At 60.7% G+C, this 53,994-nt stretch carries 65 protein-coding genes (2 of these 65 only partly in view); 12 read left to right on the forward strand and 53 right to left on the reverse strand.

Features of this window, described 5'->3' with window-relative positions; genetic code table 11:
• The 3 genes in view from mutM to mutY are tightly spaced (at most 10 nt apart) and all read left to right on the forward strand, a layout consistent with a single transcriptional unit that may run on beyond the window.
• Positions 1-64 carry the 3' end of a bifunctional DNA-formamidopyrimidine glycosylase/DNA-(apurinic or apyrimidinic site) lyase gene (gene mutM / locus GM658_RS03285; RefSeq protein WP_155452593.1) on the forward strand. 770 nt of this gene lie to the left of the window's left edge, so 64 of the gene's 834 nt are visible here — the last part of the coding sequence; the start codon falls outside the window, past its left edge; it ends in the stop codon at positions 62-64.
• A gap of 10 nt (positions 65-74) precedes the next feature.
• A complete protein-coding gene (locus GM658_RS03290) occupies positions 75-2,003 on the forward strand; it encodes a dynamin family protein (RefSeq protein WP_155452594.1) in 1,929 nt (642 codons plus the stop codon).
• Positions 2,004-3,098 carry an A/G-specific adenine glycosylase gene (gene mutY, locus GM658_RS03295; RefSeq protein ID WP_155452595.1) on the forward strand — a complete coding sequence of 365 codons (1,095 nt, stop codon included), beginning with the start codon at positions 2,004-2,006 and terminating at the stop codon, positions 3,096-3,098.
• Positions 3,099-3,104: 6 nt separating this feature from the next.
• On the opposite strand, the gene GM658_RS03300 is transcribed toward mutY, so the two are convergent.
• The 9 genes from GM658_RS03300 to GM658_RS03340 form a co-directional block, all read right to left on the reverse strand.
• Entirely contained in the window at positions 3,105-3,362 is a 258-nt protein-coding gene (locus GM658_RS03300; protein WP_155452596.1) for a hypothetical protein, read from the reverse strand.
• A gap of 84 nt (positions 3,363-3,446) precedes the next feature.
• Entirely contained in the window at positions 3,447-4,091 is a 645-nt protein-coding gene (locus tag GM658_RS03305; protein WP_155452597.1) for a TMEM175 family protein, read from the reverse strand.
• Between the two features lie 60 nt (positions 4,092-4,151).
• On the reverse strand, positions 4,152-5,282 hold the full coding sequence (locus GM658_RS03310) for a deoxyguanosinetriphosphate triphosphohydrolase (RefSeq protein WP_155452598.1): 1,131 nt from the start codon (positions 5,280-5,282) through the stop codon (positions 4,152-4,154).
• Position 5,283: 1 nt separating this feature from the next.
• Complete coding sequence (gene aroKB, locus GM658_RS03315; protein WP_371865030.1) at positions 5,284-6,903, reverse strand: bifunctional shikimate kinase/3-dehydroquinate synthase AroKB; 1,620 nt, start codon at positions 6,901-6,903, stop codon at positions 5,284-5,286.
• A gap of 52 nt (positions 6,904-6,955) precedes the next feature.
• A complete protein-coding gene (locus tag GM658_RS03320; protein WP_155452600.1) occupies positions 6,956-9,115 on the reverse strand; it encodes a type IV pilus secretin PilQ in 2,160 nt (719 codons plus the stop codon).
• On the reverse strand, positions 9,112-9,639 hold the full coding sequence (locus GM658_RS03325; RefSeq protein WP_155452601.1) for a pilus assembly protein PilP: 528 nt from the start codon (positions 9,637-9,639) through the stop codon (positions 9,112-9,114). The genes GM658_RS03320 and GM658_RS03325 overlap by 4 nt, the downstream gene beginning before the upstream one ends.
• Positions 9,639-10,325, reverse strand: coding sequence for a type IV pilus inner membrane component PilO (locus GM658_RS03330; protein WP_155452602.1), 687 nt, complete (start codon positions 10,323-10,325; stop codon positions 9,639-9,641). Before GM658_RS03330 ends, GM658_RS03325 begins: the two co-directional genes overlap by 1 nt.
• A gap of 10 nt (positions 10,326-10,335) precedes the next feature.
• The gene (locus GM658_RS03335) at positions 10,336-10,980 is read right to left on the reverse strand and encodes a PilN domain-containing protein (protein WP_155452603.1); all 645 of its coding nucleotides are present in this window, start codon (positions 10,978-10,980) and stop codon (positions 10,336-10,338) included.
• Entirely contained in the window at positions 10,977-12,059 is a 1,083-nt protein-coding gene (locus tag GM658_RS03340; protein WP_155452604.1) for a pilus assembly protein PilM, read from the reverse strand. Before GM658_RS03340 ends, GM658_RS03335 begins: the two co-directional genes overlap by 4 nt.
• Positions 12,060-12,363: 304 nt before the next feature.
• Here GM658_RS03340 and GM658_RS03345 point away from each other — a divergent pair, with 304 nt between their 5' ends.
• Positions 12,364-14,685 (forward strand): penicillin-binding protein 1A, encoded by a 2,322-nt coding sequence (locus GM658_RS03345; RefSeq protein WP_155452605.1) that lies wholly within the window; start codon positions 12,364-12,366, stop codon positions 14,683-14,685.
• 121 nt (positions 14,686-14,806) lie between these two features.
• Here GM658_RS03345 and cyaY read toward each other — a convergent pair whose 3' ends face one another.
• Positions 14,807-15,139 (reverse strand): iron donor protein CyaY, encoded by a 333-nt coding sequence (cyaY, locus tag GM658_RS03350; protein WP_155452606.1) that lies wholly within the window; start codon positions 15,137-15,139, stop codon positions 14,807-14,809.
• 39 nt (positions 15,140-15,178) lie between these two features.
• Here cyaY and lptM point away from each other — a divergent pair, with 39 nt between their 5' ends.
• Positions 15,179-15,355: an LPS translocon maturation chaperone LptM gene (gene lptM, locus GM658_RS29740; RefSeq protein ID WP_371865022.1), complete on the forward strand. Its 177-nt coding sequence runs from the start codon at positions 15,179-15,181 to the stop codon at positions 15,353-15,355.
• 3 nt (positions 15,356-15,358) lie between these two features.
• Positions 15,359-16,627, forward strand: a complete 1,269-nt coding sequence (gene lysA / locus GM658_RS03360) for a diaminopimelate decarboxylase (RefSeq protein ID WP_155452607.1) — start codon at positions 15,359-15,361, stop codon at positions 16,625-16,627.
• Positions 16,628-16,782: 155 nt separating this feature from the next.
• Here lysA and msrQ read toward each other — a convergent pair whose 3' ends face one another.
• The 5 genes from msrQ to GM658_RS03385 form a co-directional block, all read right to left on the reverse strand.
• Entirely contained in the window at positions 16,783-17,421 is a 639-nt protein-coding gene (gene msrQ, locus GM658_RS03365; protein WP_155452608.1) for a protein-methionine-sulfoxide reductase heme-binding subunit MsrQ, read from the reverse strand.
• Positions 17,421-18,350 carry a protein-methionine-sulfoxide reductase catalytic subunit MsrP gene (gene msrP, locus GM658_RS03370; RefSeq protein WP_155452609.1) on the reverse strand — a complete coding sequence of 310 codons (930 nt, stop codon included), beginning with the start codon at positions 18,348-18,350 and terminating at the stop codon, positions 17,421-17,423. Before msrP ends, msrQ begins: the two co-directional genes overlap by 1 nt.
• Positions 18,351-18,413: 63 nt before the next feature.
• Positions 18,414-19,733, reverse strand: a complete 1,320-nt coding sequence (gene ccsB, locus GM658_RS03375; RefSeq protein WP_155452610.1) for a c-type cytochrome biogenesis protein CcsB — start codon at positions 19,731-19,733, stop codon at positions 18,414-18,416.
• A 27-nt stretch (positions 19,734-19,760) separates the two neighbouring features.
• A complete protein-coding gene (locus tag GM658_RS03380; RefSeq protein ID WP_155452611.1) occupies positions 19,761-21,860 on the reverse strand; it encodes a cytochrome c biogenesis protein ResB in 2,100 nt (699 codons plus the stop codon).
• Positions 21,861-21,966: 106 nt separating this feature from the next.
• Positions 21,967-22,632, reverse strand: coding sequence for a c-type cytochrome (locus GM658_RS03385; RefSeq protein WP_155452612.1), 666 nt, complete (start codon positions 22,630-22,632; stop codon positions 21,967-21,969).
• A 131-nt stretch (positions 22,633-22,763) separates the two neighbouring features.
• Here GM658_RS03385 and yihA point away from each other — a divergent pair, with 131 nt between their 5' ends.
• Positions 22,764-23,465 (forward strand): ribosome biogenesis GTP-binding protein YihA/YsxC, encoded by a 702-nt coding sequence (yihA, locus tag GM658_RS03390; RefSeq protein WP_155452613.1) that lies wholly within the window; start codon positions 22,764-22,766, stop codon positions 23,463-23,465.
• Complete coding sequence (hemB, locus tag GM658_RS03395) at positions 23,462-24,466, forward strand: porphobilinogen synthase (RefSeq protein WP_155452614.1); 1,005 nt, start codon at positions 23,462-23,464, stop codon at positions 24,464-24,466. The genes yihA and hemB overlap by 4 nt, the downstream gene beginning before the upstream one ends.
• Positions 24,467-24,534: 68 nt before the next feature.
• Here hemB and GM658_RS03400 read toward each other — a convergent pair whose 3' ends face one another.
• The 4 genes from GM658_RS03400 to GM658_RS03415 form a co-directional block, all read right to left on the reverse strand.
• Positions 24,535-26,028 (reverse strand): efflux RND transporter periplasmic adaptor subunit, encoded by a 1,494-nt coding sequence (locus tag GM658_RS03400; protein ID WP_155452615.1) that lies wholly within the window; start codon positions 26,026-26,028, stop codon positions 24,535-24,537.
• Positions 26,029-26,037: 9 nt separating this feature from the next.
• The gene (locus GM658_RS03405) at positions 26,038-27,408 is read right to left on the reverse strand and encodes an ATP-binding protein (protein ID WP_155452616.1); all 1,371 of its coding nucleotides are present in this window, start codon (positions 27,406-27,408) and stop codon (positions 26,038-26,040) included.
• Positions 27,408-28,130, reverse strand: coding sequence for a response regulator (locus GM658_RS03410; RefSeq protein WP_155452617.1), 723 nt, complete (start codon positions 28,128-28,130; stop codon positions 27,408-27,410). Before GM658_RS03410 ends, GM658_RS03405 begins: the two co-directional genes overlap by 1 nt.
• A gap of 104 nt (positions 28,131-28,234) precedes the next feature.
• Positions 28,235-29,314 carry a hypothetical protein gene (locus tag GM658_RS03415; protein ID WP_155452618.1) on the reverse strand — a complete coding sequence of 360 codons (1,080 nt, stop codon included), beginning with the start codon at positions 29,312-29,314 and terminating at the stop codon, positions 28,235-28,237.
• Between the two features lie 177 nt (positions 29,315-29,491).
• On the opposite strand from GM658_RS03415, the gene GM658_RS03420 reads away from it, so the two are divergent.
• Positions 29,492-29,965 (forward strand): Spy/CpxP family protein refolding chaperone, encoded by a 474-nt coding sequence (locus GM658_RS03420; RefSeq protein WP_170298649.1) that lies wholly within the window; start codon positions 29,492-29,494, stop codon positions 29,963-29,965.
• Positions 29,966-29,994: 29 nt separating this feature from the next.
• On the opposite strand, the gene dsbD is transcribed toward GM658_RS03420, so the two are convergent.
• The 29 genes from dsbD to rplC all read right to left on the reverse strand — a co-directional run bounded on the left by dsbD (position 29,995) and on the right by rplC (position 46,021).
• A complete protein-coding gene (gene dsbD / locus GM658_RS03425; RefSeq protein ID WP_155452620.1) occupies positions 29,995-31,875 on the reverse strand; it encodes a protein-disulfide reductase DsbD in 1,881 nt (626 codons plus the stop codon).
• A 128-nt stretch (positions 31,876-32,003) separates the two neighbouring features.
• Entirely contained in the window at positions 32,004-32,399 is a 396-nt protein-coding gene (rplQ, locus tag GM658_RS03430) for a 50S ribosomal protein L17 (protein WP_090436005.1), read from the reverse strand.
• A 118-nt stretch (positions 32,400-32,517) separates the two neighbouring features.
• Positions 32,518-33,495 (reverse strand): DNA-directed RNA polymerase subunit alpha, encoded by a 978-nt coding sequence (locus tag GM658_RS03435; RefSeq protein ID WP_155452621.1) that lies wholly within the window; start codon positions 33,493-33,495, stop codon positions 32,518-32,520.
• A 102-nt stretch (positions 33,496-33,597) separates the two neighbouring features.
• The gene (gene rpsD, locus GM658_RS03440) at positions 33,598-34,221 is read right to left on the reverse strand and encodes a 30S ribosomal protein S4 (RefSeq protein WP_170298650.1); all 624 of its coding nucleotides are present in this window, start codon (positions 34,219-34,221) and stop codon (positions 33,598-33,600) included.
• A gap of 227 nt (positions 34,222-34,448) precedes the next feature.
• Complete coding sequence (gene rpsK, locus GM658_RS03445) at positions 34,449-34,853, reverse strand: 30S ribosomal protein S11 (RefSeq protein WP_028101645.1); 405 nt, start codon at positions 34,851-34,853, stop codon at positions 34,449-34,451.
• A gap of 13 nt (positions 34,854-34,866) precedes the next feature.
• Positions 34,867-35,232: a 30S ribosomal protein S13 gene (rpsM, locus tag GM658_RS03450; protein ID WP_028101646.1), complete on the reverse strand. Its 366-nt coding sequence runs from the start codon at positions 35,230-35,232 to the stop codon at positions 34,867-34,869.
• Between the two features lie 16 nt (positions 35,233-35,248).
• Entirely contained in the window at positions 35,249-35,362 is a 114-nt protein-coding gene (gene rpmJ / locus GM658_RS03455) for a 50S ribosomal protein L36 (protein ID WP_082507582.1), read from the reverse strand.
• Between the two features lie 36 nt (positions 35,363-35,398).
• Positions 35,399-35,617 carry a translation initiation factor IF-1 gene (gene infA / locus GM658_RS03460; protein ID WP_005663428.1) on the reverse strand — a complete coding sequence of 73 codons (219 nt, stop codon included), beginning with the start codon at positions 35,615-35,617 and terminating at the stop codon, positions 35,399-35,401.
• Positions 35,618-36,952: a preprotein translocase subunit SecY gene (gene secY, locus GM658_RS03465; protein WP_155452622.1), complete on the reverse strand. Its 1,335-nt coding sequence runs from the start codon at positions 36,950-36,952 to the stop codon at positions 35,618-35,620.
• Between the two features lie 26 nt (positions 36,953-36,978).
• The gene (gene rplO, locus GM658_RS03470; RefSeq protein WP_155452623.1) at positions 36,979-37,410 is read right to left on the reverse strand and encodes a 50S ribosomal protein L15; all 432 of its coding nucleotides are present in this window, start codon (positions 37,408-37,410) and stop codon (positions 36,979-36,981) included.
• A gap of 26 nt (positions 37,411-37,436) precedes the next feature.
• Entirely contained in the window at positions 37,437-37,613 is a 177-nt protein-coding gene (gene rpmD, locus GM658_RS03475; RefSeq protein WP_035373423.1) for a 50S ribosomal protein L30, read from the reverse strand.
• A 14-nt stretch (positions 37,614-37,627) separates the two neighbouring features.
• Positions 37,628-38,146: a 30S ribosomal protein S5 gene (gene rpsE / locus GM658_RS03480; protein ID WP_057264732.1), complete on the reverse strand. Its 519-nt coding sequence runs from the start codon at positions 38,144-38,146 to the stop codon at positions 37,628-37,630.
• 10 nt (positions 38,147-38,156) lie between these two features.
• The gene (gene rplR, locus GM658_RS03485; RefSeq protein WP_028101651.1) at positions 38,157-38,519 is read right to left on the reverse strand and encodes a 50S ribosomal protein L18; all 363 of its coding nucleotides are present in this window, start codon (positions 38,517-38,519) and stop codon (positions 38,157-38,159) included.
• A 13-nt stretch (positions 38,520-38,532) separates the two neighbouring features.
• Positions 38,533-39,066, reverse strand: coding sequence for a 50S ribosomal protein L6 (rplF, locus tag GM658_RS03490; protein ID WP_055937648.1), 534 nt, complete (start codon positions 39,064-39,066; stop codon positions 38,533-38,535).
• Positions 39,067-39,077: 11 nt separating this feature from the next.
• Positions 39,078-39,473 (reverse strand): 30S ribosomal protein S8, encoded by a 396-nt coding sequence (rpsH, locus tag GM658_RS03495; RefSeq protein ID WP_155452624.1) that lies wholly within the window; start codon positions 39,471-39,473, stop codon positions 39,078-39,080.
• Positions 39,474-39,487: 14 nt separating this feature from the next.
• Complete coding sequence (rpsN, locus tag GM658_RS03500; protein ID WP_055937643.1) at positions 39,488-39,793, reverse strand: 30S ribosomal protein S14; 306 nt, start codon at positions 39,791-39,793, stop codon at positions 39,488-39,490.
• 6 nt (positions 39,794-39,799) lie between these two features.
• A complete protein-coding gene (gene rplE, locus GM658_RS03505) occupies positions 39,800-40,339 on the reverse strand; it encodes a 50S ribosomal protein L5 (RefSeq protein ID WP_155452625.1) in 540 nt (179 codons plus the stop codon).
• 6 nt (positions 40,340-40,345) lie between these two features.
• Positions 40,346-40,660, reverse strand: coding sequence for a 50S ribosomal protein L24 (gene rplX / locus GM658_RS03510; RefSeq protein WP_155452626.1), 315 nt, complete (start codon positions 40,658-40,660; stop codon positions 40,346-40,348).
• Positions 40,661-40,671: 11 nt separating this feature from the next.
• On the reverse strand, positions 40,672-41,040 hold the full coding sequence (rplN, locus tag GM658_RS03515; RefSeq protein WP_028101657.1) for a 50S ribosomal protein L14: 369 nt from the start codon (positions 41,038-41,040) through the stop codon (positions 40,672-40,674).
• Positions 41,041-41,295: 255 nt separating this feature from the next.
• A complete protein-coding gene (gene rpsQ, locus GM658_RS03520; protein ID WP_055937633.1) occupies positions 41,296-41,562 on the reverse strand; it encodes a 30S ribosomal protein S17 in 267 nt (88 codons plus the stop codon).
• On the reverse strand, positions 41,559-41,750 hold the full coding sequence (gene rpmC / locus GM658_RS03525; protein WP_028101659.1) for a 50S ribosomal protein L29: 192 nt from the start codon (positions 41,748-41,750) through the stop codon (positions 41,559-41,561). The genes rpsQ and rpmC overlap by 4 nt, the downstream gene beginning before the upstream one ends.
• Before the next feature lie 12 nt (positions 41,751-41,762).
• Positions 41,763-42,182 (reverse strand): 50S ribosomal protein L16, encoded by a 420-nt coding sequence (gene rplP / locus GM658_RS03530; RefSeq protein ID WP_028101660.1) that lies wholly within the window; start codon positions 42,180-42,182, stop codon positions 41,763-41,765.
• A gap of 2 nt (positions 42,183-42,184) precedes the next feature.
• Positions 42,185-42,976 carry a 30S ribosomal protein S3 gene (gene rpsC / locus GM658_RS03535; protein WP_155452627.1) on the reverse strand — a complete coding sequence of 264 codons (792 nt, stop codon included), beginning with the start codon at positions 42,974-42,976 and terminating at the stop codon, positions 42,185-42,187.
• Between the two features lie 9 nt (positions 42,977-42,985).
• Positions 42,986-43,318, reverse strand: a complete 333-nt coding sequence (gene rplV / locus GM658_RS03540; RefSeq protein ID WP_207232949.1) for a 50S ribosomal protein L22 — start codon at positions 43,316-43,318, stop codon at positions 42,986-42,988.
• Positions 43,315-43,590 carry a 30S ribosomal protein S19 gene (gene rpsS / locus GM658_RS03545; RefSeq protein WP_093556914.1) on the reverse strand — a complete coding sequence of 92 codons (276 nt, stop codon included), beginning with the start codon at positions 43,588-43,590 and terminating at the stop codon, positions 43,315-43,317. Before rpsS ends, rplV begins: the two co-directional genes overlap by 4 nt.
• Before the next feature lie 9 nt (positions 43,591-43,599).
• On the reverse strand, positions 43,600-44,427 hold the full coding sequence (gene rplB / locus GM658_RS03550; protein ID WP_155452628.1) for a 50S ribosomal protein L2: 828 nt from the start codon (positions 44,425-44,427) through the stop codon (positions 43,600-43,602).
• Positions 44,427-44,744: a 50S ribosomal protein L23 gene (rplW, locus tag GM658_RS03555; protein ID WP_057264745.1), complete on the reverse strand. Its 318-nt coding sequence runs from the start codon at positions 44,742-44,744 to the stop codon at positions 44,427-44,429. The genes rplB and rplW overlap by 1 nt, the downstream gene beginning before the upstream one ends.
• Complete coding sequence (rplD, locus tag GM658_RS03560; protein ID WP_155452629.1) at positions 44,741-45,361, reverse strand: 50S ribosomal protein L4; 621 nt, start codon at positions 45,359-45,361, stop codon at positions 44,741-44,743. Before rplD ends, rplW begins: the two co-directional genes overlap by 4 nt.
• A 3-nt stretch (positions 45,362-45,364) precedes the next feature.
• The gene (gene rplC / locus GM658_RS03565) at positions 45,365-46,021 is read right to left on the reverse strand and encodes a 50S ribosomal protein L3 (protein ID WP_090436010.1); all 657 of its coding nucleotides are present in this window, start codon (positions 46,019-46,021) and stop codon (positions 45,365-45,367) included.
• A 248-nt stretch (positions 46,022-46,269) separates the two neighbouring features.
• Here rplC and GM658_RS03570 point away from each other — a divergent pair, with 248 nt between their 5' ends.
• The 3 genes from GM658_RS03570 to GM658_RS03580 all read left to right on the forward strand — a co-directional run bounded on the left by GM658_RS03570 (position 46,270) and on the right by GM658_RS03580 (position 48,777).
• Positions 46,270-46,452: a hypothetical protein gene (locus GM658_RS03570; RefSeq protein ID WP_155452630.1), complete on the forward strand. Its 183-nt coding sequence runs from the start codon at positions 46,270-46,272 to the stop codon at positions 46,450-46,452.
• A gap of 104 nt (positions 46,453-46,556) precedes the next feature.
• The gene (locus GM658_RS03575; RefSeq protein ID WP_155452631.1) at positions 46,557-47,921 is read left to right on the forward strand and encodes a family 43 glycosylhydrolase; all 1,365 of its coding nucleotides are present in this window, start codon (positions 46,557-46,559) and stop codon (positions 47,919-47,921) included.
• Between the two features lie 55 nt (positions 47,922-47,976).
• Positions 47,977-48,777 (forward strand): PEP-CTERM sorting domain-containing protein, encoded by an 801-nt coding sequence (locus GM658_RS03580; RefSeq protein WP_155452632.1) that lies wholly within the window; start codon positions 47,977-47,979, stop codon positions 48,775-48,777.
• Between the two features lie 410 nt (positions 48,778-49,187).
• On the opposite strand, the gene creD is transcribed toward GM658_RS03580, so the two are convergent.
• The 5 genes from creD to GM658_RS03605 all read right to left on the reverse strand — a co-directional run.
• Positions 49,188-50,552, reverse strand: a complete 1,365-nt coding sequence (gene creD, locus GM658_RS03585) for a cell envelope integrity protein CreD (RefSeq protein WP_155452633.1) — start codon at positions 50,550-50,552, stop codon at positions 49,188-49,190.
• 49 nt (positions 50,553-50,601) lie between these two features.
• Positions 50,602-52,005: a two-component system sensor histidine kinase CreC gene (gene creC / locus GM658_RS03590; protein WP_155452634.1), complete on the reverse strand. Its 1,404-nt coding sequence runs from the start codon at positions 52,003-52,005 to the stop codon at positions 50,602-50,604.
• On the reverse strand, positions 52,002-52,700 hold the full coding sequence (creB, locus tag GM658_RS03595) for a two-component system response regulator CreB (RefSeq protein ID WP_155452635.1): 699 nt from the start codon (positions 52,698-52,700) through the stop codon (positions 52,002-52,004). The genes creC and creB overlap by 4 nt, the downstream gene beginning before the upstream one ends.
• Positions 52,697-52,903 carry a hypothetical protein gene (locus GM658_RS03600; RefSeq protein WP_155452636.1) on the reverse strand — a complete coding sequence of 69 codons (207 nt, stop codon included), beginning with the start codon at positions 52,901-52,903 and terminating at the stop codon, positions 52,697-52,699. The genes creB and GM658_RS03600 overlap by 4 nt, the downstream gene beginning before the upstream one ends.
• Positions 52,904-52,974: 71 nt before the next feature.
• Positions 52,975-53,994, reverse strand: the 3' portion of a protein-coding gene (locus GM658_RS03605) for a TonB-dependent receptor plug domain-containing protein (protein WP_155452637.1). Its footprint extends 1,788 nt past the window's final position; 1,020 of the gene's 2,808 nt are visible here — the last part of the coding sequence; the start codon falls outside the window, past its right edge — the gene reads right to left on this strand; the stop codon is at positions 52,975-52,977.

Raw genomic sequence — 53,994 nt, forward strand, 5'->3', positions numbered from 1 at the left:
GCCTGTGCGCCAGATCAAACAGGGACAACGATCCACTTTTTATTGTGTAAATTGCCAGAAATAACGAGAGCAGAATGGTAAGGGACCTCGAACAATACGCCCAATGGCGCCAAGGCGTCATGAGCGCCGTCGCAAACTATCGGGACTGGGTCGTGCAGGCCGACCTGGCCGACGCGTCGACCGAACAGCGCCTGGCGCGCACACTGTCCAAGCTGGCCGACGACAAGCTGTCGGTGGCCTTCGTGGCGGAATTCTCGCGCGGCAAATCGGAGCTGATCAACTCGATCTTCTTCGCCGACTTCGGCCAGCGCATCCTGCCGTCCGCAGCCGGCCGCACCACCATGTGCCCGACCGAGCTGATGTACGATCCGGCCTACCCGGCTTGCATCCGCCTGCTGCCGATCGAAACGCGCGCCGAAAACCTGTCGACCAGCGATTACCGCGACGACCCGCACGCCTGGCACGTGCTGCCGCTGAACCTCGATTCCGCGGAGCAGATGCAGGAAACCTTCAAGCAGGTCAGCCTGACCCGCCACGTGCCGGTGGAGGAAGCCAAGCGCTACGGCCTGTATGACGAGAACGATCCCGATATGCCGGTTACGCTGGACAACGACGGCCTGGTCGAGATTTCGCAATGGCGCCACGCCATCATCAACTTCCCGCACCCGCTGCTCAAGCAAGGCCTGGTGATCCTCGATACGCCTGGCCTGAACGCCATCGGCACCGAGCCGGAACTGACGCTGAACCTGATCCCGCACGCGCACGCCGTGCTGTTCATCCTGGCCGCCGATACCGGCGTGACCAAGAGCGATATCGAAGTGTGGCGCACCCATATCGGCAACGGCGCCGGCCGCATGGTCGTCCTGAACAAGATCGACTCGATGTGGGATCCGCTGAAAACCGAAGAAGAAATCGAAGCCGAGATCGCGCGCCAGCGCGAACACGCGGCGCACATGCTGGGCCTCGATTCGCGCCAGGTGTTCCCGGTGTCGGCGCAAAAAGCGCTGGTAGGCAAGATCACCGGCGACCACGAACTGGTGCACAAGAGCCGCATGAAGCAGCTGGAAAGCGCCTTGTTCAATGAAATGATCCCGGCCCGCAAGGACATCATCCGCCGCCGCCTGGGCGACGAGCTGCAGACGCTGAGCGGTTCGCAATACGCTTCGCTGTCGGCCAAGACGCGCGGCATCGTCGAACAGCTGCTCGAGCTCAAAGGCCTGCGCGGCAAGAACCAGACCGTGATCGCGCACATGGCGCGCCGTGTCGAAGCGGAGAAGAAGGAATTCGACGAGAGCCTGTTCAAGCTGCAGGCCACGCGCGCCGTGTTCACACGCCTGTCCACCGAGCTGTATTCCAGCCTGGGCATGGACGTGCTGCGCGACAGCCTGGTCAAGGCGCGCGCCGGCATGCAGTCGAGCCGTTTCACCACCGGCCTGCGCGATGCGATCGGCACCTACTTCGATACCATCCATGCCAACCTGGATGAATCGCAGCGCAAGGTCGACGAAATCCGCAACATGATGGAAACCATGTACAAGAAGTTCTCGGCGGAGCACGGCCTGTCGCTGGCGATGCCGATGGCCTTCTCGCTGGCCAAGTACCGCGACGAGATCAACGAGGCGCATAGCATCTACGAGAAGCAGTTCGGCACCGCGACTATGCTGACCACGTCGCGCGTGGTGCTGATGGAGCGCTTCTTCGATTCCGTGGCCTCGTCCGTGAAGCGCTGCTTCAAGGCGGCCAATGCCGACGCGGACGCCTGGCTGAAGGTGATCATGGCGCCGCTGGAAGCACAGATCCGCCAGCATAAGGAACAGCTGAAGCATCGCCAGGCGTCCATCGCGCGCATCCACGATGCGACCGATACGCTGGAGCAGAAGATCGAAGCCTTCGAAGCCACGCAGGCCGAGCTGGAAGCGCAGAAAGCCAAGCTGGCTGCGCTGGCTGCGGCCATCAACGAGGCGATTGCCGCCGAACCTGTCGTGCTGGAGGCAGCGGCGTAATTGCAGTACGAAGATCCAAGCTTTGCCGCCACGCTGGTCGCGTGGCAGAAGGAACATGGCCGCCACGGCCTGCCGTGGCAGAATACTCGCGACGCCTACCTGGTGTGGCTGTCCGAAATCATGCTGCAGCAGACCCAGGTTTCGGCAGTCCTCGGCTATTACGCGCGTTTCCTTGAGCGTTTCCCCACCCTCGCCTCGCTCGCTGCCGCTCCCGTCGAAGACGTGATGGCGCAGTGGGCCGGCCTGGGCTACTACACCCGCGCGCGCAACCTGCATCAATGTGCGCAGCGCGTGATGGCCGAATACGGCGGCGAGTTCCCTTCCGATCCGGCCTTGCTGGCCGAACTGCCAGGCATCGGACGCTCCACGGCGGCTGCCATTGCCGCCTTTTCCGCCGGCCGCCGCGCCGCCATCATGGACGGCAATGTGAAGCGCGTATTCGCGCGCGTGTTCGGCATCGACACCTATCCCGGCGAGCGCAAGACCGAAGAAGCGATGTGGGCACGCGCCGAAGCGCTGGCGCCTGCCGAAGGCATCGAAGCCTACACGCAAGGCTTGATGGACATGGGCGCCACGCTATGCACGCGCAGCAGCCCTTCCTGCGAGCGCTGCCCGATGGCACCGCGCTGCGTGGCCTTCGCCACCGGCCGCACCGCTGAACTACCGGTCCGCAAGCCGAAGAAAGCCACACCGGAAAAAGTAGCGCACATGCTGCTGATCTTTGATCGCGGCCAGGTGCTGCTGGAACAGCGCCCCGCAACGGGTATCTGGGGCGGCCTGCTGTCGCTACCCGAACTGGCCGGCCACAAGGCGCAAGCCGACGCCCCCGAGGATGCGGCCGTGGCCACCGCTGTGCAATCCTTCGGCGCAATGGAGTCCCTGGAACGCCTGCTGCCGGTGGTGCACATCTTCACGCACTACAAGTTGTATATCCACCCGCTGCTGGTCACGCTCTCCACCCGCGCCGCGTTGGCAGGCGACGGCCGCTATACCTGGCTCGACGCCGCCGCGATCCCCGGCGCCGCCCTGCCAGCCCCAATCAAGAAACTCCTGCTCGACCTGCTCGGCGAGCGCAGCCAAGCAAGGATGTTCTGAGCGCGCTCAGTTAATAAACAATTTCGCGATACTCAGCGCAGTCCCGATGACGCTCACGACGCTGGCTGCCATCGCGCCAATGACCCATTTGATCAGGCGCGTCTCCATACGCGCCATCTGAGTTTCCATGCGCACGATCTGAGTTCCGAGGTGCGCGATGTCTTCCTTGGTCGCGTAATTGGACATGATGACTGCGACATTTTGCTCAAGCACAGCAAAGCGCCGTTCGTACATCAGCTTGGTATCGTCCTCGTCATCCACCATGGCGGCTCCCAAGTCCCATCATGGACCCTGCGCGCTACGCTTTCAAGCAAGCCCAAGCGCGAAAGCGCTTGAGGTAACGCAAACTTAGCGTAGGCGGCGGGTCAGCAGGTTACTGATGGGACGGGCAAAGAACAGCAGCATGAAGGCGGAGTTGGCGATGCCGACCACATGGCCGGCCACCACCACGGTCGCGATGGCGATCACGATCATGATGCAGGTGCGGGTGCAGGCTGCAATATAGGTCGCCTTGTCCATCGGATGGGCGCACAACTCCGGGTGGCGGTAGATGCGGGTGGCAACCAGCAGCGAGCCGATGGACATCAGGCACATCACGCTCGCATACACGACTTGCGCCAATTGGGACAGGTAGCGGCTGTTGACGGCGGAAGCAAACGGCAGCAGGCTGGCGCCCGCCAGCAGCAGGATCGTGTACCACAGCAAAGGGGTGTCCACATGGCGCACATAGCTGTACAGGCGGTGGTTGGCGGTCCAGTAAAGTGCCAGCACGCCGAAGCTCAGCACCCATGAAATAAAGGTCGGCGCCAGCTCCTGCAAGACACCCAGTAATTCGGCGTTGCTGTGCGCATTGGCGTGCTCGGGCAAGCGCAATTCGATCACCAGCAGCGTCATCGCGACGGCAAAGATGCCATCGACCAGGGCTTCGATGCGGTGCTTGCTGAGTTGCGGGGCGGCGGCTGCGGCGGCAGGGGCGGTGGCGGTGTCGGTCATGGCTAATCTGGCAAGTTGAGCTTGCCGGAAGATTAACCCGCTACGCGCCGCGACGCAAGGCTAGAGGTTTTCCAGCGAATAGATGCGGCGGTGCTCTGCGATCGCATAGCGGTCCGTCATGCCGGCGATGTAGTCGGCCACGCGGCGCGCCTGCGCCGTCGCGTCGCCGCGTTCCGTGCGATAGTCCGGCGGCAGCAGGGAGGGATCGGAGGCGAACGCTTCATACAGTTCGCGCACCATGCGGCTGGCTTTCACACGCATGCGGTTCACCTTGTAGTGGCGGTACAGGTTCTCGTGCAGGAAGCGCTTCAGCTCCGTGGCGTCCTTGCGCATCGGGTCGGAGAAGCGGATCAGCGGCGGCGCGGCCCGCACGTCATCCATGCTTTGCGGCTTGTGCCCTGCGATACGCTCCTGCGAAGTGACGATCAGGTCGTCCGCCAGCGCGGTGATCAAGCGGCGCAGGGTTTCGTAGATGGCGCGGCGGCCCGCCAGTCCCGGGTGCGCGGCTTGCACCTCGCGCCACAGGCGGCCAAAGAATTCCACCTCCTCCAGCTGGGCGATGGAGATCAGCCCGGAACGCAAGCCATCGTCGATATCGTGGCTGTTGTAGGCGATTTCGTCGGCCAGGTTGGTCAGCTGCGCTTCCAGCGAAGGCTGCGTCTTGTCGAGGAAGCGCTGGGCCACGTCGCCCAGCAGGCGCGCATTGTTGACCGAGCAGTGCTTCAGGATGCCTTCGCGCGTTTCGAACATCAGGTTCAGGCCATCGAACGCGCCGTACTGCTCCTCCAGCACATCCACCACGCGCAGGCTTTGCAGGTTGTGCTCAAAGCCGCCGTGCTCTTTCATGCATTCGTGCAGTACGTCCTGCCCGACATGGCCGAACGGCGTGTGGCCCAGGTCATGCGCGAGTGCGATGGCCTCCACCAGGTCCTCATTCAGCCGCAGGTTGCGCGCCAGTGAGCGGCCAATCTGGGCCACTTCCAGGCTGTGGGTCAGGCGGGTGCGGAACAGGTCCCCCTCGTGATTGAGGAAGACCTGGGTCTTGTATTCGAGCCGGCGGAATGCGGTCGAATGAATGATGCGGTCGCGGTCGCGCTGGAACTGCGAACGCGAGGCGTGCGGCGTTTCGGGGAAGCGGCGTCCGCGCCCCTTGTCAGAATGTGCTGCGTAGGGGGCGAGCGTCTCTTCCATATTACTTGGTGCAGGCAGCCAGGGTTTGCAGCAACAGGTCTTGCGGCGCCGTCGTGATGCGGGCGCTGCCCAGCGGCTCGAGCAGGATGAACTTGATCGCGCCGCCTTCGTTTTTCTTGTCCACTTCCATCAGCTCCAGCCAGCGTTCTGCGCCCAGGTCCGGCGCCACGACCGGCAGGCCGGCAGCGGCCACCAGGTCGCGGATCCGTTGCACCGTAGCCTGGTCGATGAAGCCGAGGCGTTGCGACAAATCAGCCGCCATCACCATGCCGCAGCCGACCGCCTCGCCATGCAGCCAGGCGCCATAACCCATGCCCGCTTCGATGGCGTGGCCGAAGGTATGGCCGAAATTGAGGATGGCCCGCAGGCCGCCTTCGCGTTCATCCTGGCGCACCACGTCGGCCTTGATCTCGCAGGAACGGGCGATGGCATAAGCCAGTGCGCCCTTGTCGCGCGCCATCAGCAGGCCGATGTTCGCTTCGATCCATTCGAAGAACGGTACGTCGATGATGCAGCCGTATTTGATCACTTCCGCCAGGCCGGCCGACAATTCGCGCACCGGCAGCGTTTCCAGGGTGCTGGTATCGGCGATCACCGCCTTCGGCTGGTAGAAAGCGCCGATCATGTTCTTGCCCAGCGGGTGATTGATGCCGGTCTTGCCGCCCACCGAGGAATCCACCTGGGACAGCAAGGTGGTCGGCACCTGCACGAAGTCCACGCCGCGCATGTAGGACGCGGCGGCATAGCCGGTCATGTCGCCGATCACGCCGCCGCCCAGCGCCACCAGGGTGGTCTTGCGGTCGGCCTTGTTCGCCAGCAGCGCGTCGAACACCTTCATCAGCGATTCCCAGTGCTTGTGCTCTTCGCCGTCCGGCAGCACCACTTCGATCACTTCCTTGCCGGCGGCAAGCAGCGGGGCGCGCACGCGCTCCATGTACAGCGGCGCCACGGTATCGTTGGAGACGATGGCGACTTTCTTGCCGCCCACGTATTTGGCCAGCAGGCCGGCGTCGTCCAGCAGCGCCGGGCCGATGGCGATCGGGTAGCTGCGCTCGGCCAGGTCGACGTTGAGCAGGATATTGGTTTGTTCGTTCATAGCGGGCAAAGCCTTGGTCACGCAGTTGGGCGCAGCCTGGCAGGCCAGCGCATCGAGCTGGTTGATGATGTTCTGGACCATCGATTGTACGTTGGGACGGCCGGTATCGATGACCAGGTGGGCCATCGCCATGTACAGCGGCTCGCGCTGCTCCAGCAGTTCTTCCAGTTTCTTGCGGGGATCGGCCGTCTGCAACAGGGGCCGGTTCTTGTCGTGCGCGGTACGGGCCAGGATCGAGCTGATCGAAGCGCGCAGGTAGATGACGGTGCCGCGTTCCTTGAGCAGGGCGCGGCTGCCTTCGTTGAGGATGGCGCCGCCGCCGGTGGCCAGCACAATGCCCTGCTGGCCGGTCAGGTCGCGGATCACTTCCGCTTCCCGGCGGCGGAATGCTGGTTCGCCTTCGATTTCGAAAATCCACGGGATCGAGGCGCCCGTGCGGCTTTCGATTTCATGATCGGAATCGACAAACCGCAAGCCCAGCTTGCGGGCGAGCTGGCGACCAATGGTCGTTTTGCCCGCCCCCATCAATCCAACTAAGTAAACATTTTGCATTCACGCATGATAGCGCAATTCATGCTTACCGCGCCGAAAGCTGGTCGGCCACAATCTTCGGCGTGATGAAGACCAGCAGCTCGGTCTTGTCGTTGGTGCGCGAGTTGGTTTTGAACAGGTAGCCCAGCACAGGGAGGTCGCCCAGGAGCGGCACCTTGGACGTGGAGTTGCGCTCGACTTGCTGGTAGATACCGCCCAGCACCACGGTGCCGCCGTTTTCCACCATCACCTGGGTCTTGACGTGCTTGTTGTCGATCGCGAAACCGGCCCGCGTCTCCTGGCCCACGGAATCCTTGGTGACGTCCACGTCCAGCACCACATTGCCATCCGGCGTAATCTGCGGCACCACATCCAGCTTAAGGTTAGCCTTGCGGAACACGATCGAGGTTGCGCCGGAAGAAGTGGCCACCTGGTATGGCAGTTCCACACCCTGTTCGATGATGGCGGGCGCCTTGTCGGCGGTCACCACGCGTGGGCTGGAAATGATCTTGCCGGTACCATCGGCTTCCAGCGCCGACAGTTCCAGGCTCAGGAAGCGGTTGGCATTCGAACCGAACAGGCTGATCGCCAGGCTGCCAGCGTCGGAGCCATTGATGGCGCCAGCCGGCAGGTTGATGAACTGGGTGCCAAGCTGCGTGACGTTGGTGGCGACGGTGCCGGTGCCGCTGCCGCCGAGAGGGGAAGCAGGATAAGCGCTGCGGCCGCCGGTTTGGGTCGCGCTGATCGCGGCGTTGTGGTTGTTGCCGATACCGCCGACAAAGGAACCACCCAGCTTGGCGCCCAGGTTCTTGGTGAAGGTGTCGGACGCCTCCACGATGCGCGCCTCGATCAGCACCTGCTTGGTAGCGACGTCGGTCTTCTGGATCAGCTTGCGCACTTCCTCAATCTTGGAAGCGATATCGGTCACGAACACCTGGTTGGTGCGCGGCTCGATGATGGCGCTGCCGCGCTTGGACAGTACGCGGTTTTTGCTGTCGCCCGCGCCGTCAATGCCGAACACGGTCTTGAACGCATCAGCCTTCTGGTAGTTCAGCTGGAAAATCTCGGACTTGAGCGGCTCCAGGTCGGCGATCTGGGCTTTCTGTTCCATCACCAGCTTTTCCTTGGTCAGCAGCTCTTCCTGCGGCGCGATCCACAGCACGTTGCCGTTCTTGCGCATGTCCAGGCCTTTTGCCTGCAAGACCACGTCCAGCGCCTGATCCCATGGCACTTCCTTCAGGCGCAGGGTCAGGTTGCCCTGCACGCTGTCGCTGGTGATGATGTTCAGGCCCGAGATGTCGGCAATCGCTTGCAGGGCGGCGCGCACTTCCACGTTCTGGAAGTTGAACGACAGCTTCTCGCCGCGATAGCCCTGGGTGCCTTGCACCAGCTTGTTCGGATTTTCCTTGATCGGCTTGACGTCCACCACCAGCTGGGTATCGCTCTGGTACACGCTCTGCTCCCACAGGCCATGCGCTTCCACGGTCATGCGCACGTTGTCGCCTTGCGGCACGGTGGTGATGCGCGTAACGGGGGTGCCAAAGTCGGTCACGTCCAGGCGGCGGCGCAGGGTTTCCGGCAGGCCGGTCTTCATGAAGTCCACTACCACGCCGGTGGCGGTCTGGCGCATGTCCACGGCCACCTGGTTGTTCGGCAGGTCGATCACCACGCGGCCTTCGCCGTTGGTGCCGCGGCGGAAGTCGATGTCGCGCAGCAATTGCTTGCCGGCCGCCTTGGCCGGTGCCGGGGCGGCGGCGGCCACGGGCAAGCCACGCGCATCAACCGCCTGCGCCACTCCGCCGGAACCGTCAATGGTCAAAATGATCGCCTTGCCGTCGATCGCGGTAGCGTAGTTCAGCGGGCGCTTGAGGTTGAATACCAGGCGCGAACGGTCGCCGGCCTGCACCACATTCACGCTGGCCAGGTCGCCCAGGTTGATGTCCTGGCTGGTCTTGCCAGTGCCGTTGACGGTCTGGCCGAAGTCGAGCGCGATGCGCGACGGGTTGGTGATGGCAAAGCCGATCGGCAACTTTTGCGGCGCGTCCTTCATCCCGATCTTCACGATCACATTGTTGCCTTGCTGGTTGGCCGTGATCGATTCGATCGCGTTGCCTTGCTGTGCCTGCGCAACCACCGCGCTGCCGGCCAGCGCCAGCGCGACGCTGGCTTGGCGGCAAAGGCGCTTCAGGGTGTTGATGGCGATCATTTGGAGCTCTCCTTACTTTCCTGCAGTTCCAGCTTCGACATGCGCTCGACCCAGTCGCCGGCCGCATCCTGAACAATTTCACGCACCGTGATCGCGTCTTCGCTGACCCCGGTGATCAAACCATAATTCTGTCCCACGTACTGTCCCTTCTTGACCTGGTAGACGGTGCGGTCAATCTGCAACAAGCCAAGCACCACATTGTTCTTCTCCATGGTGCCGACCATCTTCATGGCATCCAGCGGGAAGCTTTCGAGGAATTCCTTGCGCCGGTTCTGGTCGGGCGCCTGCGTACCGCCCGGGCGGCCTTTGCCCAGTTCGGTCAGCAGCTTGCTGGAGTTGAACGGATCGAGCACGTCGCCAGCGTTATAGGCGAAGGGCACGAAAGTCTTTGGCTCCGGCAGCGGCTTGACGGTCGGCTTGGTCTGCGCCTCGACTTCCTTCATCCAGCTGCGCACCTGTTGCACGTCGCTCTCGCCGCAAGCGGTCAGCAGCAAGGCGCAGGCGAGGGGGGCGAACTTCTTCATCACTGGTTCCCTCCCTTTTTCTTCTTGTCGTTGGCAACCCTGCGCTGCTCGGCCACTTCTTCCGGATCAAGGTAGCGGAAGGTCTTCGCGGTGGCATTCAGCTGCAGGGTGCCGGGCGGCAGGTCCCTGCCGTCGCGGCCCTTGGTTTCCAGCGAAATATTGTTCAGCGTGACGATACGCGCCATGCCCGCCAGATCGCCGGCAAAGGAGCCCAGGTCGTGGTAGCTGCCGTTGACGCGCAGTTCGATCGGCTGCTCGGCGTAGTATTCCTTGACGTCGACGCGGCTCGGCTTGAACAGCTCGAACGACAGGCCACGGCCAGTGCCGGCATTATTGATGTCCGACAGCAGCGCCGCCATTTCGGCCTTGCCTGGCAGCTGCTTCTCCATCTGCACCACATACTGGTCGACCTTTTCCTTCTGTCGTTTGAGCTCGTCCAGGTTGACTGCCTGGCCCACCTTCAGGGTGTACTCGTCGCGCAGCTTCTGTTCCGCTGCCGCGCCCTGTTCCAGGTCCTCGTACTGTTTCTGCCAGGAGAGGAAATAACCGGCCAGCACTGCCAGCCCCGCCACGCCCACCGCCATCAGGATGCGCGGCACAATCGGCCACAGGCCGGGGTGCAGGCCGTTCAGGTTCCTGAACTGGGCGCTGAGCGATTCGCCTAAATCTTTCAAATCAGTTGCCATGTTTTTGCTCTCAGGACTTGACAGCGGCAGGGCCCTTGGCGCCAGGTTTGGCGCCCGGCTTGCCGTCCGGGTTTTCGTCCTTTTCGCGTGGACGCTTGATCATGACCGACAGCTGGAATTCGACGATACGCCGGGCAGATGCTGCCTTGCCCGTGGGGCCGGCCATGCTGCCGGCTTTGACTTCCACCAGGTCGGGACGTTCCAGCCATGGCGAGTTGCCTGACAGGTTGCGCAGCAGTTCGGAGACGCGCTCCTGCGACTGCGCCGCGCCGGTCAGCGTGACCTTCAGCCCTTCCTGCTTGACGGATTTCAGGAACACGCCGGCAGGCGTCTGGCGCACCAGTTCATCCAACAGGTAGACCGGCTGGTTGCGGTCCGCCTGCAAATCTTCGACCGCTTGCTGGCGCGCTTTCAGCGCATCGATTTCCTGGCGCAGCGTGGAAATTTCCGCGATCTTCTTGTCCAGCTCCACGATCGCGCCTTTCAGCACTTCCTGGCGTTTCTCCTGGATCGACAGCTCGCGCGCGTTGTAGCCGCTGACCATGGCCACAATCGTCACGCCGGCCGCCAGGCCGAGGCCGAGCAGGGCGTAAAAGGCGTTCTTGCGCAGCTTGCGCTTTTCCTCCCGGTGCGGGAGCAGGTTAATGCGTATCATCGGTCGAACCTCCGCATGGCCAGGCCACAGGCCACCAGGTATGCCGGCGCATCGCTGCGCAGCGCATTTTCACGCAAGCCCGAAGCCAGCTGCATGCCCTTGAACGGCGAAATCACCGCGCTCGAAATGCGGGTACGGCTGGCGATCATTTCCAGCAGGCCCGGCAGCAAGGCGCAGCCGCCGGCCAGGAAAATCTGGTCGATCTTGGTAAATGGCGTCGAGGTGAAGAAGAACTGGATGGCGCGCGTCACTTCCAGCGCCGCGCCTTCCAGCCATGGCCCCAGCACGTCGGACTGGTAATTCTCCGGCAGGTCGCCGGCCTTCTTGCGCGCCTCGGCTTCTTCGAAAGCCAGGCCGTAGGTACGCACGATATCCTGGGTCAGCGAGTTGCCGCCGAAGGGCTGCTCGCGTTCGTAGATGGTGGCGCCGTCAAGCATGACGGAAATCTGCGTCGACACGGCGCCGATCTGGAACAGCGCGATCACCTGCCCTGCGCCGGCGTTCGGCAGCTGCGAGGTGACGCGGTCCAGTGCGGCGCGTGCGGCGTAGGATTCGATATCCATGACCGAAGCCTTGAGGCCGGCCGATTCGGCAATCGCCACGCGGTCGTCGACTTTTTCGCGACGCGCTGCTGCCAGCATCACCTCGATGTCTTCGGTGGAATTGGCGACCGGGCCGATCACGTCGAAGTCCAGGCTCACCTCGTCGAGTGCAAACGGGATGTACTGGGCCGCTTCGGATTCGACCTGCACCTCGAGCTGTCCTTCGGTCATCCCGGCCGGCAGCACGATCTTCTTGGTAATCACGGAAGCAGGCGGCATGCCCAGCGCGACGTGTTTGGCGCGCGTGCCGCTTTTCTTGACCAGGCGGCGTACCGCCTCGACCACTTGCTCCATATTTTCAATATTGCCGTCGGCAACCGCGCCGCGCGGTAGTGGCTCCGAAGCATAGCGCTCGAGGCGCAAGCCGTCCTTGCCCACTTCGGACAATTCCACCAGGCGCACGCTCGAGGTGCTGATATCTAAGCCAACCAGCGGGCCCTGGGCGCCGCCAAACAGGGCTTTCAGGTCCAATGACATGGATGCACTCCTGACAACTCCATAGACATTTACATATCCAAATTCGTTTAAAAACCCGTGTTTAGACCGCAAACATGAGACAGTACATTAGATGCTAGCAACATTGTCAGCGCAATGTAAAGGTATTTCTCCAGTGCACCATTGATGTTTTGTGAGCGTTTTGCCACACCCAATGTTGCATTTAATGGCTATCAATTAACTAAGTTGTTTAGTTGCCCACAGTAAATATTTCCTGTTATCACGTGCGCTCAGGGGCCAGGGGCCTCATTTATAATGCCTTTGCATAAACCTACTGAAGCTGGATATGACTGCTAATTCCCCCGAGACCTCGGCCAAGAAGCCGAAGGGTTTCCTGCTGGTGGCCCTGATTTCCCTGCTGGGCCTGATTCTCGCCGGCGTGCTGCTGGTGGTGTTCGGCCTGGCCCTGGCCTACCCCAACCTGCCGTCGCTGGACACCATCACCGACTACCGGCCCAAAATGCCACTGCGCATTTACTCCGCCGACAATGTGCTGATCGGCGAGTTCGGCGAAGAGCGCCGCAACCTGGTGCACAGCAAGGACATCCCCGATGTCATGAAGAAGGCCGTGCTGGCGATCGAAGACAGCAACTTCTATGAACACGGCGGCGTCGACTACTGGGGCATCCTGCGCGCCGCGGTGCATAACGCGACCGGCGGCGCCCGCCAAGGGGCGTCCACTATCACGCAGCAGGTAGCGCGCAACTTCTTTTTATCGAGCGAGCAGACGTTCAAGCGCAAGGCATATGAAGCGCTGCTGGCCTGGAAGATCGAGCAGAACCTGAGCAAGGACCAGATCCTTGAGGTCTACATGAACCAGATCTACCTGGGACAGCGGGCCTACGGCTTTGCTTCGGCCGCCCAAATCTACTTCGGCAAGAACCTGAAAGACATTAGCGTGGCGGAAGCGGCCATGCTGGCGGGCCTGCCTAAAGCGCCTTCGGCCTACAACCCGGTGGTCAACCCGAAGCGCGCCAAGGTGCGCCAGCAGTACATCCTGCAACGCATGGCCCAGCTTGGCTATATTACGCCCGCACAGTACGAAGCGGCCAAGAATGAACAGCTAAAAGTGAAAACGGACAGCAGTGCGTTTGGCGTTCATGCCGAATATGTTGCGGAAATGGCGCGCCAGCTGGTGTACGAGCAGTTCAAGGAAGAGACTTACACGCGCGGCCTGAATGTCTTCACCACCATTACCAAGGCCGACCAGGACGCTGCCTACCTGGCGCTGCGCGCCGGCGTGATGGAGTACGAGAAGCGTCACCCTTACCGCGGCCCGGAATCCTATGTCGACCTGCCGGCCAGCAAGTCCGAAGCCGACGACATCATGGAGACCGAACTGGCCGAGCACCCGGACAGCGACAATATCGTGGCGGCCATGGTCCTGAGCGCCGCTCCCGACAAGGTGGTCGCCAGCACCGCCTCCGGCGAAGAAATCACCATCACCGGCGCCGGCCTGGCCATGGGCAAGAGCTGGCTGTCGGACAAGAACCCGCCGAACAAGCGCATCCGCCGCGGCGCCGTGATCCGCGTCATGCAGGAAGGGAAGGACTGGCAGATCACCCAGATGCCGGAAGTGGAATCGGCTTTCGTCTCGGCCAGCACCGAAGACGGCGCGATCAAGGCCATGGTGGGCGGCTTCGACTACAACCGCAACAAGTTCAACCACGTGACCCAGGCCTGGCGCCAGCCGGGTTCCTCGTTCAAGCCTTTCATCTATTCAGCCTCGCTGGAACGCGGCCTGTCGCCGGCCACCATGATCAACGACGCCCCGATCTCCTTCGACGCCGGACAGACCGGCGGCCAGGCTTGGGAGCCGAAGAACTACGACGGCAAGTATGAAGGCCCGATGACCATGCGGCGCGGCCTGACCAAGTCGAAGAACATGATTTCGATCCGCATCCTGCACCGCATCGGCGCCAAGTACGGCCAGGAATACACCACCCGCTTCGGCTTCGATCCAGAGCGCAACCCGCCTTACCTGACACTGGCGCTGGGCGCGGGCGGCGTGACGCCGATGCAGATGGCGGGCGCTTATTCCGTGTTCGCCAACGGCGGCTACAAGATTTCGCCCTACCTGATCGCCAAGGTCACCGATGCCAACGGCAAAGTGCTGTCGCAGGCCAATCCGGACAAGGCTGGCGACGAAAAGAACCGCGTGATCGACGAGCGCAATGCCTTCCTGATGGATTCCATGCTGAAGGACGTGGTGCGCTTTGGTACCGCAACGCGCGCGCTGTCGCTCAAGCGCCCGGATATTGCGGGCAAGACCGGCACCACCAATGATTCGATCGACGCCTGGTTCGCAGGCTACCAGGCCAAGCTGGTGGGCATCGCGTGGATCGGTTTCGACCAGCCCAAGAACCTGGGCAACAAGGAAACCGGCGGCGGCCTGGCCTTGCCGATCTGGATCGGCTACATGGCCAAGGCGCTGAAGAATATTCCGATTGAAGAGCGGCCGATTCCACCTGGCATCATCTCGCAGGATGGCGAGTACTACTATGCCGAGAATCCGCCGGGCGTAGGGATCGACAGCCTGGAAGGGGCGACGCGCGGCACGCCGGCGGAGGAGAAGCAGAAGGACGCGGTCAAGAACGAGCTGTTCTAAACCCGGCAACCTGGGTCAGACCCAAGGGTCTGACCCAGTCTGTTCAACAGCCTGCGGCTTAGGCCGGTCGGGTCTGACGGGACGGCCATCCGGCTTGGGGCAGACCCTGGTTTGCCGGGTTTTAAGGCGCCACCACCACCGGCGCCCCACCCTGCTCCGTCACAATCTCCGACAACGCCGCATAAAGCTCGGTACCACGCCGCGTATCCGTCCACTTGCCATTGACCTGGCGATAATGGAAACCACCGGAGCGCGCCGCCACCCACAGCTCCTGCATCGGCGCCTGCGAGTTGATGATCACCTTCGAGCCATTCCCCACAAACTCGATCTCCAGCACGTTGCCGCTGCGGCTGCACTCCACATCCACCATATCCTGCTCGCACAAGCGGTCCAGCGACGCCTCGATTGCATCCAGGGTCGCTTCAGCCAGGTCCAAAAATTCCGATTCGGTCATGCTACACTCCAAGATTCCTATCAAGCCCCTATTTTAATCGTGAAGTCCCGAATCGCACTTGCTGTCCTTGCAACGACAGTCCTGTTGGCCGGATGTGGCCAAACCGGCCCACTGTACCTGCCAAAGCCACCCGCCAAACCCGCTACCGCGGGCAAACCGGGCGTGGCACCGCCAGAGGCTCCGGTTCCGTCCACCCCACCAGCATCCCAACAGTAAGCTATGTCCCACTTTGAATACCAGAATGGCGTGCTGCACGCCGAAGGCGTCGCGCTCAGTACCATCGCAGAAAACTACGGCACCCCGGCCTACGTTTATTCCAAATCCCAGCTGACCGGCAATTTCGACGCCTACGCCAACGCCTGCGTCGGCCGCGACGCGCTGGTGTGCTATGCGATGAAGGCCAATTCCAACCTCGCCATCCTGGACCTGCTGGCGCGCCGCGGCGCCGGTTTCGACATCGTCTCGGGCGGAGAACTGCTGCGCGTGATCGCTGCCGGCGGCGACCCGAAGAAAGTGATCTTCTCCGGCGTCGGCAAGAGCGTGGAAGAAATGCGCCTGGCGCTGACCCACGACATCCTGTGCTTCAACGTCGAATCGATCCCCGAACTGCACCGCCTGAACGAAGTAGCAGGCAGCATGGGCAAAAAAGCGCGCATCTCGCTGCGCGTGAACCCGAACGTGGACGCCAAGACCCACCCTTACATCGCCACCGGCCTGAAGGCCAGCAAGTTCGGCGTCGCCTTCGACGACGCACTGGAAACCTACCGCACCGCAGCCGCCCTGCCGCACCTGGACGTTTCCGGCATCGATTGCCATATCGGCTCGCAGCTGCTGGACGACGCACCGCTGCTGGAAGCGCTGGACAAGCTGATTGAACTGATCGACGCACTGGGCGCCGAAGGCATCCACCTGCACCACCTCGACATCGGCGGCGGCCTTGGCATCGATTACGGCGACGGCGCACCAGTACCTGTGGGCGACTACCTGGGCCGCCTGTTCAAGCGCATCGACGCCTGGCGCGCCCAGAAGCACGGCGGCAAGCCGATCAAGGTCATCTTCGAGCCGGGCCGCTCGATCGTCGGCAATGCCGGCGTGCTGCTGACCCGCGTGGAATTCATCAAGCACGGCGAAGAGAAGAACTTCTGCATCGTCGACGCGGCCATGAACGATATGGCGCGCCCCGCCATGTACCAGGCCTGGATGGATATGCAGCCGGTGGTGAAGACCGAGTCCGACGCCGCCATGTTCGACGTGGTGGGCCCGATTTGCGAATCGGGCGACTGGCTGGCGCGCGACCGCGAACTGAACGTCGCGCCGGGCGACCTGCTGGTGATGAAAACAGCCGGTGCTTACGGCATGACCATGGCCTCCAACTACAACACCCGCGGCCGCGCCGTGGAGCTGATTGTCGACGGCGACAAGGTCCACATCGTGCGCCAGCGCGAAAACCCAGCCGACTTGTTCGCGCTGGAATCGGTGATCAAGTAATCCTGCCGGGGCGGCAGCCAACGCCGCCCCTACTCATCCTCCGCCGGATCCGGCTCGAACACTTCCATGCTAGTTTTCGCATCCAGGCAGGATGCCCATGCCACCAGCTTAGCGGTGCCACGGGAGCGCGATTTGCGTTGGCGCAGAAGAAGCTGTCAGCGGCGGGGTGCAGCAACGGCGGGCGAAGCAGCTGCTTTGCTGCGCGCCCACCAGACGCGAATGCCGAGCAGGGCAAGCACGATCAGGCCAAACAGAATTGGCTTGTTGAAGTCATGCTTACCGGCGCGCATCCACCAGAAGTGCAGAATCCCAAGCGGGGCAATCACATACACCAGCTTATGCAAGGCCTGCCAGCGCTTACCGCCCAGGCGCCGCACCATGGCGTTGGTGCTGGTCACGGCCAATGGCACCAGCAGCACAAAGGCTGTGAAGCCGACGGTGATGAAAGGCCGCTTGGCGACGTCCTTCAGCATCTCCTGCACGTCGAAGAAATGATCGAACCACAGGAAGGTGGTGAAGTGAAGCAGCGCGTAGAAGAAGGCGTACAGCCCCATCATGCGGCGCAGTTTGAGCAGCCAGTTCCAGCTGGATATACGCCGCAGCGGTGTGACCGCCAGCGTGATGCACAGGAAGTACAAGGTCCACGAGCCGGTATTGCGCGTGATGTATTGCAGCGGCTCGACCAGCCTGTCGGCCGCTACCAGGTAGGCCAGTGCGAAGAACGGCAGCAGCGCCAGCACGAAGGCGATGGATTTGATGACCGTCAGCTGGCGCGGTGTGGGAGTGAAGGCCATCAGTAGAACTTCTTCAGGTCCATGCCGGTGTACAGCGATGCCACTTCCGGATAGCCGTTGAACATCAGCGTCTTGCGCTTGCGCGTGAAGAAGCCGTCTTCTCCGATGCGGCGCTCGCTGGCCTGCGACCAGCGCGGGTGGTCGACGTCCGGGTTCACGTTCGAATAGAAGCCGTATTCATTGGGCGCCGACTTGTTCCAGGAAGTGCGCGGCATCTCGCGCACGAAGCGGATTTTCACAATCGACTTGGCGGATTTGAAGCCGTACTTCCACGGCAGCACCATGCGCACCGGCGCCCCGTTCTGGTTCGGCAGCACTTCGCCGTACATGCCCACCGTGAGCAGCGCCAACGGGTGATTCGCTTCGTCGATGCGCAAGCCTTCGACGTACGGCCAATCCAGCACGCGGCTGCGTACGCCCGGCATTTGCTGGTGGTCTGCCAGCGTGACAAATTCAACGAACTTGGCATTGCCGGTCGGCTCGACCTTCTTGATCAGCTCAGAGAAGGAATAACCGATCCACGGCACCACCATCGACCAGCCCTCCACGCAGCGATGGCGGTAGATGCGCTCTTCCAGCGGCGCCAGCTTGAGCAGGCTGTCGATGTCGAGCGTCATCGGCTTTTTCACTTCCCCCTCGATCTGCACCGTCCACGGGCGCGTGCGCAGCGTGTGCGCATTCTCGGCCGGGTCCGACTTGTCGGTGCCGAACTCGTAGAAGTTGTTGTAGGTCGTGGCGTCTTTGTAGGCCGTCTGCTTTTCCATGACGGCGAAGGCGGGATTGCGCTTGGCGGGCAGTTTGGCAAGGCCGCCGCCTTGCGCCAGCGCCAGTTCCGGGCCGAGGATGGCGCCCGCAGCGGCCAGCTTGATGAACTTGCGGCGCGATTCGAAAACTTCGCGCGGCGTGATTTCGGAAGGTAAGATCAGCATGGTCAGCTCCAGGACTGGTGCAAGGTAATAGCTAAACCTTACACCAGTTTGCTGAAGCCGATATTAAAGCTTGCCGTAGGAATGCAAGCCTGAGAGGAACATGTTTACGCCCAGGAAGGCGAAGGTGGTCACCACCAGGCCGACCACCGCCCACCAGGCCGAGGCCTTGCCGCGCAGGCCGGACATCAGGCGCATGTGCAGCCATGCTGCGTAGTTCAGCCAGACAATCAGGGCCCAGGTTTCTTTCGGATCCCAGGACCAGTAGCCGCCCCAGGCTTCCGCCGCCCACAGCGCGCCGAGGATGGTGGCGATGGTGAAGAAGGCGAAGCCGATTGAGATCGCCTTGTACATTACGTCTTCCAGCACTTCGCCGCTGGGCAGCCGGTCCGCGAAGGAGCCGCGCACCAGGTTGGTCACGGCGAACAGCGCCACCAGCACGCCAACCTTCATGCTGATCTGGCCAATCGCTGCGGTGGTGGATGCTTCCGCACCGGCGATAAAGGCAATCAGGAAGGCTGCCGCCACGATGCCGATTGGTGCGATGACCAGCGCCAGCCACAGCGTGCGCGAGTCTTCATACTTGAGCAGGTAGGCCCAGGCCACCATCGAGGCCAGGGCAAAGGTGCCGTAGCCGATGAAGTTGGCCGGCACGTGGATCTTCATCCACCAGCTCTTCAGTGCCGGAACCAGGGGCTGGATTTCGGATGCGCCGCGCGCCACCGTGTACCACAGCAGGAAGCCGACCGCCGCCGAGATCACCAGCAGCACGAAGGGGCCCAGCGCACGGGTGGCGTAATGCTCTTCGTAGTAGAGGTAGAACATGGCGGTGATCAGCGAGAACAGCACGAACACCTCGTACAGGTTCGAAATCGGGATGTGGCCGATATCGGTGCCGATCAGGTAAGACTCATACCAGCGCACCAGCATGCCGGTCACGCCCAGCACCACGGCTGCCCAGCACAGGATCGAACCTGCCGCAGCGCCCAGCGCCGAACGGGTAAACATGCCGCCCCAGTAGAACAGGGTCGACAGGAAGAACAGGGTGCTCATCCACAGGATTGCCGATTGGCTGGACAACATGTACTTGAGCCAGAAGCGCGAATCGGCCGCTGCCAGCTGGCCGCCGTACATGGCCACGCCCGCCAGCGCCAGCGCGAAGGTCAGCGGCATCAGCCAGCGCACCGGCTTCCAGTACCAGCCCAAGGCGGCAAAGGCTGGCGCAGAAGCCAGCAGGATGCCCTTCTCGTAATAATCCATGTAGGCGCCGAAGCGGTTGAAGGCGTACAGCGCACCCGCGCACAGCACCAGGGCGAACAGCCAGTCAAAGGCCCCCAGGCGCTTGAAATAGCCCGGCTGCTGGGCATAGATTTGTGTTGCTTCCATTTGCTTTCTCCAAAACCTGGCACCAGCTTACGCCGATTGCGGCAGTTTTTCCTTGAGTTCCTTGAATTCTTTCTCGAAGTCCAGCGTCTTGCGCTGGGTGCTCATCGCCATCAGGGCCTCGGCGCCGCCGCTGCCATCGGCGCCATCCTTGATCCAGACCCAGACGCGGCGCTCACGGATGTAGAACATCGCAAACACGCCCAGCACCAGGAACAGGCATCCAATATACACAACGGTCTTGCCCGGCGAACGGGTGACCTGGAATACCGATGCCTTCACTTCGATATATTCATCCAGCTGCAGGTAGACCGGGGCGCCGTAGAAGAAGCTGTCCGACAGTGCATTGGTGGCCAGTTGCAGGAAGCGGCCGTGGCTCTCGTCCATCGCGGCAGGCGGCATGCCATCCTTTTCGCGCGCGGCCTGCCACAGCTCCCACATCGTGCCATTCAGGATCTTCAGGAAGATCTCGGCGGCCTTGGTCTGCTCGGCCTGCGGCACTTTTTCCAGGAAACGGCTGATGGCGAAGAAGCCGGCGCCCTTGTCGTCGCCGGCGAAGATTTCCAGGCCTTTCAGCGCAGAGGCTTCCAGTTGCGCGCGCAGGGCGTCGCCGGCCTTCGATTGCGGCATGGCTTGCGCGGCGTAGCGCGCGGCGGCCTTCTGGCGCAGCGCGGGGTCCTGCACGGCGGCGCGCAGGCGCATCCACTCGCGTACGCTATGCTCGTCGTCGGCCGGGATGCGCAGGTAGCTGAACGGGTCGGACGGGTTGGCGCGCACGCCGGCCAGGTAAACGGTGTCGCCTTCGATGGTCACCGGCTGCATGTAGTTCTGGAATTCGCGCGCCTGGCCGTTCTTGTCGCGCAGCTTGTACTGCACGGACGGACCGACGTTCTTCAAATCCTTGTTGTGGGCGGTCTTGGCGGCCGAACCGAGCTGCTTGTCCAGGCTGCGGGCGAAAGAGTCGTTCAGGCTCTCGCCCTTGGTGACGGCGCGCGCATCCTGATTGCCAATGTTTTCAACGTTAAAGGGACGGAAGTCGGTCCACTCCACCGTGTAGTCTTCGCTCAGCTTGGTCGTGCCATTCACTTCGCCGGTGAGGTTGAAGGTGCCATTGCCGGTACCCTTCATCGGGTAGCCGAGCAGCTTCAATTTGGTGCCGCCGTCTTCAAAGGACGACTGGTAGATCGCCACGCCTTCGAAGATCAGCGGCTTGTTCACTTCCACCACGGCATCCATGGTCTTGCCGGTCTCGTTCGAGCGCACGGTCACGTGGCTGGCGAACAGCTTCGGCATGCCGGTGCTATAGAAGTCGATATCGAATTTATTCAGCTTGATGGAGAAAGGCAGGTCTTGCAGCAGCACGCCGTCCGGACGTTGCAGGATCGCGGTGTTGCCGGTGGTGCCTTCCGGCAGCGCGATGTTGCCGCGATAAGTCGGATTGTGTACGCCCAGGCGGTGCTTGGCCGGGATGTCGGCAATCAGGCCGGTGCCTTCAAAGGCTGTCTTGCCCAGGATCCATTGCTGGAAGCGGATCGGCAGGTCGGAATCGAGCATACCGCCGATCAGGATGATCACGATCGCGCTGTGGGCAAAGATGTAGCCGAACTTGTTGCCCGCGCCGCGCTTGGCGGTTACCAGGATGGCGCCGTCCTTCTCCACGATCTTGGCGGCATAGCCGGCGTGGCCCAGGCGCTGCGCCGTCTGAAGCGCCAGCTGCTCGCGCGCCACCGGCGACTGCCAGTGGGCCTTGTGATGGAAATTATTGAGCGAAGCCTCGCGCACCTTCTCGCGCCAGCTGCGCATATCCTTCAGCATCTTCGGCGTGTTGTGCACCACACACAGCGAGGTCGACACGACCAGCAAGGCGCACATGGAGACGAACCACCAGGAAGAGTAAATCGCGTACAGCCCCAGCTTGTTGAACACTTCGAACCAGAACGGCCCGAACTGGTTGATGTAGTTCGGCATCGGCTGGCTTTGCTGCACGATGGTGCCGATGATCGCGGCGAAGATGATCACCACGAACAACGCGATTGCGAAACGCATCGAAGACAGCAGCTCGACGGTTTCTGCCACTGGGCCGCGCCGGTTGCGCAGCTGGATTCCGGAAGTGGTTGGGGCGTCGCTCATTGCTAAGGGAAAAAATCAGGAGAATAACAACAAAAAGGGCAGCCTGCTTGCGCGGCCGCCCCTTTTCATGTCCAGTACCGCCCTTGCTGCGGGCGGTGCATCACAATTACTTCAAGCCAGCCATGTAGTCGGCGACCGCTTCGATTTCCTTGTCGGACATACGGTAAGCGATGGCTTGCATTTCAGCGCTGGACTTGCGGGTGCCGGCCTTGAAGGCTTTCAGGGTGGCGGCGGTGTAGTCCTGGTGCTGGCCACCCACGCGTGGGTACATGGCTGGCATGCCGGCGCCGGCCGGGCCGTGGCAGGATGCGCAGGCTGGCACGCGGTTTTCAGCGATGCCGCCACGGTAGATCTTCTTGCCCAGTTCGATGGTGTCCTTGTTCTTGGCAGCGCCGGACTTGCTTGGCTCGGTGTTCAGGTAGGCGGCGATGTTCTTCTTTTCTTCGTCGGTCAGCGCCTTGGCGAAGGCGGTCATCACGGTGCCTGGACGGGCGTCGGTGGTGAAGGCCACCAGCTGTTTGTAAACGTAGGCTTCGCCCTGGCCACCCAGTTTAGGGTTGACGGTGATGGTCGATGCACCCTTGGCGCCGTGGCAGGAGACGCATGCCGGAATACCGCGTGCGTTATCGCCTTCTGCAAACAGGGTGGCGCCTTTGGCTGGATCAGCCTTGGCGGCGGCAGGAGCGTGTGCTTCATTGGCGGAAGCCACACCGGTAACAGCCAGCATTGCAACGAACAAGGATTTTACAAATGGCGAAAACGCACGATTCATTCAGACACCCTGGGACAGAAGTAAGTTATTAGTGATAGAGGAATCATTGCAATATAGCATGGCAACAATTCGTAACCCCTTATTGTACAATAGCTTTCCTGCTTTTTTGCCCCCTTTTTGTTGCTTTCCCCATGTCTAAACTCTGGCAAGCCCGCTTTTTCACCACCGTCAACCACCTGCGCGACCTGCCGCGCACGTCGGTGCCAGAGATCGCCTTTGCGGGCCGCTCCAACGCTGGCAAATCCACCGCAATTAACATCCTGTGCAACCAGAAGGGCCTGGCATTTGCCTCCAAGACCCCTGGCCGCACCCAGCATATCAACTTCTTCTCGATCGGCGGCGCGCACGTGGCCATGCACCGCCACGACCCGATCAATATGGACGAACTGCAGTGCCTGATCGCCGACTTGCCGGGCTACGGCTATGCGGAAGTATCGGGCGACGCCAAGAACCACTGGCAGCGCCTGCTGGGCGACTACGTGCAGCGCCGCGACCAGCTGGCCGCCCTGGTGCTGATGATGGACGCGCGCCGTCCGTTCACTGACCTGGACCAGCAGATGATCGAATGGTTCGCCCCGACCGGCAAGCCGATCCACTGCATCCTGACCAAGGCGGACAAGCTGAACCGCAATGAATCCATCAACGTGCTGCGCCAGGCCAAGGCCAAGCTTGACAGCTACGTCGATGAAGACGGCGAAGGCTTCCCCTTCACCGTGCAACTGTTTTCCGCGCTCAAGCGCATCGGCATTGAGGAAGCGACGGCCAAAATCGAAGAGCTGGCCGGCCTCGCCGATGACGGCGCAGCGCCAACTCCTGATGAAAGCGAAGAATGATCACTCCTGATTTCCCAGCCATCCGCATGCGCCGCATGCGCCGCGATCCGTTCTCGCGCGCACTGATGCGCGAGAACACCGTCACCGTCGATGACCTGATTTATCCGGTCTTCGTGGTGGAAGGCGCAAACCGCCGCGAAGCGGTCACCACCATGCCGGGCGTGGACCGTATCTCGATCGACAACCTGCTGAAGGTGGCCGAGGAATGCGTGAAGCTGGGCATCCCGGTGCTGTCGCTGTTCCCGAACATCGACCCATCGCTGAAAACCAATGACGGCGTGGAAGCGACCAATCCGGAAGGCCTGATCCCGCGCGCCGTGCGCGAGCTGAAAAAGAATTTCCCTGAGCTGGGCATCATGACCGACGTGGCGCTGGACCCGTACACCAGCCATGGCCAGGACGGCACGGTCGACGAAAAAGGCTCGATCCTGAACGACGAGACCACCGAGATGCTGGTGCGCCAGGCGCTGTGCCAGGCCGAAGCCGGCGTGGACGTGGTGGGCCCGTCCGACATGATGGACGGCCGCATCGGCGTGATGCGCAAGGCGCTTGAAGACAAAGGCCTGATCCACACCCGCATCATGGCTTACTCGGCCAAGTATGCGTCGGCCTTCTACGGCCCGTTCCGCGATGCGGTCGGTTCGGCGGCAGCCCTGGGCAAGGCGGACAAGTTCACTTACCAGATGGATCCTGCCAATACCAACGAGGCCTTGCGCGAAGTTGCGCTGGACCTGGCTGAAGGCGCCGATATGGTGATGGTCAAGCCAGGCATGCCTTACCTGGACATCGTGCGCCGCGTGAAGGATGAATTCAAGGTGCCGACCTATGCCTACCAGGTATCGGGCGAATACGCCATGCTGAAGGCCGCCGCGCTGAACGGCTGGCTCGATCATGACAAGGTGATGATGGAATCGATGATGGCCTTCAAGCGCGCCGGCGCCGACGGCGTCCTCACCTACTTCGCGCTCGACATCGCGCGCAAGCTCAAAGGCCTGGCTTAAGAAAACAAAAAAAGGGGACGTAACGATTTACCGCCAGGCGGTAATTCGTTACGTCCCCTTTTTGTTGTTTATGCGTTCAAGCCTTTGACGTGGTGCACGCCATCATGGCGGTTCTGCAGCACCTGGGGCATCAGCGAGCCCACGATCATGCCGATAAAGCCCGCCAGCAAGCCAGCCAGCTGCCCCGGGAACGTCGCGCCGAGCGAAGAAATCTGCGGGAAGAACACAATCCAGGTGAAAATGCCGGCGCCCAGCGAGAAGATCGCGCCCTGGGTCGTGGCTCGCTTCCAGTACAGGCCCATGACCAGCGGCACAAAGGCCCCCACCAGGGTAATCTGGTAAGCCGAAGAAACCAGCTCGTAGATCGAAGTGCCGTTCATCTTGATCGCATACAGCAGCACCGATGCCGCAAACACCACAATGGTGGCGCGCATCGCAAACAGCTGCTGCCTGTCGCCCATACCTGGACGCAGGTTCTGCTTGCCTTCCACCACGATCTTTTCATCGCCGTTCAGTCCGCTCACTGCAACCAGCGCCCCAAAACCATGGAGGCGCTTGATGTTCATTACCTTGGCGGTCTGGTCAGGCGCCACGGCATACACGAAAGTCCCCTTGGTGTTGGTGATGATGGCGTTCTGCGGAACGACCAAGGCATCTTTCAGTGTAGCCACAGTCAGCTGCGTATTCACGTACTGGCCCGGCCACAAGCGGGTGTCGGCATTATCGAATACCGCCTTGACGCGGATGACGCCGGCCACCGGGTCGACAGTATTGTCGACAAAGCTCAGCTGGCCGTTGATCGGCTTGCCCGAATTGTTCTGGAAAGCTTGCACTGCCACCTTGCCGGCGCGCTGCGCATCGAGCAGGGCCGCCAGGCTGGATTCAGGCACGGTGAAGGCAACGTTGATCGGGTTCAGCTGGGTCACCGTGGTGAGCGAGGTGCTCAGCTGCACAAGGCTGCCCGGGTAGACGTTGATGGCGCCAACACGGCCATTCAACGGTGACCGGATCTGCGTATAGCTCTGGTCCACCTTGCTGGCGCGCGAAGCGGCTGTGTCGGCCTCCAGCAGCGCGCGGGCGGAATCGACCTGGCTCTTCAGCGTATCGACGGCGCTCTGGGCGATGAAATTCTGGCCGCGCAATTCCTGCGCGCGCTTGTACTGGCGCTCCAGATCGGCCAAGGCCGCGCGGTCCTTCGCCACTTGCGCGTCGGCTTTTTCCACATTGGCCGCTTCGGTGCGGGCGTCGAGCGAGAACATCAGTTCGCCCTGTTTCACGAACTGGCCTTCCTTCACATGCACTTTGACGATGGTGCTGGTGGTTTGCGGGTGCAGGTCGACAGTCGAGATCGGGCTCACCGTGCCATTGGCGGCCAGCGCTACCGGCACATCCTGGCGCAGCGGCGCCACCACGTTGACCGTGGTCGGTCCTTGGTCGCCTTTGCCCTTGCCGCCTTGCGCCTGCCCGGCGCCCTGCCCTGCCGGGCCCTTGCCCGCATACCAGGCGCCGCCGCCAATCGCCACGGCCAGGCCTACCACTACTGCCAAAGTTTTCTTCTTCATGAGATCGAACTACTTTCCTGCATAAAATTCGGGGAATACGAGGGTGGCTTCCAGGCCGCCTTCCGGGTGGTTAGCCAGGCTCAGGCTGGCGCCGTGCTGCTCAGCGATATTGCGCGCAATCGTCAAGCCCAGGCCGGTGCCGCCAGAGGAACGGTTGCGTGAAGTCTCCAGGCGGTAAAACGGTTCGAACACTTGCGCCAGCTGGCCGGGCGGAATGCCCGGGCCTTCGTCGCGGATGCGCACGGTCGACGAACCGGCCTGGCGCTCGACCGACACATGGGCGCGCTGGCCGTATTTCACCGCGTTGTCGATCAGGTTGACCAGGCAGCGGCGAATATCGAGCGGGCGGCCCATCATATCCATAGCGGCGCGGCCTTTCAGGTCGACTTGCTGGCCGGCGTCGGCGGCGTCGCTGCACACGCTGTCCAGCAAGGCGTCGAGATCGACGCGCTGCATGGCTTCGGTAGTGTCCATGCTGCGTGCCAGGTCCAGGCCTTCCTTGACCATCTGCTGCATGGCCGACAGGTCTTCCAGCAGCTTGCCTTGCAGCTCGGCGTCCTGCACCTTTTCCAGGCGCAGGCGCATGCGCGTCAGCGGAGTCTGCAAATCGTGGGTAATGGCGGCCAGCATTTCCGTGCGTTGCGCGATGTGCTGGCGGATGCGCGCCTGCATCGCATTGAAAGCGGCCGAGGCGGTGCGAATTTCCGTCGCCCCGCCCAGCTTGATCGGCGGGTGATTGATATCCTGGCCCAGGTTCTTGGCGGCGTCGGCCAGCTTGTTCAGCGGTCCCATGGTCATGCGCGCCACCAGGTAGGCCAGCACGGCAATACTGAGCAGGAAAGGAACGAACGTGACGTATTCATTGGTGCCGGTCGGCGCCGGCTGGCGCGGCGGCAGGATCGACAGCTTCAGGTGCTGGCCGTCGGGCATGGTCACGGCCAGCGATTCACACGTGCCGCGCCAGATGCCGGTGCCGGCGCCGAATACCGGGAAGGCGGTATAGGTGGGTGTCGGACGCTCGCACGCGTCAGGGCGCTCCAGCAGCGAGCGCAGCGTGTATTCCTTGCCCAGGCGATTGCTCAGTGTTGCGGCAAACTCGCTCAGCTGCGGGCTGACGCCGCTCAGCTGGCCCAGCACTTCCAGCTTGATGGCGCCCATGCTCGCCACGCGCAGGTATTGGTTGCGCGAGTCCGGCAGCACGACGCCGGCGGTGGAAATGATCTGCTCCGCGCGTTCGAGGGCGAAGTAATCGCGGTAGCGCTGCAGGGTGCGCTGGCGTTCATTGACGGCCAGGTACTGCGTCAGGGCGGCGGAGGCAAGAATGCCCAGCATCAGGACCAGGAAGACCCGGCCCGTCATGCCCCGGAAAAAGGATTTCATCAGTCCGGCTCCACGGCCACCGTACCGGCCAGCACATAGCCCCCGTTCCGGACCGTCTTGATGATTTGCGGCAGGCGCGCGTCCTCGCCAAGTTTCTGGCGCAGGCGGCTGATCTGAATGTCGATCGAGCGGTCGAACGGGTCGGCATCGCGGCCCTGGGTCAGGTTCAGCAGCTGGTCGCGGTTGAGCACGCGGTTCGGGTGCTCGAGGAAGACCTTGAGCAGGCGGAACTCCGCGCCGGACAACATGATCACCGTGCCTTGTGGGTTGACCAGGTGGCGCGCGGTCAGGTCCAGCACCCAGTTCGAGAAGCGGATGCGGCTGGCTTTCTCGACGCCGCTGGCGGCGGTCGTCGTGCTGCGGCGCAGGACGCTGCGGATGCGCGCCAGCAGTTCGCGCGGCTCGAAGGGTTTGGGCAGGTAATCGTCGGCCCCCATTTCCAGGCCGAGGATGCGGTCCAGGGGCTCGCTGCGGGCGGTCAGCATGATGACCGGCAGGGTCGAGTGGGCGCGCAGTTTGCGGCACAGGGTGAGGCCATCTTCGCCGGGCAGGTTCAGGTCCAGCACGATCAGGTCGGGCTTCGTGTTGTCCAGCAGCTTCCACATGGCCGCGCCATCGCCGGCGCCATGGGTGCGGTAGCCGTTAGTCTCCAGGTAATCCTGCAGCAGGGTCCGGATATCGCGGTCGTCATCGACGATCAGAATTGAGGCGGCATTTTCCATGCCTACAATTATCCCTTGATACCGCCGGGCCGTGGAACCAGTTTGTATCGCCATGTGTAAACCTTTCCGGTCTATACATTGCGTTACAAACTGGCGTGGTGCGATCAATCCTGGGTCATGACCCAGCTGCCGCTGCCGGCATTCGGCATACTCCAGCTGCCGCTCATTTGCTGCAGGCTGTCGAATTGGCCAATAAAGGCTGTGCCGGAATTGCCATTATCGGACGCTGTGAAAGTGAGGGCTCCATCAGCCCGGACATTGCCGCGGATATTGAAGGAAAGGGTCGCGCCGGCGCAGTTGCCGTTGATATTGCCGCCGTCGATCATCAGGCTGCACATACCGGACACGTTCTGTCCCTGGAGCATGCCGTTGAAGCTTCCCCTCCAGTTGCCCATGAAGCGTAGCTCGGTATCGAGCTTGCGCCCAAGCTTCTGCTTGGAATAGCCACGCAGCGACTGCGTGCCGATCCGGACACTGACTGCTCCAGTTGATTTGTTGGTGTTAGTGAAAGTGGACGCGCATTTGACCTCGATTCCCAGGTCGGGCTCCCACCAGCAAGTTTGCTCGGTCCGCTGGATGAGGTTGCTGTCTTCTTCCGTTGCGTTCCGCACCACCTTAAGGGCATTGAAAGTTCCGGCCGGCACTGTTACCTGCTCCATCGGCAGGACGTTATCCTGGATGGCAAACGTCCTTTGCGTCGCCGCATCAAGCGCACACTTGCTTTGGATAATGCCGGAGCTCTGCCAGCTCATGCCGGCGGCGATCGTATTTGGCGCAACGTTATAAATCGGCGGATTGGGCCCGCCCATGCACGTTGCAGTGGTGGTCCCTACCCAGCGGCCGAGCTTATCGAGGCTCACCGAAATGGTACTCGACGCGTAAGCCAGCGGACTTGCCGCGCTGATGTAGTCATACAGATAGTCGGCGGAGATGGCGCCATCGGCCGCCACGCTGCGAACTGACCTGGTGGTGTAATCATAGGAATCGACAGTGGAGCCTTGATCGTGTGTCGCAATTTCCCAAGTGTAGTAGTCGCCAACGGTTGAGCTAGCAGCCATATAGGTTTTCTGCGCACCGACTTGCCCGGCCTCCTGCGCAACTGAACCATTATTACCCCCTCCACCGCCACCGCAACCCGACATCATCGCCGCGGCAACCATCATTCCGACCCAACTATTACGCATGCATTTCACCAAGAATTTCGAAAAGGCGGCGATGCTGACATAAAGTAATCGAATATGCAACAACTGGATACAAAGTCTTAGCCCGGGGACACTTGGCGGAAACACTCAATATGGAAGATGCTCCCATGTGCTGTGCGAGAGCACATTTTCACAAGTTCATTTCTGAAGGGATTAAAGATGAAAACCTTGCATAAGGCATTCGCCATCGGCGCAGCAATCATCAGTTTTGGCGTGGCAGCCTTGCCGGCCATGGCCGAGGAAGGCCCGCAACACCAATATGCGGCCACTAAATTCGACCCCGTCAAAATGCAGGAACGCATGGACCAGCATGCCAAACGCATGCACGACGCGTTGAAGATCACGCCGGCGCAGGAAGGCGCTTGGCAGGCTTATATGTCGGCGATGAAATCAAATATGCCGCAGCGCGGCCAATTCGACCGCGCGGCATTCAAGGATATGCCGGCGCCGCAGCGCATGGAAAAACACATTGAAATGGCCAAGGCGCACATCGCCCGCATGGAGAGCAACCTGGCCGCCACCAAGACTTTCTACGCCACCCTGACGCCGGAACAGCAAAAGGTGTTCGATGAAAAGGCCAGCCATTTCGGCCACCGCGAACATGGGCGCATGATGCAGCACCATAGCCAATAAAGTTTAAAGGGCGCCCCAGGCGCCCTTTTTTAATCCAGCTTTTGCAGCGATCGCAGGAATTTCTCCGTATCCTGGAAGCCGATGACCCGTGCATCGGGAATCTCCTGGCCGGCGGAATTGAACATGATGATGCCCGGCGGACCGAACAGCGTGAAACGCTGCAGCATGGCCTTGTCGTCGTCGTTATTCGCCGTCACATCCACCTGCAGCAAAATGGTATTGGCCAGTTTCTGCTGCACGGCCGGATCGATGAAGGTCAGCTTCTCCATCTCCTTGCAGGACACGCACCAGTCGGCATAAAAGTCGAGGATCACGGTCTTGCCGCCGGTTTGCGCCAGCACCGCATCCAGGTCCGCCACCGTTTTGACGCGGGTGAATTTCAGGTGGCGTTCGCTGCGGCCGCTCAGCTTTTCCAGCGAATGCAACGGATCGGTGGCGCCCGTCGCCAGGCCGGCAATCTGCACAATCCCCATGACGGCGAATAGCGCTGCAGTGACCTTGGGAATCCATTTGCCGCTCTCATGGGTCAGCAGGTAAAACGCATAACCGACGCCGAGGATGGCCCAACCGATGATCTGCACCTTGCCCGGCAGGACCGGCGCCACCAGCCACCAGGCCATAGCCAGCATCAGCACGCCGAAGAAGCGCTTCACACCCTGCATCCAGAGGCCGGCACGCGGCACCAGGGCGCCGGCGGAAACGCCGACCAGCAGCAGCGGAATGCTCATGCCGACCGCCATCGAGAACAGCGCCAGGCCGCCGATGACAACGTCGCGCGTCTGGCTGATGTAGACCAGGGCCCCGGCCAGCGGCGCTGCCACGCATGGCCCAACGATCAGCGCGGAAATGGCGCCCATGGCGAAGACGCCGGCCAGCTTGCCGCCGGAGTGGCGGTTGGATACGCTTGCCAGGCGCGACTGCATGCCGGCAGGCACCTGCAGGTCAAAGACGCCGAACATGGACAGCGACATGCCCGCCATCAGCAATGCGAAGGCACCCAGCACCCACGGGTTTTGCAAGGCCGCCGAGAGCCCCTGTCCAATCAGGCCGGCCGCAATGCCAAGCGCCGTATAAACAATGGCCATGCCCAGCGAATAGCTGAGCGACAGGACGAAGCCGCGCGAGCGCCGGCCGGGGCCAACGCCGTCGCCCACGATGATCGAGGACAGGATGGGCACCATCGGCAGCACGCATGGGGTGAAGGACAGGCCCAGTCCAAGCAGGATGAACAGCGGCGCAATCACCAGCAGGCGGCCACCTTTCAGGGCCGATTCGATCTTGCCCATCTCACTGTCGCCGGAAGCCTTGGCCTCCGCTGCCGCAGGAACCTGGGGAGCTGCCGCGCTGGCCGTGGCCGCAGGCGTATCGACCGCAGGCTGCTGCGCCGTGCCTGGCACACTCTGTGCGCCCGGCGCCGGGCTCTTGGCGCCGCCCAGGCCGAACAGGTTGTTGCCGGCTGCCGAACTGGCGCCGCCGACCACCATCAGGCGCGCCGTCGATTCCATCGGCGAATAGCACAAGCCTTTTTCCGAGCAGCCCTGGCTGGTCGCCTTCAGGGTGAACGGCCCCGGCGCCTGGACCGGGATCAAGATCGTCACCTGGTTGTGATAGGTCTCGACGTTCTTTTTAAAGGTTTCGTCGTATTTCACCTTGCCCGGCGGGATCTGCGGCGCACCCAGCGTCGCCCCGTCGGCGTCGAACTTGAAGCGTTCACGATACATGTAATAGCCGTCGGCGATCTCGTAAGTCACCGCCACGGCTTTGCCTTCCACCACCTTGGCGGAAAACTTGAATGCGACCTGTGGATCAAGGAATTCCTCGTCGGCGCGCGCCGTACCAGCGAACAGGATGACAAAGAGCGAGAGCGCGGCAAACAGCCACGCTGGGAAGGAGGACGCTTTACGGTGCATGGTCTTGGACGGTGAATCGATCGGGCACGCCAATCTTACACCGGCAGGCTTAACGCCGCTTTAAGCTGTTACCAGTGGAAATAAAAAAAGCCGGGCAATGCCCGGCTTTCTAATAAACCTGACTGATATTACTCAGCGGTTGGTGCCTCGTCAGCGGAGGAGACTTCTGGACGGTCCAGCAGCTCAATGAAAGCCATTGGAGCGTTGTCGCCATGACGGAAACCCATTTTCAGGATACGCAGGTAGCCGCCGTTGCGGTTTGCGTAGCGTGGGCCCAGTTCAGCGAACAGCTTCAGAACCATCTCGCGGTCGCGCAGACGGGAGAAGGCCAGACGCTTGTTGGCCAGGGTGTCGGTCTTGCCCAGGGTCAGGATTGGTTCCACAACGCGACGCAGTTCCTTTGCCTTTGGCAGGGTGGTCTTGATCGCTTCGTGACGCAGCAGCGAAACAGTCATGTTGCGCAGCATTGCCAGACGGTGGGACGAGGTACGGTTCAGTTTACGGAGGCCGTTACGGTGACGCATGGTACTTCCTTTCGATAATGTTTAAATCCGAGATCTTCGATCGCCTTGGCAAGCCCAGGCGCGGTCCGGTTATCAGTTAAATACGCCCGCCGCAGGTGCAGCGGGCGGCACAGCAAAATTACTTCTCGAGGCCTGCAGGTGGCCAGTTCTCGAGTTTCATGCCCAAGGTCAGGCCGCGCGATGCCAGCACTTCCTTGATTTCGTTCAGCGACTTGCGGCCCAGGTTCGGGGTCTTCAGCAGCTCGTTTTCGGTGCGCTGGATCAGGTCGCCGATGTAGTAGATGTTTTCTGCTTTCAGGCAGTTGGCCGAACGCACGGTCAGTTCCAGGTCGTCCACTGGACGCAGCAGGATCGGATCGACCATTGGAGCGCGGGATGGCGCTTCAGCGGTGGTTTCGGTGCCTTCCAGGGCAGCAAACACGTTCAGCTGGTCGACCAGCACGCGGGCCGATTGACGGATCGCTTCTTCCGGGGTGATCACGCCATTGGTTTCAATGTTGATGATCAGCTTGTCCAGGTCGGTACGCTGCTCCACACGCGCCGATTCGACAGCGTAGGAAACGCGGCGCACTGGCGAGAACGATGCATCCAGGATGATGCGGCCGATGGTCTTGTTGGCGTCTTCCGACAGGCGACGCACGTTGCCAGGAACGTAGCCGCGGCCTTTTTCGACCTTGATCTGCATGTCCAGCTTGCCGCCGGCAGTCAGGTTGGCGATCACGTGTTCTGGGTTGATCAGCTCGACGTCGTGCGGCAGGTCGATGTCCGATGCCATCACTGGGCCTTCGCCTTCTTTCTTCAGGGTCAGGGTCACGGAGTCACGGTTGTGCACCTTGAACACGACACCCTTCAGGTTCAGCAGCAGGTCAACCACGTCTTCCTGCACGCCGTCCAGCGAGGAGTACTCGTGAACGACACCGGCGATGGTGACTTCGGTCGGCGCGTAGCCGGTCATCGAAGACAGCAGCACGCGGCGCAGCGCGTTGCCCAGAGTGTGGCCGTAGCCGCGCTCGAATGGCTCCATCACGACTTTGGCGTGACCGTGGCCCAGGGCTTCAACATCGATAATACGTGGTTTCAACAAGCTATTTTGCATGTAAATGTCCTTTTCATTACCCTCGGCTCGTTACACCGATAAGGCTGATGGCATTAAATGGAAAAGGCGGGACCGAGTCCCGCCTTGGTACAGCACCCGCGATTAACGGGAATACAGTTCGACGATCAGCGATTCGTTGACGTCAGCAGCGATTTCGTTACGCTCTGGGAAGGACTTGAAGGTACCTTCCATTTTCTTGGAGTCAACCGACACCCAAGCTGGCATGCCGACTTGTTCAGCCAGCGACAGCGCTTCAACGATACGGGTCTGCTTCTTCGACTTTTCGCGCACGGCGATCACATCGCCTTTCTTCACGTTGAAGGAAGGGATGTTGACCACTTGGCCGTTCACGGTGAAGGCTTTGTGGGAAACCAGCTGACGCGCTTCAGCGCGGGTCGAGCCGAAGCCCATGCGGTATGCAACGTTGTCCAGACGGGATTCCAGCAGTTGCAGCAGGGTTTCGCCGGTTGGGCCCTTGCGGCGCTCAGCTTCAGCGAAGTAGCGGCGGAACTGGCGTTCCAGCACGCCGTACATACGCTTGACCTTCTGCTTTTCGCGCAGCTGGTTGCCGTAGTCGGAGGTGCGGGCGCCGGATTTCACGCCGTGCTGGCCTGGCTTGACGTCCAGTTTGCACTTGGAATCCAGGGAGCGGCGTGCGCTCTTCAGGAACAGGTCGGTGCCTTCACGGCGGGACAGTTTTGCTTTTGGTCCGATATAACGTGCCACGGTATATTTCCTTTAATGATTGAATGACGCCCCAGCCGCATCGGAATGCGGTTAGGCGCTAGCCTGGTCCACTTTCGACTCAGGCGTGGCTAAAGCCTCGCCGGCGAACCGGAAAGGCAAAAATAGCCGGACAGTATAACCGTTTCCGGCTCACTGTTCCAGCGATTTTCTGTTGCAGAAAAACGGTGGCCGGTCCACACCAGACCGGCCATGGTCTTGCTGACTAATTAGATGCGACGACGCTTAGGAGGACGGCAGCCGTTGTGCGGCACTGGGGTCACGTCCTGGATCTCGGTGATCTTGATGCCCAGGTTGTTCAGTGCGCGAACAGCGGATTCGCGGCCAGGACCAGGGCCCTTGATGCGAACTTCCAGGTTCTTCACGCCGCATTCCTGCGCAACTTTACCAGCGGCTTCAGCAGCAACCTGCGCTGCGAACGGGGTCGACTTACGCGAACCCTTGAAGCCAGCACCACCGGAGGTCGCCCACGACAGAGCGTTGCCCTGGCGGTCGGTGATGGTGATGATGGTGTTGTTGAAGGAAGCGTGAACGTGTGCGATACCTTCAGCGACGTTCTTCTTGACTTTCTTGCGTACGCGAGCGGCTGCTGCGGAGCTTTGTTGCTTAGCCATAGTAGTTCCCTAATTATTTCTTCAGCGATTGAGCGGCTTTGCGCGGGCCCTTGCGGGTACGTGCATTGGTGCGGGTGCGCTGACCGCGGACCGGCAGGCCCTTACGGTGACGCAGACCACGGTAGCAGCCCAGGTCCATCAGACGCTTGATGTTCATCGACAGTTCGCGGCGCAGGTCGCCTTCCACGATGAATTTGCCGATTTCTTCACGCAGCTTTTCCAGCTCGCTGTCGTCCAGGTCCTTGACCTTCTTGTTGGTTGCAACGCCGGCTTGTGCGCAGATGAACTGCGAACGAGGACGGCCGATACCGTAGATCTCGGTCAGGCCGATAACGGTGTGCTTATGATTTGGGATGTTAACCCCTGCAATACGTGCCATTCGTTATTCCCTCGAATTAACCTTGACGCTGCTTGTGACGAGCTTCCACGCAGATTACGCGGACCACGCCCTTGCGCTTGATGATCTTGCAGTTGCGGCAGATGCGCTTAACTGAAGCGTTAACTTTCATGATTGCACTCTCTTATGTTCGAAATTGCTTAATTAATTACTTTGTCCGGAACACAATACGGGCCCGGCTCAGGTCGTAAGGCGTCAATTCAACCGTGACCTTGTCGCCAGGGAGAATGCGGATATAGTTCATCCGCATTTTACCCGAAATGTGGCCGAGTACCACGTGGCCGTTTTCCAGCTTTACTCGAAAAGTTGCATTAGGCAAGTTCTCCAGGATCTCGCCCTGCATCTGAATGACGTCGTCTTTTGCCATTTATCGTGTCGGAAGTCCGCCCTTGAAGTTAGCTTTGCGCAGCAGCGATTCATATTGCTGCGACATCACATAGTTTTGCACTTGAGCCATGAAGTCCATGGTCACAACCACAATAATCAACAGCGAAGTACCACCAAAATAGAACGACACTTTCCACTGGGCTTGCATGAATTCCGGCAGCAAGCACACGGCGGTAATGTACACGGCGCCCGCCAGGGTCAATCGCATCAGGATCTTGTCGATGTAACGGGCTGTCTGCTCACCGGGACGAATCCCTGGCACAAAGGCCCCGCTCTTCTTCAAGTTGTCCGCAGTTTCCTTGCTGTTGAACACCAGTGCGGTGTAGAAGAAGCAGAAGAAAATGATTGCCACGGCGTACAGCAGTGCATGGATTGGCTCACCAGGAGCCATCGACGCAGCCAGATCTTTCAGGAAGCGCACCACCGTGTTGGCGGGGTCCGCACCTTTCGAAAACCAGTCCACGATGGTAGCCGGGAACAAGATAATCGACGAAGCGAAGATCGGCGGAATCACGCCTGCCATGTTGAGCTTGAGCGGCAGGTGGCTGGTCTGCCCACCGTAGATCTTGTTACCGACCTGACGTTTGGCATAGTTGACCAGGATCTTGCGCTGACCACGTTCCACGAACACCACGGCGTAGGTGACGGCAGCCACCAGCAGCACGATGAGGATCGCCGACGGTGCACCGATGGCGCCTTGCGACACCTGGGAGAACAAGCCACCCAGTGCGTTCGGCAGACCAGCAGCAATACCGGCGAAGATGATGATCGAGATGCCGTTACCAAGACCGCGCTCGGTAATCTGCTCGCCCAACCACATCACGAACATGGTGCCGGTCAGCAGCGTCACCACGGTGACGAAGCGGAAGCCCATGCCAGGGTCGATCACCAGCAGGGGCTGTGCTTCCAGCGCCACCGCGATGCCGAACGCCTGGAACAGTGCCAGACCGACAGTTGCATAACGGGTGTATTGGGTAATCTTGCGACGGCCCGATTCACCTTCTTTTTTCAGCGCCTCCATCGTCGGGGACACGATCGACACCAGCTGCATGATGATCGAGGCCGAGATGTATGGAGTAATGCCCAGGGCAAAGACTGTGAAGCGCGACAGCGCGCCACCCGAGAACATGTTGAACATGCCCAGGATGCCGTTCTGCTGCGATTCGAACAGTCGTGCCAGCTCTACCGGGTTGACACCCGGAACAGGGATGTGTGCACCGATACGGTACACCACCAGAGCGCCCAGCAAAAACCACAGCCGGTTCCATGGGAAGCCGGCGGCGGCGGATTTAGCAAGCTGTTGGTTCGTTGCCAATTTTCGCTCCGATTAAGCTAGCTGACTCAGGCTACCGAGCCGCCAGCTGCTTCGATGGCTGCTTTCGCGCCAGCGGTCACCTTCAGGCCTTTTACGGTCACTGCTTTGGTGATTTCGCCGGAAGCGATCACACGTACGTCGCGTGCCAGAACATTCAGCACGCCGGCCTGTTTCAGCACCAGGATGTCGACTTCACCGACAGCCAGGGCGCTCAGGTCGGACAGACGCACTTCAGCCTTGAAAGTGGCATTCAGGGATTTGAAGCCACGCTTAGGCAGACGACGCTGCAGAGGCATTTGACCGCCTTCGAAGCCGACTTTGTGGAAGCCGCCCGAACGCGATTTCTGACCTTTGTGGCCGCGGCCTGCGGTTTTACCGAGGCCGGAGCCGATACCGCGGCCAACGCGGCGCTTAGCGTGCTTCGCGCCTTCTGCTGGTTGAATGGTATTCAGTTGCATTGTTTTCTCCAGTTCCTAAGGGTCGCTTAGGAAACGACTTTAACGAGGTAGGCGACCTTGTTGATCATGCCGCGCACAGCAGGAGTGTCCTGCAGTTCGCTGACAGAGTTCACACGACGCAGGCCCAGGCCACGCACGGTAGCGCGGTGGTCTTGACGGGTGCCGATCAGGCCCTTCACCAGTTTGACTTTGATAGTGCTCATTGAAGTGCTCCCTATTAACCCAGGATCTCTTCAACCGACTTGCCGCGCTTGGCAGCGATGTCAGCTGGAGTGCTCATTTTGGCCAGGCCGTCCAGGGTGGCGCGCACCAGGTTGTATGGGTTGTTCGAACCGGTGGACTTCGCCACCACGTCGGTCACGCCCATCACCTCGAAGATAGCGCGCATCGCGCCACCTGCGATTACGCCGGTACCTGGCTTAGCTGGCGACATCATCACTTTCGACGCGCCGTGGCGGCCGGTGACGGTGTGCTGCAGGGTGCCGTTCTTCAGAGGAACCTTGATCAGGTTGCGGCGGGCTTCTTCCATTGCCTTCTGCACACCGACTGGAACTTCTTTCGACTTGCCCTTGCCCATGCCGATGCGGCCATCGCCGTCACCAACCACGGTCAGCGCTGCGAAGCCCATGATGCGACCACCCTTGACCACTTTGGTCACGCGGTTGATCGCGATCATTTTTTCGCGCATGCCATCATCCGGCTTATCGGATGCCATTTTTGCTTGCATTTTTGCCATGATCGTACCCTTAGAACTTCAGGCCAGCTTCACGCGCGGCTTCAGCCAGCGCCTTGATGCGGCCGTGGTAACGGAAACCGGAGCGGTCGAAGGCGACTTCGGTGATGCCCGCTTTCAGTGCTTTTTCTGCGACACGCTTGCCAACCAGTGCGGCAGCGGCGGCGTTGCCACCCTTGCCAGACTTGCCAGCCAGCTCGGCGCGTACTTCCGCTTCCACGGTCGAGGCCGAAACCAGAACTTTGGCGTCCGGGCTGATCAGGTTCGCGTAAATGTGCAGGTTGGTGCGGTGGACCGACAGGCGGTTCACTTTCAGTTGCGCGATCTTGATGCGAGTTTGACGTCCGCGGCGCAGACGAGATTCTTTTTTGTCCATCGTCAGCCCCTAATTACTTCTTCTTGGTTTCTTTGAGCTTAACCACTTCGTCCACATAGCGGACACCCTTGCCCTTGTAAGGCTCAGGGGAGCGGTAAGCACGCACTTCGGCAGCCACCTGGCCAACCTTTTGGCGATCGACGCCAGAGATGATGATCTCGGTTGGGGTTGGGGTTGCCACCTTGACGCCGGCAGGCATGTCGTGAACGACTGGGTGCGAGAAGCCCAGGGACAGGTTCAGCTTGTCGCCTTGAGCCTGGGCTTTGTAGCCCACGCCGACCAGGGACAGCTTCTTCTCGAAGCCCTTGGTGACGCCCACTACCATGTTGTTGACCAGGGCACGCAGGGTGCCGGACATGGCGTTCGATTCACGGCTGTCGTTCACCACGTCGAAGGACAGGGTGCCAGCGTTGTTTTCAACTTTAACCAGGCCGTTCAGGCTCTGGGTCAGGGTGCCCAGCGGGCCCTTGACGGTGATCGCTTGTGCGGAGATGGCAACTTCGGCGCCAGCAGGCACAACGATCGGCATTTTAGCTACACGAGACATTGTGTTACTCCTTAAGCCACGAAGCAGATGACTTCGCCACCAACACCGGTAGCGCGCGCCTTGCGATCGGTCATGACGCCTTGCGGGGTCGACACGATTGCCACGCCCAGGCCGTTCATCACGGTTGGGATCTCATCTTTGCCTTTGTAGATACGCAGGCCTGGACGCGAAACACGTTCCAGACGTTCGATCACAGGACGGCCTACATAATATTTCAAACCGATTTTCAGTTCCGACTTGCCCTCAGAGGTGGACACGGCGAAATCTTCAATGTAACCCTCATCCTTCAGGACGTTGGCAATCGCAACTTTAACCTTCGACGATGGCATTGCCACGGAGGTCTTTTGCACGGTCTGTGCGTTGCGAATACGGGTCAGCATATCGGCGATAGGATCGCTCATACTCATTGCTTATTCTCCTATTACCAGCTGGCTTTGGTCATACCCGGGATCTCGCCACGCATGGCGAATTCACGGAGCTTGATACGACCCAGGCCGAATTTACGGAAGGTGCCACGTGGGCGACCGGTGACCTGGCAGCGGTTACGCTGACGGGTTGGAGCCGAGTTACGCGGCAGTGCCTGCAGCTTCAGGCGTGCTTCGTAACGCTCTTCTTCCGACTTGGTCTGGTCATCAATGATGGCCTTCAGAGCGGCGCGCTTGGCAGCGAATTTAGCCACCAGGTCAGCACGCTTCTGTTCACGGTTAATCAGTGCGAGTTTTGCCATGATCGTTTAGTTCCTGAACGGGAATTTAAAGGCGGCGAGCAGCGCTTTGGCTTCGTCGTCGGTCTTCGCGGTGGTGGTGATCGAGATGTTCATACCACGCAGTGCGTCGATCTTGTCGTACTCGATTTCCGGGAAGATGATCTGTTCTTTCACGCCGATGTTGTAGTTACCACGGCCATCGAAGGATTTGCCAGACACACCACGGAAGTCACGCACGCGCGGCAGGGCCACGGTGATCAGACGGTCCAGGAATTCGTACATGCGGGCGCCGCGCAGGGTCACCATGGTACCGATCGGGTAGCCTTCGCGGATCTTGAAACCTGCGATTGCCTTACGGGCCTTGGTCACGACTGGCTTCTGGCCGGCGATCTTGGTCAGGTCGCCAACAGCGTGCTCGATGATTTTCTTGTCAGCCACGGCTTCCGAGAGACCCATGTTCAGGGTGATCTTGGTCAGGCGCGGCACTTCCATCACGGAGGAGTAACCGAATTTACCGGTCAGCTCAGCGACGATCTTGTCTTTGTACAGTTGTTGCAGACGGGCCATTTCTGATTACCCTTTCACTACTTCGCCGTTCGACTTGAAGACGCGGACTTTTTTGCCGTCCACTTCTTTAAAGCCTACGCGATCTGCCTTACCGGTCGCAGCGTTGAACAGAGCAACGTTGGACACGTGAATAGGCATGGTCTTATCAACGATGCCACCTTGAACACCAGTCATCGGGTTTGGCTTAACGGCTTTTTTAGCCACGTTAACGCCGTCCACCACGACGTGCTCAGCGTCTACACGCTGGGTCACTACGCCGCGCTTGCCCTTGTCCTTACCAGTCAGGACGATGACTTCGTCGTTTTTGCGAATCTTATCCATTGTCTGACTCCTTACAGGACTTCCGGTGCCAGGGACACGATCTTCATGAACTTCTCAGTGCGCAGTTCACGCGTCACTGGGCCAAAGATACGGGTACCGATCGGTTCCAGCTTGTTGTTCAGCAGGACAGCAGCATTGCCGTCGAACTTCACCAGCGAACCGTCCTGGCGACGCACACCCTTAGCGGTGCGCACAACCACGGCGTTATAAATTTCACCTTTTTTGACACGGCCGCGAGGCTGAGCCACCTTAACGGTGACTTTGATCACGTCGCCGATGCCAGCGTAACGGCGCTTGGAACCGCCCAACACCTTGATGCACATGACTTCCTTGGCACCGGTGTTGTCGGCTACTTCGAGCCGGCTTTCAGTTTGAATCATAGTTATCTCTTTCCCAACTTAAGCCGAAGAATCCACACAATGCGGACATCGGTCAGTCTTGGTCCCGCCAGCGCGCACGATGCGCACTGATTGGGTGCTTGATCTTCATACAAGTACTGACCGCTATCGCGTCTGCGGAGAGAAACTTTGCGGCGGATACATGGACGAAGCCCGCAAGTATCACATAAAACCTGCGGGCCTGCAAGAACTAATTAAATTGTGGCCGGGAACTCACGCTCCCGGCTTGCAACTTACTTAGACGATTTGTGCAGCTTGCACTACACGGGTCACCGTCCACGCCTTCGTTTTGGAGATCGGACGACCTTCCACGATCTCTACCGTATCACCGGCTTTGACCTGGTTGGTCTCGTCGTGCGCATGGTACTTGGCGCTGCGGACGATGATCTTGCCATACAGAGGGTGCTTGACGTGACGTTCGATCAGAACGGTAACGGTCTTGTCCATCTTGTCGGACACGACTTTACCGATCAGAGTACGCTTCAGCTTAACTTGTTCGGTCATTTCGCTTCCTTCGAGTTCATTACCGTTTTCACGCGGGCGATGTCGCGGCGGACCTTCTTCAGCTGCGAGCTGTTGCCCAGCTGCTGGGTAGCAGCTTGCATACGCAGACCGAACTGCGCCTTCAGCAGGTCGTTCAGTTCTTTCTGCAGTGCAGCCTGGTCTTTGCCACGGAGTTCAGATGCTTTCATATTTCACTCCAATTATTGGCCAACCTGGCGCACCACGAAGGTGGTAGCCAGAGGCAGTTTAGCAGCAGCCAGACGGAACGCTTCGCGTGCCAGTTCTTCGCCAACGCCATCCATTTCGTACAGGACTTTGCCTGGACGGATTTCGGCAACGTAGTACTCCGGATTACCCTTACCGTTACCCATACGGACTTCAGCAGGCTTGTTGGAGATCGGCTTGTCTGGGAAAACACGGATCCAGATACGGCCACCACGTTTGATGTGACGGGTCATTGCACGACGAGCGGACTCGATCTGGCGTGCAGTGATACGGCCACGAGCCACGGCCTTCAGGCCGAACTCACCGAACGACACGTTAGTGCCGGTGGAGTGCGAAATGCCGGTGTTACGGCCTTTCTGCTCTTTACGATATTTCCTGCGGCTTGGTTGCAGCATGCTTATTCTCCTGCTTTATCAGCTGCAGCCGGCTTGGCAGCGCGGCGGGCGGCTGGGGCTTTGGCGCCTGGAGCTGGACGGCGGCCAGCTGGCTTACCGTCTTCGCGGCGCGGGCCACGTGGCTTCTTCTCTTCAGCCGGGGTCTCGATGACTGGCGCTTCGCCGGTGGCGGAGCGGTCGCCCTTGTAGACCCACACCTTGACACCGATGATGCCGTAGGTGGTGGACGCTTCGGAGGTACCGTAGTCGATGTCCGCCTTCAGGGTATGCAGAGGCACGCGGCCTTCACGATACCATTCGGTACGGGCGATCTCGATGCCGTTCAGACGGCCGGAGGACATGATCTTGATGCCCTGGGCGCCCAGGCGCATTGCGTTCTGCATGGCGCGCTTCATGGCGCGGCGGAACATAATACGCTTTTCCAGCTGCTGGGAGATCGAGTCAGCGATCAGCTGAGCGTCGATTTCCGGCTTACGGATTTCTTCGATGTTCACGTGCACTGGCACGCCCATGATCTTGGTCAGGGCGGACTTCAGGACTTCGATGTCCTCGCCCTTCTTGCCGATCACGACGCCAGGACGCGAGCTGTACACGGTGAAGCGTGCGTTCTTGGCAGGACGCTCGATGACGATGCGGCCTACGGAAGCGTTTTTCAGCTTCTTCTTCAGGAAAGCACGTGCCTTCAGGTCTTCGTTCAGCATGGAAGCGAAGTTACCGTTGGTTGCGTACCAGCGAGATGCCCAGTTACGGGTGACCGCCAGACGGAAACCGGTTGGATGAATTTTCTGACCCATCGCAGCTCCTTAGTTACCGACAGTCACGTAAATGTGACAGGATTGTTTCGAGATACGGTCGCCACGACCTTTAGCGCGTGCAGTGAAGCGCTTCAGGATTGGACCCTTTTCGACGTAGATCGTTTTCACGAACAGTTCGTCGATGTCGGCACCGTCGTTGTGCTCGGCGTTCGCGATGGCGGACTCCAGAACCTTCTTGACGATGAACGCGCCTTTTTTCGGGCTGAACTGCAGGATGTTCAGCGCGGCGTCAACCTTCTTACCGCGGATCAGGTCAGCGATCAGGCGACCTTTTTGATCCGACAGGCGAACGCCTTTGAGGATAGCTTTAGTTTCCATTATTTCTTAGCCTTTTTGTCAGCAGCGTGGCCCTTGAAGGTACGGGTCAGCGCGAATTCGCCGAGCTTGTGACCAACCATGTTCTCGGAAACGTACACAGGCACGTGGACCTTGCCGTTGTGCACGGCAATGGTCAGACCGATGAAGTCAGGCATGATCGTCGAGCGACGGGACCAGGTTTTGATTGGTTTTTTGTCTTTGGTCGCTTGTGCGGCTTCGACTTTTTTCACCAGGTGGGCGTCGCAGAACGGCCCTTTTTTCAATGAACGAGTCATGGTTTATCCTTATTTCTTGCCGCGGCGAGAGACGATCATCGAAGAAGTACGCTTGTTGGAGCGAGTCTTCTTACCCTTGGTCTGCTGGCCCCATGGGGACACTGGATGACGACCAGCTGCGGTACGGCCTTCACCACCACCGTGCGGGTGGTCGATCGGGTTCATCACCACACCGCGGACGGTTGGGCGAACACCGCGCCAGCGCATCGCACCAGCTTTACCGATCTTGCGCAGGCTGTGTTCAGCATTGCCGACTTCGCCGATGGTGGCGCGGCACTCGATGTGCACGCGGCGCACTTCGCCGGAGCGCAGGCGAACCTGGGCGTAGGTACCTTCACGGGCCATCAGGACCACAACAGCACCAGCGGTACGGGCCATCTGGGCACCTTTACCTGGCAGCATTTCCACGCAGTGGATGTTGGTGCCGACTGGGATGTTACGGATTGGCAGGCAGTTGCCGGCCTTGATCGGCGCTTCCGAACCGTTCAGCAGGGTATCGCCAACAGCAACGCCTTTCGGGGCGATGATGTACTTGCGCTCGCCGTCGGCGTAGCACAGCAGGGCGATGTGTGCGGTACGGTTTGGATCGTATTCGATACGCTCCACTTTCGCCGGGATGCCATCCTTGGTGCGCTTGAAGTCCACAACACGGTAGTGGTGCTTGTGGCCACCGCCGATGTGGCGGGTGGTGATGTGACCGTTGTTGTTACGGCCAGCAGTCTTGGACTTCTTTTCCAGCAGGGCGGCGAACGGACGGCCTTTGAACAGGTCGCTGTTCACAACCTTCACCATGCCGCGACGGCCTGGGGAGGTTGGCTTCATCTTAACGAGTGCCATTATTTAGCCTCCTCGGTGAAATTGATTTCCTGGCCTGGCTTCAGGCACACGAAAGCACGCTTGGTGTGGTTGCGGCGACCGATGAAACGGCCGGAACGCTTGACCTTACCTTCGCGGTTCACGGTCTGCACCGATTCCACTTCAACCTTGAACAGCAGTTCAACGGCGGCCTTGATTTCTGGCTTGGTCGCATCCTTGGAAACCAGGAACACGATCTGTTCGTTCTTTTCCGCAACCATGGTGGCTTTTTCGGAAATGACCGGAGCCAGCAGCACCTTCATCAGGCGCTCTTCGCTGTGTTTGATAACTGCGCTCATGCCAGCATCTCCTCAATCTGTGCCAGAGCTGCCTTGGTGACCAGGACCTTCTTGTAGAAGACCAGGGACATTGGGTCAGCGTGACGTGGCTCGACAACCAGCACGTTCGGCAGGTTGCGGGAAGCCAGTTCCAGGTTTTCCTGGATGGTGTCGGTAACGATCAGGACGGAGTCCAGACCCATGCCGGTCAGCTTTTGCGACAGCAGCTTGGTCTTAGGAGCTTCGATAGCCAGATCTTCGATCACAACCAGACGCTCTTCGCGGGCCAGCTGGGACAGGATCGAGCAGATACCTGCGCGATACATCTTCTTGTTGACCTTGTGCGAGAAGTTCTCGTCAGGGGAGTTCGGGAAGATGCGGCCACCACCACGCCACAGCGGGGAGGAGGACATACCAGCACGAGCACGGCCGGTGCCTTTTTGGCGCCATGGCTTCTTGGTCGTGTGGTGGACTTCTTCACGGTCTTTTTGCTTGCGGTTACCGCTACGTGCGTTAGCAGCGTAAGCAACGACGACTTGGTGGATCAGCGCTTCGTTGTAGTCACGGCCGAAGACGGTGTCAGCGGCGGCTACGTTGGAGGCGACTTGACCTTGCGCGTTCAAGAGCTTCAGTTCCATCGATTAAGCTCCCTTCTTTGCTTTAACTTTAACAGCTGGCGATACAACAACCTGGCCGTTTTTCGCGCCTGGTACTGCACCCTTCACCAGCAGCAGCTGGCGATCAGCGTCGATACGAGCGATTTCCAGGTTCTGGGTGGTGACGGTGACGTCGCCCATGTGACCGGTCATGCGCTTACCTGGGAACACACGGCCTGGATCCTGCGCCATACCGATCGAGCCTGGTACGTTGTGCGAACGGGAGTTACCGTGGGTTTGACGACCCGATGCGAAGTTGTGACGCTTGATGGTACCGGCATAGCCTTTACCAATCGACACACCTTGCACGTCGATCTTTTGACCGACTTCGAACAGGGAAGCGGCGATAACTTCACCAGCTTTCAGTTCGGATGCTTTAGCTGCGTCAACGCGGAATTCCTTGATGAAGGAACCAGCTTCAACACCTGCTTTAGCGTAGTGACCGGCAGCAGCTTTAGTCACGCGGGATGCGCGACGCTGACCGAAGACAACCTGAACAGCGGAATAACCATCCACTTCAGGAGTTTTGATTTGCGCAACACGGTTGTTCGATACGTCGACAACGGTGACTGGGATCGAATCCCCGTCATCGGTGAAGATGCGCATCATACCAACCTTGCGACCGAGGAGGCCAAGGCTCATTTTTTCTCCATTCCCACCTACGATTGGGCGGGGCTTTGTTTAACTACAAAAAAAGATACGGGCATAAAAAAGACGAACCCATACCGAAGCCGGCTAGTGTACCGAGAATTTCCTCTTGACGCAACAGCTTTGTACGAGGTATGTCAGTGTTTTCCACATGGCGCGCCACGTTTCGCCAACGCGCTATGTTGGTCCGGTTATCAGGAGGATAAAATGGTCAAGATGGCAAGCTCTGCAATGATGACGCTGTGCCTCGCCAGCGCCCTGCCCGCATGGGCCCAGAGCTGATTGTCGCCATCTTGCGCAACGATACGGCGGAGACCGAACATGCCCGGTGGTATCTGCATTCGTCCCTGGCCTTGCAACTGCTGCCGGCCGTACCCGAGCCTGCCGCCTGGCTGATGCTGCTAGCCGGCCTGCTCCTGACGTGAGCGGGCGGCATGCCGATTTCTGTATCGCCACAGCAAAAAATGTGATTGGGATTGCACTATTGCCACTCCTAAGCTGAGTGGACAACCACTACAAAGGAGACTCCATGAAACGCTTTCTGGCAGCCTGCTGCCTGGCTCTGTGCGCCTTCGCCGCCCAGGCGGTTACCCTCACCGGCCTGCAGAATGCCCATGACCCGGGCACCATCACGAAAGATGGCGATACTTATTTCAACTTCACCACCGGCACCGGGATCTGGTATTCGACCTCCACGGACTTGATCAACTGGCAAGGTGGGCCGGGACCGGTATTCACCACCTACCCGAGCTGGATCACCAGCAAGATCCCCAACTTCAGCGGCTCGTTCTGGGCGCCGGACGTGATTCACATGAACGGCTACTACTATATTTATTACTCGGTCTCGACGTTCGGCACTTCCAGCTCGGCGATCGGCGTGGCGCGCTCGGCCTCGCTGAAAAACCCTGCGTGGACCGACCTGGGCATCGTGGTCGAATCGTTTGGCGGCAGCAGCGAGATCAACGCCATCGACCCGGCGCTATACCGGGACCATGACGGCAAGGTGTATATGAGCTACGGCTCCTTCTTCGGCGGCATTGGCGTGGTCGAGATCAACCAGTCGACCGGCAAGCCGGCCGGCAACGTCACCAAAATCCTGGGCGGAGGCGGACTGGACATGGAGGCGCCCTACATTGCGCGCGACGGCGGCTACTACTACCTGTTCGTCAATCGCGGCGCCTGCTGCAAGGGCGTCGACAGCACCTATTACGTGGAAGTGCAGCGCGCCACCAGCATCACCGGCCCCTACTCCGGTACCCGCACCGCGCTGCCGAACGTGGACGGCAAGTACAAAGGCCCCGGCCATATCGGCGTGCTGAAGCAGGATGGCTGCAACTTCACGTCCATCCATTATTACGACCTGACCGACAACGGCAATCCCAAGCTCGACATCCTGCGCATGACCTACAGCGGCGGCTGGCCGACGCTGACCCGCAATTTCACCGACTTCGCGGGCTGCGGCGGCATGAGCGACGGGCCGTATGTGATCAAGTCACGCCTGAGCGGCAAGGCGCTGGCGGTCGCCAATGCCTCGACCAGCGACGGCGCCATGGTGCAGCAGCAAACCTACAGCGGCGGCAGGCACCAGCAGTGGTACCTGATCGGTCACGGCGATGGCCAGTACAGCATCATCAACGCCCTCAGCCTGCGCAGCCTGGACAATTGGCAGAACTCCACCACCGCCGGCACCAATATCGCGCAATGGGGCTATTGGGCCGGCAACGGCCAGCAATGGAGCTTCGCCAGCCCCGCCAGCGGCTGGTACACAGTGAAGAACCTGCTGAGCGGCTATGTGGTCGACGTGCAGAACAAGAGCACCGCAGAGAACGCTCAGATCATCCAGTGGCCGCTGAATAGCGGCAGCAACCAGCAGTGGAGCTTCACGCGCCCATAGTGGCGCTCACGCGGGCAGCTTCGCGCTACGCTTGGCCGGTCAGGGAGGATCGAACATGAAGACTTCGCACCGGCTAGCAACGGCAATCGCGGCGGCGTCCTGCGTCGCCGCCAGCTCGCCCGCATGGGCCCAGACGCGCTTCCTGGAGGGCGCGGTTTCATTTGACTATATCCGGATGACGGCAACTGCCATCGATCCCGATGGCCCGGCGCCCGGCGTGATGCTGACGCGCGCCCCGCGCGGTTTCCTGCATAACGAGCTTTGCTTCGTTCCTGACTCCTGCCAGCAGGTGAACTTGTACGACCAGCCGGAGCGTCCGGACAGCTCGACCATGCCGCTTCATTCGTCCATCGGCTACCTTGGCAGTTCTTCCTCCGTCAGCGTGGCGCCAGACCAAACGTCAGCCACCGCGCATATCGAATTCACCGAAGGCACAAAGCAAAACAAGGGACAGACCGGCGCCGACCTGCTCCTGCCCGGCTTCGAGGTACTGCCGAACACCTTCGCCACCTTCAGTGTGCGCCTGCATGGCGGGCTCAGTGCGACCAATCCGGACTTTCCCTATTATGGCTCGCTGCTCGCCTTTTCCCAATTCGTGCAGCCGTATGGGTTTGGCGAACCGCAGTTCACCCTTTTCCAGCTGGTTCCGAGACCGATCGCCCAATTATTCGACCAACGCATGACCGCCTACGTACGCAACGACACTGAACAGGTCGAGCAAGCCTGGTGGGATTTGCGCTCGGGCTTCGAACTGCAACTGCTGGTGCCCGAGCCCTCCTCCTGGCTGATGCTGCTGGCCGGACTTGGTGTGCTGGCCGCTAGCGGCAACTTGCGGCGCGGCCTGGCCCGCACATGAACCAGCGCAAGCAATCGCGACCTGCTCCGGCAACCGCAGGTAGCCACGGAACACATCCGGCTGGCTACGTCCCAAGCGGGCCTGCAGGATATGCATCAGGTCCTGGTAGGCAGCGCTGCCGGGCGCCGGTGCACACGGCAGCGACATGCGATAGACCGGCGCTTCGCCGTGCCCCGCGACAGCCACCGCGCGGTAGGCGCTAACCACCACGCCAACCAGCTCCGTTCCCGGACGGATATCGAGCTGCCATGCCACCGTTTCATAGCTGGCCAGCACCAGCAGCACACGCAGACCGCGCTGGTCCAGCATGACGCGCACCGGATCGCCCGGCTGGCCGCCCGTGTATCCGGCGATGAGCGCCAACTGCGCGCCATCGGCCAGCGCCGGCGTCAGCAAGCCGCCCGGCAGCATTACGCTGGCTCCGCCGGCACGGTGGCCGGATTATTCAAGTTGTACCAGTCAACCTTGCGCGTGGCGACCATGATTGCAGCCAGCACGGCGAACAAGAGAATCGCGCCCAGCATCAGGGCATTGTTTTCCGAATTGAGCAAGCCAAACAGGATGCCATACAGGCCGCACAAGGCGCCGCCAAAGCCTGCGCCGCGCTTCCAGTCATGCATGACGTGCGCCAGGTAGTAGCCGATCAACACGATGCAGGCCGCGCTGGCCGCGATGTAGGAGGCAACGAAGGCATAGTGCTCGGACAGGCTGACCAGCAACAGGAAGAACAGGGCCAGCGCGAGGCCCACCAGCAGGTATTGCACCGGGTGGATGGGCAGGCGCTTCATCACTTCGAACAGGAAGAAGGCGGCGAAGGTCAGCGCGACGAACAGCAGGCCGTATTTCGTGGCGCGGTCGGCCATTGAATACACGTTCACGGGTTCGATGAAACTGGCCATGATCGTATCCAGAGGCCCAAGGCTGGCGTCGCCCTGCCCCGCGGACTGCTCGCGCTGGCGCAGCTGCGCCTGCGCCTCGCTAGCCAGCGACGAGATGCGCCACACCGCCTGGAAGCCTTTGTCACTCAGGTTATATTGCTCCGGAAGGAAGCGGCCAGTGAATTGCGGATGCGGCCAGGGCGAAGACATCACGAAGCGGTTATTCCGCGCAAGTGGCACAAACGCCTGGCTGTTCATGCCTGCCAGGTTCAGGTTGAAACTGAACGTTATCGCGCCCGGGGCAGCATCTTCCATTGCGAGCGTGGCGTGCAAACCCTGACGCGATGAATGCAGTCCAGAACCCTGCTCGAATTCGATACTGCGCGTGCCCCACACCAGGCGCGGAATATCCCGCACGCCGCGCACATCCGCCACCACCATCGAAATGAAGGGCCGGTCAGGCGTGATCTGTGAACCAGACTCGGTATGCGGCAACTCGCTCATTGTCGGCAGGATGAAATCACCGCTGATCTTGTGCGCGCCATTGAACATCAGCACCTGGTGGATGCCGCGGTGGCGCCGTTCCGTGCCAAGGTTCGATTGCACATCAAGCTGGTTGGGGAAGACCAGGTGGCGCGAGTGCTTACGATAGCGTTTAATCTCTGGCTTGCCGTCCTTGTCTTTCTCTTCGACGGTATACACCTCGTCATACGGCATCACCAGCACAGGCCCATAGATTTGCTGCTGGCCGACCGAATCGGCGGCAATGCTGCGGGCAGCTTCATCGCGGTAGGCGATGCGTTCGCTGATGGTCGATTGGATCATGGCCAGCGGTATACCGAGCAGCAGCATCAGTACGCCGACAATGAAGGCTTTGACCAGGAGTCGTTTTTGCATGGTTTGGCGCTTCCTATTGTTATTGAGGTTGCGCCAGTGTAGTGAGCGATTATGCGTTGTTGATGCGCTCAGTGTGAAGCGGCAGCAGGAGCGTAGCGCGGCAGCCGCCGTCTTCGCCGTTTGCAACCTGCGCGCTGCCGCCGTGCAGCGCCGCGACCTCGCGCACGAAAGGCAATCCGAGTCCGGTGCTTTTGGCGCCATCGGGGCGCGGCAGGGAATAGAAACGTTCAAACAGGCGCGCTTTGGCATAGGCTGGGATGCCCGGGCCGGCGTCGCTCACGCTGATTTCGACATGTCCATCGCTGCGGTGCGCGGAGAGACGCACTGTGCTGCCGGGCGGCGCGAAACCAATAGCGTTATCGAGCAGGTTGCCCAGGGCCTGGCGCAACAAGAGGGCATCGCCCTGCAGCTCCAGCGCCGGCTCGGCATCCATCTCCAGCGTCAGTTGGCGGGCAGCGAGGCGGGACTGGAAGTCTCCTGCGACGTCTTGCAGCAGGCCGGCTGCATCGAGCGGAATGGCGTCATCGATACGTTGCTGCTTTTCGACCCGTACCAGCGCCAGGAGCTTGTCGATCAGATCGCGCTGGCGGGCGTTTTGCGCCTGGATGGTGGCGAGGAACTGGCGACGCTGCTCGGGTGGCATGTCTTCTTCCAGCAGTTCGGCAGCGGCCTGGATGGCGGCGATCGGGCTTTTCAATTCATGCGTCAGCGTGTGCATCAGGGTCTCGACGTAATCCTTGCCTTCCAGCTTGGCGCGCATGGCTTCCAGCGCGTGGCCGAGGGTACTGATTTCGCTGCTGCCCAGCTTCGGCATGACGGCTTTGCGTCCATCTTGCACCGCTTCCACGAAGACCATCAGTTTGTTGACGGTGCTGGCCATGCGCCATGTGATCACAACGCCAATCAATAGCGACAGGCCAAGCAGCAAGGCGCCCCACTTGAGGATTTTGCGCTGGCTACGCTCAATGAAGCCCTGCACGCTGGAGATTGGCTTGCCGACTGTCAGCACTCCGATGATGCGGTCGCCGTCGCGCACCGGCGCTGCCACGTACATCACCAGGCTGCCGTATTCGCCCGGCACGTCGCTCGACATGCGGGCGCCGTATTTTCCGCGCAGCGTGAGGTAGACGTCATTCCAGCGCGAGTAGTCCTGGCCGACTGCCTTGCCCTCGGAATCGAAGCGCACAATGCCTTTCCCATCGGTGATAGTGATGCGGTTGCCGGCACTGCGGCTGGCGGCGGCGATTTTCGTCAGCAGCGTTCGAGCGCTCGCTCCCTCCTTCATATCATCGGCGACGATCTGGGCCAGCAATTGCGCGGTATCGACCATTGCGGCCTCCAGCGTGGAGCGGGCGCCGGGTTTGACTTCCTGCACAAAGATGTTGAGCAGGAACCAGGCCGCCAGGCCGACGATCAGGAAATAGCCCAGAAGGATGCGCAGGCCGATCTTCATGCGCCAGGCTGCAAGCTGTAACCCATGCCGCGGTGGGTCTGGATAGGGTCGGCGCTGTCGTCGATCGCACGCAGTTTGGCGCGCAGGGATTTGATGTGGGCGTCCACCGTGCGGTCCAGGGTATCAGGGGCGTCGCACCAGACGCGGTCCATTAGCTGGGCGCGCGAAAGCACATGGCCGGGGTGTTCGACCAGGGTTTTCAGCAGCAGGTATTCGTAGCGGGTTAAGTCCAGCGCGTGGCCGGCGAAGAGGATGCGGGCTTCCGCGGCGCGCAGCTCGAATGTCTTGCCGCTCGCGGCAGCCGGTGCTGCGGCGAGCGGCGCAGGTGCGCCAGCGCGGCGCAGGATCACGCGCACGCGCGCCACCAGCTCGCGCGGCGAAAACGGCTTGGTCACATAATCGTCGGCGCCGATTTCCAGGCCCACGATGCGGTCGATCTCATCGCTGCGCGCGGTGAGGAAAATCACCGGCGCTTCGGAGAACTGCCGCAGGCGGCGGCACACATCGAGGCCGCTGATATCGGGCAGGCCGACATCGAGGATCACCAGCGCCGGCGGCTGATCGCGCGCTGCGGCCAGCGCCTGCTCGCCCAGCGTTACATGGCGCGGCACAAAGCCCTCCTTGCCGAGAGCGAAAGCGATACTGTCTGCAATCGCCTGCTCGTCTTCGACGATGAGGATGGTTTTGTCGTTCATTTCTGCTTATCGTCGTCGGCTGCCTTGTCGGCCGCTTCCTTGGCTTTCTGCTGGCTCTCTTCCATCGCCTTCATGGCATCCTGTGCCTTGTTGCGCTGGGCGCCCATGGCCTTGATATCCTGCGCAGCCTGGTCGACCGGGGTCTTCTTGCCGCAGGCGCTGGCCAGCAGGGCGAGTACGGCGATAGCAATCACGCGTTTCATTCTTGTCTCCGGAATAAAAAAAGGCCGGGCATCGCTGCCCGGCCTCTATTATGGCTTATGCCACGTAACGCTTAGAACTCGTAAGTTGCAGCGGCGCCGAAGGTACGCAGGGCTGGGCTGGTGAAGCTGAAGCCATCGCGCCAACGTACTGCCTGCTCCTTGTTGAACAGGTTGTAGACGTAGGCGCTCAGGGTCAGGTGTTTCACGCCGCGGTAGGTCAGGTTGTAGTCCACGATGACCGGTGGTTTCACCTTGCTGCAGGCATCCATGTTTTCAGCGGTAACCTTCTGCTCGACGCAGTAGTTCGGCGAGTCTTCGCTGTTGTTGCTGTAAGCGCTCTTGAACTTGAAGGTCAGGCCCTGATCCCAGGCGCCGACTTTCAGCGATGGACGCACGTTGACGATCAGGCGCGAGCCGCGGTCCCAGGTACCGAACTGGTTCGGCAGGTACTCGTTGGCGACCACGTCGAACTGCTGGTACTTCCAGCGATATTCGCCGTCGATCTTGACCGAGTATTCTGCAACGCCGGCGATGCGGCCCTTGTTGAACGCTTCGAAGTCGAAGCCCGAAGTACGGGTCTTGCCGCTGTTGACGTACGGGTTGTAGACCAGGCCCATGGTACCGACGCCACCGAAGTTCGCGGTGGTATTCGGATTGTACTTCTTGGCCAGGGCGATGAACTCGTTGTCGGCAGCGGTGTTGTCCACGCGGACCAGTTGGCCCGGGGCCAGCGACGCTTCATTGCGCAGCAGTTCAGGCACGGTACGGGTACCGATTTCGTCCTTGCGCTCGATGTGGTAGTAGTCGACCGAGAACCAGGTGTTCTTCACTGGCTCGAAGAAGATGCCGGCGGTGAAGGACTTCGAGGTTTCCGGCTTCAGGTCCGGATTGGAGGTGGTGAAGTTCGGCAGGCTGCCCAGGCAGTCGCTGTTGCGGAAGGCGTTAGCGCGCTGCTTGTCGGCAGGGGTTGCGCCAGGGGCGTTCTGCACGATGTTGTTCAGCTCAGTCGCGGCCGGGCAACGGCGCAGGTCGACCACGCTGTTCTGCACCGAGCTGCGGCCCAGGCCGTTACCGGTTTCAACGATGTTCGG

The organism is Massilia eburnea, assembly GCF_009720745.1.
Classification (GTDB): domain Bacteria; phylum Pseudomonadota; class Gammaproteobacteria; order Burkholderiales; family Burkholderiaceae_D; genus Rugamonas; species Rugamonas eburnea.

What these genes read in the sequence shown, in the direction of transcription:
- rplQ (WP_090436005.1), bottom strand. Translation starts at nt 32,399, where the DNA reads ATGCGTCACCGTAACGGCCTCCGTAAACTGAACCGTACCTCGTCCCAC.
- rpsE (WP_057264732.1), bottom strand. Translation starts at nt 38,146, where the DNA reads ATGGCAAAAATGCAAGCAAAAATGGCATCCGATAAGCCGGATGATGGC.
- creD (WP_155452633.1), bottom strand. Translation starts at nt 50,552, where the DNA reads ATGCAAAAACGACTCCTGGTCAAAGCCTTCATTGTCGGCGTACTGATG.
- dsbD (WP_155452620.1), bottom strand. Translation starts at nt 31,875, where the DNA reads ATGCACCGTAAAGCGTCCTCCTTCCCAGCGTGGCTGTTTGCCGCGCTC.
- rpsM (WP_028101646.1), bottom strand. Translation starts at nt 35,232, where the DNA reads ATGGCACGTATTGCAGGGGTTAACATCCCAAATCATAAGCACACCGTT.
- GM658_RS03420 (WP_170298649.1), top strand. Translation starts at nt 29,492, where the DNA reads ATGAAAACCTTGCATAAGGCATTCGCCATCGGCGCAGCAATCATCAGT.
- GM658_RS03400 (WP_155452615.1), bottom strand. Translation starts at nt 26,028, where the DNA reads ATGAAGAAGAAAACTTTGGCAGTAGTGGTAGGCCTGGCCGTGGCGATT.
- lysA (WP_155452607.1), top strand. Translation starts at nt 15,359, where the DNA reads ATGTCCCACTTTGAATACCAGAATGGCGTGCTGCACGCCGAAGGCGTC.
- msrQ (WP_155452608.1), bottom strand. Translation starts at nt 17,421, where the DNA reads ATGGCCTTCACTCCCACACCGCGCCAGCTGACGGTCATCAAATCCATC.
- rplN (WP_028101657.1), bottom strand. Translation starts at nt 41,040, where the DNA reads ATGATTCAAACTGAAAGCCGGCTCGAAGTAGCCGACAACACCGGTGCC.
- rplW (WP_057264745.1), bottom strand. Translation starts at nt 44,744, where the DNA reads ATGAGCGCAGTTATCAAACACAGCGAAGAGCGCCTGATGAAGGTGCTG.
- GM658_RS03310 (WP_155452598.1), bottom strand. Translation starts at nt 5,282, where the DNA reads ATGGAAGAGACGCTCGCCCCCTACGCAGCACATTCTGACAAGGGGCGC.
- aroKB (WP_371865030.1), bottom strand. Translation starts at nt 6,903, where the DNA reads ATGGGGGCGGGCAAAACGACCATTGGTCGCCAGCTCGCCCGCAAGCTG.
- GM658_RS03325 (WP_155452601.1), bottom strand. Translation starts at nt 9,639, where the DNA reads ATGAAGAAGTTCGCCCCCCTCGCCTGCGCCTTGCTGCTGACCGCTTGC.
- GM658_RS03345 (WP_155452605.1), top strand. Translation starts at nt 12,364, where the DNA reads ATGACTGCTAATTCCCCCGAGACCTCGGCCAAGAAGCCGAAGGGTTTC.
- GM658_RS03335 (WP_155452603.1), bottom strand. Translation starts at nt 10,980, where the DNA reads ATGATACGCATTAACCTGCTCCCGCACCGGGAGGAAAAGCGCAAGCTG.
- ccsB (WP_155452610.1), bottom strand. Translation starts at nt 19,733, where the DNA reads ATGGAAGCAACACAAATCTATGCCCAGCAGCCGGGCTATTTCAAGCGC.
- rplF (WP_055937648.1), bottom strand. Translation starts at nt 39,066, where the DNA reads ATGTCTCGTGTAGCTAAAATGCCGATCGTTGTGCCTGCTGGCGCCGAA.
- GM658_RS03575 (WP_155452631.1), top strand. Translation starts at nt 46,557, where the DNA reads ATGAAACGCTTTCTGGCAGCCTGCTGCCTGGCTCTGTGCGCCTTCGCC.
- rpsN (WP_055937643.1), bottom strand. Translation starts at nt 39,793, where the DNA reads ATGGCAAAACTCGCACTGATTAACCGTGAACAGAAGCGTGCTGACCTG.
- rplB (WP_155452628.1), bottom strand. Translation starts at nt 44,427, where the DNA reads ATGGCACTCGTTAAGATGAAGCCAACCTCCCCAGGCCGTCGCGGCATG.
- GM658_RS03320 (WP_155452600.1), bottom strand. Translation starts at nt 9,115, where the DNA reads ATGATCGCCATCAACACCCTGAAGCGCCTTTGCCGCCAAGCCAGCGTC.
- GM658_RS03305 (WP_155452597.1), bottom strand. Translation starts at nt 4,091, where the DNA reads ATGACCGACACCGCCACCGCCCCTGCCGCCGCAGCCGCCGCCCCGCAA.
- rpmJ (WP_082507582.1), bottom strand. Translation starts at nt 35,362, where the DNA reads ATGAAAGTTAACGCTTCAGTTAAGCGCATCTGCCGCAACTGCAAGATC.
- GM658_RS03435 (WP_155452621.1), bottom strand. Translation starts at nt 33,495, where the DNA reads ATGCAAAATAGCTTGTTGAAACCACGTATTATCGATGTTGAAGCCCTG.
- rplO (WP_155452623.1), bottom strand. Translation starts at nt 37,410, where the DNA reads ATGCAACTGAATACCATTCAACCAGCAGAAGGCGCGAAGCACGCTAAG.
- hemB (WP_155452614.1), top strand. Translation starts at nt 23,462, where the DNA reads ATGATCACTCCTGATTTCCCAGCCATCCGCATGCGCCGCATGCGCCGC.
- rplE (WP_155452625.1), bottom strand. Translation starts at nt 40,339, where the DNA reads ATGGCCCGTCTGCAACAACTGTACAAAGACAAGATCGTCGCTGAGCTG.
- rpmC (WP_028101659.1), bottom strand. Translation starts at nt 41,750, where the DNA reads ATGAAAGCATCTGAACTCCGTGGCAAAGACCAGGCTGCACTGCAGAAA.
- GM658_RS03580 (WP_155452632.1), top strand. Translation starts at nt 47,977, where the DNA reads ATGAAGACTTCGCACCGGCTAGCAACGGCAATCGCGGCGGCGTCCTGC.
- GM658_RS03410 (WP_155452617.1), bottom strand. Translation starts at nt 28,130, where the DNA reads ATGGAAAATGCCGCCTCAATTCTGATCGTCGATGACGACCGCGATATC.
- creB (WP_155452635.1), bottom strand. Translation starts at nt 52,700, where the DNA reads ATGAACGACAAAACCATCCTCATCGTCGAAGACGAGCAGGCGATTGCA.
- GM658_RS03600 (WP_155452636.1), bottom strand. Translation starts at nt 52,903, where the DNA reads ATGAAACGCGTGATTGCTATCGCCGTACTCGCCCTGCTGGCCAGCGCC.
- rpsS (WP_093556914.1), bottom strand. Translation starts at nt 43,590, where the DNA reads ATGACTCGTTCATTGAAAAAAGGGCCGTTCTGCGACGCCCACCTGGTG.
- rplX (WP_155452626.1), bottom strand. Translation starts at nt 40,660, where the DNA reads ATGGATAAGATTCGCAAAAACGACGAAGTCATCGTCCTGACTGGTAAG.
- rplD (WP_155452629.1), bottom strand. Translation starts at nt 45,361, where the DNA reads ATGGAACTGAAGCTCTTGAACGCGCAAGGTCAAGTCGCCTCCAACGTA.
- GM658_RS03330 (WP_155452602.1), bottom strand. Translation starts at nt 10,325, where the DNA reads ATGGCAACTGATTTGAAAGATTTAGGCGAATCGCTCAGCGCCCAGTTC.
- rplP (WP_028101660.1), bottom strand. Translation starts at nt 42,182, where the DNA reads ATGCTGCAACCAAGCCGCAGGAAATATCGTAAAGAGCAGAAAGGCCGT.
- yihA (WP_155452613.1), top strand. Translation starts at nt 22,764, where the DNA reads ATGTCTAAACTCTGGCAAGCCCGCTTTTTCACCACCGTCAACCACCTG.
- GM658_RS03300 (WP_155452596.1), bottom strand. Translation starts at nt 3,362, where the DNA reads ATGGTGGATGACGAGGACGATACCAAGCTGATGTACGAACGGCGCTTT.
- rpmD (WP_035373423.1), bottom strand. Translation starts at nt 37,613, where the DNA reads ATGAGCACTATCAAAGTCAAACTGGTGAAGGGCCTGATCGGCACCCGT.
- rpsQ (WP_055937633.1), bottom strand. Translation starts at nt 41,562, where the DNA reads ATGACCGAACAAGTTAAGCTGAAGCGTACTCTGATCGGTAAAGTCGTG.
- rpsC (WP_155452627.1), bottom strand. Translation starts at nt 42,976, where the DNA reads ATGGGTCAGAAAATTCATCCAACCGGTTTCCGTCTGGCGGTCACCCGT.
- creC (WP_155452634.1), bottom strand. Translation starts at nt 52,005, where the DNA reads ATGAAGATCGGCCTGCGCATCCTTCTGGGCTATTTCCTGATCGTCGGC.
- cyaY (WP_155452606.1), bottom strand. Translation starts at nt 15,139, where the DNA reads ATGACCGAATCGGAATTTTTGGACCTGGCTGAAGCGACCCTGGATGCA.
- infA (WP_005663428.1), bottom strand. Translation starts at nt 35,617, where the DNA reads ATGGCAAAAGACGACGTCATTCAGATGCAGGGCGAGATCCTGGAGAAC.
- rplC (WP_090436010.1), bottom strand. Translation starts at nt 46,021, where the DNA reads ATGAGCCTTGGCCTCCTCGGTCGCAAGGTTGGTATGATGCGCATCTTC.
- rpsK (WP_028101645.1), bottom strand. Translation starts at nt 34,853, where the DNA reads ATGGCTAAGCAACAAAGCTCCGCAGCAGCCGCTCGCGTACGCAAGAAA.
- rpsH (WP_155452624.1), bottom strand. Translation starts at nt 39,473, where the DNA reads ATGAGTATGAGCGATCCTATCGCCGATATGCTGACCCGTATTCGCAAC.
- rplR (WP_028101651.1), bottom strand. Translation starts at nt 38,519, where the DNA reads ATGGACAAAAAAGAATCTCGTCTGCGCCGCGGACGTCAAACTCGCATC.
- GM658_RS03340 (WP_155452604.1), bottom strand. Translation starts at nt 12,059, where the DNA reads ATGTCATTGGACCTGAAAGCCCTGTTTGGCGGCGCCCAGGGCCCGCTG.
- GM658_RS03405 (WP_155452616.1), bottom strand. Translation starts at nt 27,408, where the DNA reads ATGAAATCCTTTTTCCGGGGCATGACGGGCCGGGTCTTCCTGGTCCTG.
- GM658_RS03380 (WP_155452611.1), bottom strand. Translation starts at nt 21,860, where the DNA reads ATGAGCGACGCCCCAACCACTTCCGGAATCCAGCTGCGCAACCGGCGC.
- GM658_RS03385 (WP_155452612.1), bottom strand. Translation starts at nt 22,632, where the DNA reads ATGAATCGTGCGTTTTCGCCATTTGTAAAATCCTTGTTCGTTGCAATG.
- GM658_RS03415 (WP_155452618.1), bottom strand. Translation starts at nt 29,314, where the DNA reads ATGCGTAATAGTTGGGTCGGAATGATGGTTGCCGCGGCGATGATGTCG.
- msrP (WP_155452609.1), bottom strand. Translation starts at nt 18,350, where the DNA reads ATGCTGATCTTACCTTCCGAAATCACGCCGCGCGAAGTTTTCGAATCG.
- GM658_RS03290 (WP_155452594.1), top strand. Translation starts at nt 75, where the DNA reads ATGGTAAGGGACCTCGAACAATACGCCCAATGGCGCCAAGGCGTCATG.